This window comes from Arenibacter certesii DSM 19833, from assembly GCF_000429545.1.
Classification (GTDB): Bacteria; Bacteroidota; Bacteroidia; order Flavobacteriales; family Flavobacteriaceae; genus Arenibacter; species Arenibacter certesii.
In genome coordinates this window covers 1-57,671 of the sequence record NZ_KE386915.1, presented here as the reverse complement: position 1 = coordinate 57,671, position 57,671 = coordinate 1, and the positions used below count along the sequence as shown (strand labels likewise).

Annotated in this window: 59 protein-coding genes and 1 rRNA gene (1 of these 60 running past the window's edge); 31 read left to right on the top strand and 29 right to left on the bottom strand. The window is 37.0% G+C overall.

Annotated features, from left to right (window positions below; all coding sequences use genetic code 11):
• Positions 1-11: the 3' portion of a TetR/AcrR family transcriptional regulator gene (locus G466_RS0120780; protein ID WP_026815344.1), read on the top strand. The gene continues 586 nt to the left of window position 1, outside the view; 11 of the gene's 597 nt are visible here — the last part of the coding sequence; its start codon lies off the left edge, out of view; it ends in the stop codon at positions 9-11.
• Positions 12-17: 6 nt separating this feature from the next.
• Here the strand turns inward: G466_RS0120780 and G466_RS0120775 are convergent, their stop codons facing one another.
• Complete coding sequence (locus tag G466_RS0120775; protein ID WP_026815343.1) at positions 18-1,520, bottom strand: PorP/SprF family type IX secretion system membrane protein; 1,503 nt, start codon at positions 1,518-1,520, stop codon at positions 18-20.
• Between the two features lie 95 nt (positions 1,521-1,615).
• On the opposite strand from G466_RS0120775, the gene G466_RS0120770 reads away from it, so the two are divergent.
• The gene (locus G466_RS0120770) at positions 1,616-2,146 is read left to right on the top strand and encodes a SixA phosphatase family protein (protein ID WP_026815342.1); all 531 of its coding nucleotides are present in this window, start codon (positions 1,616-1,618) and stop codon (positions 2,144-2,146) included.
• On the opposite strand, the gene G466_RS0120765 is transcribed toward G466_RS0120770, so the two are convergent.
• Entirely contained in the window at positions 2,143-2,892 is a 750-nt protein-coding gene (locus tag G466_RS0120765; protein ID WP_026815341.1) for a DUF6503 family protein, read from the bottom strand. The two genes, G466_RS0120770 and G466_RS0120765, sit on opposite strands and share 4 nt — an antisense overlap.
• A gap of 130 nt (positions 2,893-3,022) precedes the next feature.
• Here G466_RS0120765 and smpB point away from each other — a divergent pair, with 130 nt between their 5' ends.
• On the top strand, positions 3,023-3,484 hold the full coding sequence (gene smpB, locus G466_RS0120760) for an SsrA-binding protein SmpB (RefSeq protein WP_026815340.1): 462 nt from the start codon (positions 3,023-3,025) through the stop codon (positions 3,482-3,484).
• 79 nt (positions 3,485-3,563) lie between these two features.
• Here the strand turns inward: smpB and G466_RS0120755 are convergent, their stop codons facing one another.
• The gene (locus G466_RS0120755) at positions 3,564-4,205 is read right to left on the bottom strand and encodes a protein-L-isoaspartate(D-aspartate) O-methyltransferase (protein WP_026815339.1); all 642 of its coding nucleotides are present in this window, start codon (positions 4,203-4,205) and stop codon (positions 3,564-3,566) included.
• Between the two features lie 323 nt (positions 4,206-4,528).
• Here G466_RS0120755 and G466_RS0120745 point away from each other — a divergent pair, with 323 nt between their 5' ends.
• The 7 genes from G466_RS0120745 (at position 4,529) to G466_RS0120715 (ending at position 10,811) form a co-directional block, all read left to right on the top strand.
• Positions 4,529-5,488 (top strand): Gfo/Idh/MocA family protein, encoded by a 960-nt coding sequence (locus G466_RS0120745; protein ID WP_026815338.1) that lies wholly within the window; start codon positions 4,529-4,531, stop codon positions 5,486-5,488.
• 63 nt (positions 5,489-5,551) lie between these two features.
• On the top strand, positions 5,552-6,439 hold the full coding sequence (locus G466_RS0120740) for a 3-hydroxybutyryl-CoA dehydrogenase (protein ID WP_026815337.1): 888 nt from the start codon (positions 5,552-5,554) through the stop codon (positions 6,437-6,439).
• 44 nt (positions 6,440-6,483) lie between these two features.
• Positions 6,484-7,137 carry a YggS family pyridoxal phosphate-dependent enzyme gene (locus G466_RS0120735; protein ID WP_026815336.1) on the top strand — a complete coding sequence of 218 codons (654 nt, stop codon included), beginning with the start codon at positions 6,484-6,486 and terminating at the stop codon, positions 7,135-7,137.
• 68 nt (positions 7,138-7,205) lie between these two features.
• Positions 7,206-8,573, top strand: a complete 1,368-nt coding sequence (locus tag G466_RS0120730) for an exonuclease domain-containing protein (RefSeq protein WP_026815335.1) — start codon at positions 7,206-7,208, stop codon at positions 8,571-8,573.
• Positions 8,570-9,403: an ion transporter gene (locus G466_RS0120725; protein WP_026815334.1), complete on the top strand. Its 834-nt coding sequence runs from the start codon at positions 8,570-8,572 to the stop codon at positions 9,401-9,403. Before G466_RS0120730 ends, G466_RS0120725 begins: the two co-directional genes overlap by 4 nt.
• A gap of 2 nt (positions 9,404-9,405) precedes the next feature.
• Positions 9,406-10,317: a tRNA (adenosine(37)-N6)-dimethylallyltransferase MiaA gene (gene miaA / locus G466_RS0120720; protein ID WP_026815333.1), complete on the top strand. Its 912-nt coding sequence runs from the start codon at positions 9,406-9,408 to the stop codon at positions 10,315-10,317.
• Complete coding sequence (locus G466_RS0120715; RefSeq protein WP_026815332.1) at positions 10,314-10,811, top strand: gluconokinase; 498 nt, start codon at positions 10,314-10,316, stop codon at positions 10,809-10,811. Before miaA ends, G466_RS0120715 begins: the two co-directional genes overlap by 4 nt.
• Positions 10,812-10,865: 54 nt before the next feature.
• On the opposite strand, the gene G466_RS0120710 is transcribed toward G466_RS0120715, so the two are convergent.
• The 13 genes from G466_RS0120710 to G466_RS0120650 all read right to left on the bottom strand — a co-directional run bounded on the left by G466_RS0120710 (position 10,866) and on the right by G466_RS0120650 (position 24,006).
• Positions 10,866-11,573, bottom strand: coding sequence for a response regulator transcription factor (locus tag G466_RS0120710; protein ID WP_026815331.1), 708 nt, complete (start codon positions 11,571-11,573; stop codon positions 10,866-10,868).
• A gap of 7 nt (positions 11,574-11,580) precedes the next feature.
• Entirely contained in the window at positions 11,581-13,155 is a 1,575-nt protein-coding gene (locus G466_RS0120705; RefSeq protein WP_026815330.1) for a sensor histidine kinase, read from the bottom strand.
• A gap of 79 nt (positions 13,156-13,234) precedes the next feature.
• Complete coding sequence (gene coaE / locus G466_RS0120700) at positions 13,235-13,822, bottom strand: dephospho-CoA kinase (RefSeq protein ID WP_026815329.1); 588 nt, start codon at positions 13,820-13,822, stop codon at positions 13,235-13,237.
• Positions 13,819-14,775, bottom strand: a complete 957-nt coding sequence (locus tag G466_RS0120695) for a YbbR-like domain-containing protein (RefSeq protein ID WP_026815328.1) — start codon at positions 14,773-14,775, stop codon at positions 13,819-13,821. The genes coaE and G466_RS0120695 overlap by 4 nt, the downstream gene beginning before the upstream one ends.
• Positions 14,776-14,788: 13 nt before the next feature.
• Positions 14,789-15,787 carry a glycosyltransferase gene (locus G466_RS0120690; protein WP_026815327.1) on the bottom strand — a complete coding sequence of 333 codons (999 nt, stop codon included), beginning with the start codon at positions 15,785-15,787 and terminating at the stop codon, positions 14,789-14,791.
• Positions 15,788-15,929: 142 nt separating this feature from the next.
• The gene (locus G466_RS0120685) at positions 15,930-16,742 is read right to left on the bottom strand and encodes an enoyl-ACP reductase FabI (RefSeq protein ID WP_026815326.1); all 813 of its coding nucleotides are present in this window, start codon (positions 16,740-16,742) and stop codon (positions 15,930-15,932) included.
• A gap of 213 nt (positions 16,743-16,955) precedes the next feature.
• Positions 16,956-18,608 (bottom strand): DNA repair protein RecN, encoded by a 1,653-nt coding sequence (gene recN, locus G466_RS0120680; RefSeq protein WP_026815325.1) that lies wholly within the window; start codon positions 18,606-18,608, stop codon positions 16,956-16,958.
• Between the two features lie 283 nt (positions 18,609-18,891).
• Positions 18,892-19,782, bottom strand: coding sequence for a type IX secretion system protein PorD (gene porD, locus G466_RS0120675; protein ID WP_026815324.1), 891 nt, complete (start codon positions 19,780-19,782; stop codon positions 18,892-18,894).
• Positions 19,775-20,980, bottom strand: a complete 1,206-nt coding sequence (gene coaBC / locus G466_RS0120670) for a bifunctional phosphopantothenoylcysteine decarboxylase/phosphopantothenate--cysteine ligase CoaBC (RefSeq protein WP_026815323.1) — start codon at positions 20,978-20,980, stop codon at positions 19,775-19,777. The genes porD and coaBC overlap by 8 nt, the downstream gene beginning before the upstream one ends.
• 3 nt (positions 20,981-20,983) lie before the next feature.
• Positions 20,984-21,316, bottom strand: a complete 333-nt coding sequence (locus tag G466_RS0120665; protein ID WP_026815322.1) for a DNA-directed RNA polymerase subunit omega — start codon at positions 21,314-21,316, stop codon at positions 20,984-20,986.
• Between the two features lie 13 nt (positions 21,317-21,329).
• The gene (locus G466_RS0120660) at positions 21,330-22,139 is read right to left on the bottom strand and encodes an outer membrane protein assembly factor BamD (protein ID WP_229797221.1); all 810 of its coding nucleotides are present in this window, start codon (positions 22,137-22,139) and stop codon (positions 21,330-21,332) included.
• Positions 22,140-22,579: 440 nt separating this feature from the next.
• Entirely contained in the window at positions 22,580-23,470 is an 891-nt protein-coding gene (dapA, locus tag G466_RS0120655) for a 4-hydroxy-tetrahydrodipicolinate synthase (protein WP_026815320.1), read from the bottom strand.
• 2 nt (positions 23,471-23,472) lie between these two features.
• Entirely contained in the window at positions 23,473-24,006 is a 534-nt protein-coding gene (locus tag G466_RS0120650) for a DUF6913 domain-containing protein (protein WP_026815319.1), read from the bottom strand.
• A gap of 110 nt (positions 24,007-24,116) precedes the next feature.
• Between G466_RS0120650 and G466_RS0120645 the strand changes: the two genes are divergently transcribed.
• From G466_RS0120645 to G466_RS0120625, 5 genes are all read left to right on the top strand, one after another.
• Positions 24,117-24,842, top strand: a complete 726-nt coding sequence (locus tag G466_RS0120645) for a 5'-nucleotidase C-terminal domain-containing protein (protein WP_229797220.1) — start codon at positions 24,117-24,119, stop codon at positions 24,840-24,842.
• Between the two features lie 2 nt (positions 24,843-24,844).
• Positions 24,845-25,756, top strand: coding sequence for a bifunctional metallophosphatase/5'-nucleotidase (locus G466_RS0120640; protein ID WP_026815317.1), 912 nt, complete (start codon positions 24,845-24,847; stop codon positions 25,754-25,756).
• Between the two features lie 196 nt (positions 25,757-25,952).
• Positions 25,953-26,786 carry a formate dehydrogenase accessory sulfurtransferase FdhD gene (gene fdhD, locus G466_RS0120635; RefSeq protein ID WP_026815316.1) on the top strand — a complete coding sequence of 278 codons (834 nt, stop codon included), beginning with the start codon at positions 25,953-25,955 and terminating at the stop codon, positions 26,784-26,786.
• Between the two features lie 219 nt (positions 26,787-27,005).
• On the top strand, positions 27,006-29,330 hold the full coding sequence (locus G466_RS0120630) for an FdhF/YdeP family oxidoreductase (RefSeq protein ID WP_026815315.1): 2,325 nt from the start codon (positions 27,006-27,008) through the stop codon (positions 29,328-29,330).
• 203 nt (positions 29,331-29,533) lie between these two features.
• Positions 29,534-30,310 carry an NIPSNAP family protein gene (locus tag G466_RS0120625; RefSeq protein ID WP_026815314.1) on the top strand — a complete coding sequence of 259 codons (777 nt, stop codon included), beginning with the start codon at positions 29,534-29,536 and terminating at the stop codon, positions 30,308-30,310.
• A 156-nt stretch (positions 30,311-30,466) separates the two neighbouring features.
• Here G466_RS0120625 and G466_RS0120620 read toward each other — a convergent pair whose 3' ends face one another.
• From G466_RS0120620 to G466_RS0120595, 6 genes are all read right to left on the bottom strand, one after another.
• Complete coding sequence (locus G466_RS0120620; RefSeq protein ID WP_026815313.1) at positions 30,467-30,769, bottom strand: hypothetical protein; 303 nt, start codon at positions 30,767-30,769, stop codon at positions 30,467-30,469.
• A gap of 26 nt (positions 30,770-30,795) precedes the next feature.
• Positions 30,796-31,629, bottom strand: coding sequence for a fumarylacetoacetate hydrolase family protein (locus G466_RS0120615; RefSeq protein WP_026815312.1), 834 nt, complete (start codon positions 31,627-31,629; stop codon positions 30,796-30,798).
• Positions 31,630-31,639: 10 nt separating this feature from the next.
• Entirely contained in the window at positions 31,640-33,637 is a 1,998-nt protein-coding gene (ligA, locus tag G466_RS0120610) for an NAD-dependent DNA ligase LigA (protein ID WP_026815311.1), read from the bottom strand.
• Positions 33,638-34,219: an LOG family protein gene (locus G466_RS0120605; protein ID WP_026815310.1), complete on the bottom strand. Its 582-nt coding sequence runs from the start codon at positions 34,217-34,219 to the stop codon at positions 33,638-33,640.
• A gap of 93 nt (positions 34,220-34,312) precedes the next feature.
• Positions 34,313-35,167: a peptide chain release factor N(5)-glutamine methyltransferase gene (gene prmC / locus G466_RS0120600; protein WP_026815309.1), complete on the bottom strand. Its 855-nt coding sequence runs from the start codon at positions 35,165-35,167 to the stop codon at positions 34,313-34,315.
• A gap of 43 nt (positions 35,168-35,210) precedes the next feature.
• Entirely contained in the window at positions 35,211-35,690 is a 480-nt protein-coding gene (locus G466_RS0120595) for a GNAT family N-acetyltransferase (protein ID WP_034236340.1), read from the bottom strand.
• A 66-nt stretch (positions 35,691-35,756) separates the two neighbouring features.
• Between G466_RS0120595 and ribD the strand changes: the two genes are divergently transcribed.
• Genes ribD through G466_RS0120575 form a run of 4 tightly spaced genes read left to right on the top strand, consistent with a single transcriptional unit; the run spans position 35,757 to position 38,884 of the window.
• Complete coding sequence (ribD, locus tag G466_RS0120590; protein ID WP_026815307.1) at positions 35,757-36,806, top strand: bifunctional diaminohydroxyphosphoribosylaminopyrimidine deaminase/5-amino-6-(5-phosphoribosylamino)uracil reductase RibD; 1,050 nt, start codon at positions 35,757-35,759, stop codon at positions 36,804-36,806.
• Positions 36,799-37,407, top strand: coding sequence for an HAD family hydrolase (locus G466_RS0120585; RefSeq protein ID WP_026815306.1), 609 nt, complete (start codon positions 36,799-36,801; stop codon positions 37,405-37,407). The genes ribD and G466_RS0120585 overlap by 8 nt, the downstream gene beginning before the upstream one ends.
• A complete protein-coding gene (locus G466_RS0120580; protein ID WP_026815305.1) occupies positions 37,401-38,264 on the top strand; it encodes a DMT family transporter in 864 nt (287 codons plus the stop codon). Before G466_RS0120585 ends, G466_RS0120580 begins: the two co-directional genes overlap by 7 nt.
• Before the next feature lie 8 nt (positions 38,265-38,272).
• Entirely contained in the window at positions 38,273-38,884 is a 612-nt protein-coding gene (locus G466_RS0120575) for an IMPACT family protein (protein ID WP_034236333.1), read from the top strand.
• Here the strand turns inward: G466_RS0120575 and G466_RS0120570 are convergent.
• Complete coding sequence (locus G466_RS0120570; protein WP_026815303.1) at positions 38,873-39,271, bottom strand: acyl-CoA thioesterase; 399 nt, start codon at positions 39,269-39,271, stop codon at positions 38,873-38,875. The genes G466_RS0120575 and G466_RS0120570 overlap by 12 nt on opposite strands.
• A 198-nt stretch (positions 39,272-39,469) precedes the next feature.
• Between G466_RS0120570 and dnaA the strand changes: the two genes are divergently transcribed.
• Genes dnaA through G466_RS0120555 form a run of 3 tightly spaced genes read left to right on the top strand, consistent with a single transcriptional unit; the run spans position 39,470 to position 42,098 of the window.
• A complete protein-coding gene (dnaA, locus tag G466_RS0120565; RefSeq protein ID WP_026815302.1) occupies positions 39,470-40,894 on the top strand; it encodes a chromosomal replication initiator protein DnaA in 1,425 nt (474 codons plus the stop codon).
• Positions 40,895-40,907: 13 nt separating this feature from the next.
• Positions 40,908-41,375: a low molecular weight protein-tyrosine-phosphatase gene (locus tag G466_RS0120560; protein ID WP_026815301.1), complete on the top strand. Its 468-nt coding sequence runs from the start codon at positions 40,908-40,910 to the stop codon at positions 41,373-41,375.
• Positions 41,376-42,098, top strand: a complete 723-nt coding sequence (locus tag G466_RS0120555) for an SAM-dependent methyltransferase (RefSeq protein WP_026815300.1) — start codon at positions 41,376-41,378, stop codon at positions 42,096-42,098.
• 121 nt (positions 42,099-42,219) lie between these two features.
• On the opposite strand, the gene G466_RS0120550 is transcribed toward G466_RS0120555, so the two are convergent.
• The 4 genes from G466_RS0120550 to dapF all read right to left on the bottom strand — a co-directional run bounded on the left by G466_RS0120550 (position 42,220) and on the right by dapF (position 45,365).
• Positions 42,220-42,855 carry a hypothetical protein gene (locus tag G466_RS0120550; RefSeq protein WP_026815299.1) on the bottom strand — a complete coding sequence of 212 codons (636 nt, stop codon included), beginning with the start codon at positions 42,853-42,855 and terminating at the stop codon, positions 42,220-42,222.
• 164 nt (positions 42,856-43,019) lie between these two features.
• The gene (gene mltG / locus G466_RS0120545) at positions 43,020-44,063 is read right to left on the bottom strand and encodes an endolytic transglycosylase MltG (protein ID WP_026815298.1); all 1,044 of its coding nucleotides are present in this window, start codon (positions 44,061-44,063) and stop codon (positions 43,020-43,022) included.
• Positions 44,060-44,590, bottom strand: a complete 531-nt coding sequence (locus tag G466_RS0120540) for a GNAT family N-acetyltransferase (RefSeq protein WP_026815297.1) — start codon at positions 44,588-44,590, stop codon at positions 44,060-44,062. Before G466_RS0120540 ends, mltG begins: the two co-directional genes overlap by 4 nt.
• A complete protein-coding gene (dapF, locus tag G466_RS0120535) occupies positions 44,577-45,365 on the bottom strand; it encodes a diaminopimelate epimerase (RefSeq protein ID WP_026815296.1) in 789 nt (262 codons plus the stop codon). Before dapF ends, G466_RS0120540 begins: the two co-directional genes overlap by 14 nt.
• A 129-nt stretch (positions 45,366-45,494) precedes the next feature.
• On the opposite strand from dapF, the gene G466_RS0120530 reads away from it, so the two are divergent.
• The 9 genes from G466_RS0120530 to G466_RS0120490 all read left to right on the top strand — a co-directional run bounded on the left by G466_RS0120530 (position 45,495) and on the right by G466_RS0120490 (position 56,864).
• The gene (locus tag G466_RS0120530) at positions 45,495-46,889 is read left to right on the top strand and encodes a S1C family serine protease (protein ID WP_026815295.1); all 1,395 of its coding nucleotides are present in this window, start codon (positions 45,495-45,497) and stop codon (positions 46,887-46,889) included.
• Between the two features lie 313 nt (positions 46,890-47,202).
• Complete coding sequence (locus G466_RS0120525; protein ID WP_026815294.1) at positions 47,203-47,823, top strand: hypothetical protein; 621 nt, start codon at positions 47,203-47,205, stop codon at positions 47,821-47,823.
• Between the two features lie 215 nt (positions 47,824-48,038).
• A complete protein-coding gene (trmD, locus tag G466_RS0120520) occupies positions 48,039-48,716 on the top strand; it encodes a tRNA (guanosine(37)-N1)-methyltransferase TrmD (RefSeq protein WP_026815293.1) in 678 nt (225 codons plus the stop codon).
• Between the two features lie 212 nt (positions 48,717-48,928).
• Entirely contained in the window at positions 48,929-49,279 is a 351-nt protein-coding gene (rplS, locus tag G466_RS0120515) for a 50S ribosomal protein L19 (RefSeq protein WP_026815292.1), read from the top strand.
• Between the two features lie 1,088 nt (positions 49,280-50,367).
• A complete protein-coding gene (locus G466_RS0120510) occupies positions 50,368-52,587 on the top strand; it encodes an NADP-dependent isocitrate dehydrogenase (RefSeq protein WP_026815291.1) in 2,220 nt (739 codons plus the stop codon).
• Positions 52,588-52,707: 120 nt separating this feature from the next.
• Entirely contained in the window at positions 52,708-55,086 is a 2,379-nt protein-coding gene (locus G466_RS0120505) for a TonB-dependent receptor (RefSeq protein WP_026815290.1), read from the top strand.
• A 4-nt stretch (positions 55,087-55,090) separates the two neighbouring features.
• Positions 55,091-55,921 carry a DUF4249 domain-containing protein gene (locus G466_RS0120500; protein WP_026815289.1) on the top strand — a complete coding sequence of 277 codons (831 nt, stop codon included), beginning with the start codon at positions 55,091-55,093 and terminating at the stop codon, positions 55,919-55,921.
• 24 nt (positions 55,922-55,945) lie between these two features.
• Positions 55,946-56,191, top strand: coding sequence for a DUF6095 family protein (locus G466_RS0120495; RefSeq protein ID WP_034236331.1), 246 nt, complete (start codon positions 55,946-55,948; stop codon positions 56,189-56,191).
• A gap of 148 nt (positions 56,192-56,339) precedes the next feature.
• Positions 56,340-56,864: a 5' nucleotidase, NT5C type gene (locus G466_RS0120490; RefSeq protein ID WP_026815287.1), complete on the top strand. Its 525-nt coding sequence runs from the start codon at positions 56,340-56,342 to the stop codon at positions 56,862-56,864.
• A gap of 490 nt (positions 56,865-57,354) precedes the next feature.
• On the opposite strand, the gene rrf is transcribed toward G466_RS0120490, so the two are convergent.
• Positions 57,355-57,466: ribosomal RNA gene (rrf, locus tag G466_RS0120485) — 5S ribosomal RNA — on the bottom strand.
• 23 nt (positions 57,467-57,489) lie between these two features.
• Positions 57,490-57,671 (bottom strand): hypothetical protein (locus G466_RS24340; protein ID WP_205622064.1); only part of this gene is annotated, 182 nt, incomplete at its 5' end.

Here is a 57,671-nt window from a genome sequence, read left to right as displayed (position 1 = left end):
TAAAAAAGTAAAGAACATTATTCTCCAATTATTCTATAAATCCATATCCTTTCAGAGTAGTTTCCATAATACTTACTATCTCTAGCTTCTTCTGCACCACGTAAGGTGTCATATCTTTCAAGATACACGTAATCGTACTTTTGTTTAGGTACAAAGAAGTACTTAGCATTTATACCTTGTCCCGCTAAGCTCTTGATAAATAGATCTCGATACGTATCGCTACCGTAAATATTTGCTATTAGATAAAATCCGGCTTTTTCACCTTCTAATTTATCCACTTCCTCATAATGCCCTTTTGTAACGGCCTTACCCGCCTTCTTTCGTTCTGCAATACGTTCTTGGTCGGCTCTAATGGTTACTGCTGACGTTCCCTTTAATTCCTTTTGAGAATCCATCCTCTGTTGCTCGTCTAACTTAGCCACTTCTAAAAGTGCTTCCGTTTTTTGCCATTCTTTGATCTGTCTGTTCTTTTCCCTTTGCACCTCAAATACAAGTTCTTTGTCATAATTCTTTTGATCTTTTCTAGATCTCCTTTTAGCTACTCGAATTTCCTTTTTAGTAGGTTCCAATTCATTTAATTCTTCCTCCTCTGGGACTTCACCCCTACTCACCCACTGTTTTCCTAAACTAAAGGCCGCTACAATTTCAAAACTTGGATCTTTTTGTTTTACCAACCCATCTATTCCAAATTCTACCAAAGCGCCTAATGACACCTGCTTAAAGAATCGACCTCCTATTCCGCCCGATACACCATAAAAGCTATTATACCCTCCTTGAACCCAAAAGGAATCGGAAGAAAGAAGGACATTTAACCCCATTTGAGTATCCTCATAGGGTACAGATCTGAAGTAGACCATGGGTCGTAGATAGGCACCGCTAACCCCATTAAAAAGTTGTATTGGAAATTGATAATCCAAGGTTCCCGTAAAAACGCGCTCATCCCTATCTGAGTTGCTTTTATTGGTATTGAAATTATAATCCATTAAATTATCCGAAGAAAATCCGACACCAAAACCATCTATCTCAAAACGCACACCTGGAGCAAATTGTAAAATAAACGCATCGGATACCTGAAATTGCGGTAAGATAACCGGTTCGTTAGATTGGTAATGGTCATCTGCCAATTGGCTTGTAAAACCAAATAAATTAAAGCCAAAAGATAAGCTCATCTTATATCCTAAATTAAAAGCATAAGCATAATTTACCACCCCACCAGAATTATGAAATACACCTGTATTATGCTGTATAAAACCTATCCCTATTGAAGAACGGTCATTTATTTTCCCAGTATAATTTAGCATCCAGGACGATGGATCACTATCAATATGCTGCCACTGATACCTAGACCAGAATGCAATGGAATGAGCATTAATTGGGTCTAAAGAATAGACCGGATTTAATAAACTAGCATTAAATTCCGATATATTATGCTGCCTAAAATCTGTGGGTAGTCCTGCTTCCTGAGCATTAGAGAAGAAAACCCCTAACAATATAAAGAGTATTAATAACTTAGTATTCATACAGAAATGAGCTAAAACTAATGGTTTTGTATACTATATTCCCGATATTTCAGTTAAATAATAACTTATCGGTATTACCTTAACTAGAATTAACCATGAATAGTATAAAACTACTTATAATATTAATAGTATCCTTAAGCATATGGAGCTGCAAGGAAGAACCTAAGGAAATTGTAAAAAGTAGTAACGAACACGTTTCCACCTTTTACTTTATTAGGCATGCGGAAAAAGATCGTTCCAATCCCGAAGATAAAGATCCTGAGCTAAGTCAGGAAGGTATGGGACGTGCTATCCGATGGGCAGAAATACTAGATCTAGTTGACTTGGATGCTATTTACATCTCCAATTTTGAACGGACTGCTATGACGGCTGCTCCAATTTCCATAAAAAAGGATATCAGCCCCCAATATTATGATCCCCATGCCGTGAATATTAAAGATTTCATGACGCGTAATCTAGACTATAATGTCCTAATAGTGGGTCATAGCAATACTATTCCTCAGTTTGTAAATGGCATGTTAGGTGAAGAAAAATACACCTCAATGGAAGATTATGACAATTCTACCCTGTTTATAGTACGAGTTATAGACGGTATTGCAACAGATATTCGCTTAAAAATGGATTAATCTAGGGCTTTTACCACCACATTTTCCAATTCAATTTTTGAAAGCAACTCTAACTCTCCTTTCTCATACAGCTTATCGGTTTCATATAAGGTTACCTTTTGGGGAGAAGCTTTATAATTTTCATAATCCACTATGCGAATTCCATTTAAATAACGCTCATTATAAGCTACCCTAAATCGGATGCCTCCACCATTTATATGAAACTCATATGCTAGGTAATCTGGTTTAAAAGTTTCTTTATTGATCCAATAGACATACACATCTTCAAAGTCATCACCGCCACCCGCTTGCTCAAAAGTAACCTTGATTTTATAATAATCTTTATTTTTGATTTTCACTTCCCCTAGTAATTCCTTATTCACTGCATGATCGTTTAAACCATAAGGTAAATTCACAAAATAATGTACAGAATTCAGGGAATTGGAATAAACATTAGCTATGGAATCCGATAAGGCTACCAAACCTTCTCCAACGGTTCGTTCCAATGTATTATTTTTCAAAACATCAACATACCTCACGGAATCCTTAATACCTGTACGGCTCAATATGCGTTTACCTTTTTCCCAGCTAGACTTGTAATCTAATTCTCTAAATGAAAAGGAAATAGCCCTATTTTTATAGTTATCCCCTCCGCTAACAAAAATGGACTTATTCACAATCTCCTGTGCGGAAAGCTCAGTTTTTGGTTGTTCTTTACACGAAACCCACAAAAGTGCCGAAACGGCAAAATATAAAACTCTCATCATTTGTTTTCCTATTTAATCGCAAAAATGACTAAAACATTACAACAAAACTATTATAAAATCGAAATTGTAAAATAGTACAGTACTAACCAGGAGGATAAATTGGATAATTGTTTCTATTTTTGTGGGAGATATGCAGAAGAAAATAAACATTAAGAATAAGAGAGCACGGTTTGATTATGAACTGATAGACACCTATACTGCAGGTATCGTATTATCGGGCACCGAAATTAAATCTATCCGTGAAAGCAAAGCCTCTATTTCGGAGAGCTTTTGCGAGTTTAATGATAAAGGTGAATTGTTTGTGGTGAATATGCAAGTAGACGAATACGCGCATGGCACCCATTATAATCACTTGCCCAAAGCAGAGCGCAAGCTCCTACTCAACCGAGGGGAATTAAAAAAGTTAGAGAAGGAAGTCAAAAATAGCGGACTCACTATTATCCCTCTTAACCTATTTCTAAACGATCGTGGTTTGGCCAAGTTGAACATTGCCCTGGCAAAGGGTAAAAAGTTATACGATAAACGCGAAACTATAAAAGACCGGGATAATAAGAGAAACTTGGATCGCGTCAAGAAAAGCTTTAACAATTAAAATCTAAGGCCAAGTTGTTTCAAAATTATAAATTCTTAGAAAGACTTGGCCCATCTACCGTTAACCTTAAAGGGTACTACTAATTCTTATCTTCCAATAAGGGTACAAATCTAAAGGAACCCAATTCTTTTTTTTCAAATTCTTTGGCAGACTTTCTTATGAATAATGTCATTATCTGTTCATCCACACCTACCGGAATAACCAATCTACCTCCAATTTTCAGCTGCGCCAACAAGGGGTTGGGGACAAACGGGGCTCCAGCTGTTACAATTATCCCATCAAAAGGTGCTTCTTCCGGCAATCCTTTATAACCATCCCCAAAAATCACATTTTTTGGTCTATATCCCATTTTATTAAAAAACAGGTTGGTTTTCTTAAAAAGTTCCAGTTGCCTCTCAATAGTATATACCCTCGCTTTTAGCTTAAGAAGGACAGCCGTTTGATAACCACTACCTGTTCCTATTTCCAGAATTTTATGATTGGGCTCTACCTGTAACAACTCGGTTTGAAATGCAACGGTATAAGGTTGTGAAATGGTTTGATCTGCACCTATGGGAAAAGCCTTATCCTGATAGGCATGATCTTCAAAACTACTATCCAGAAACAAGTGCCTGGGTATGGAACGGATGGCGTTCAACACCGCATTGTCCACAATTCCCTTTTCCGAAAGGACCTCGGCAAGCTGATTACGCATTCCGCGATGTTTTAAAGTATCTCTCACTGTATTAAGCTTTGGTTTTGGCCTGTAAAGTTATAAAAGAAAACTTAATAAATTAGGTGTGACTGGGGAATGCTACATCCATTCTTTACCAACTTGTTGGTGATGAGCAATTGATACGTTGTAGAAAAAATTAAAAACAACCGAACGCGCCTATATTAGCGTTCCAATTATCAACCATCCCTACTGGCAATCATGATTTTTCTGAAAAATTTAGACTAACCCATAGTATATAATGCTACAAAACCTAAAAGGATATACCCTATTTTTTGTTTTAGGGTCTTATAACTTGCAAACTATCCTTATTTTTGAAAAAAAACAATTCTATGCTTAATGTTGGCGTCCTAGGAGCAGGACATTTAGGAAAAATACACCTTCGGTTACTTAATGAATCTAGCAAATATAATTTGGTCGGATTTTATGACCCCGATGTTATTAACGGAAAGAAAGTAGCCGCAGAGTTTGGATATGTTTTCTTTGATAATATCAATAAATTAATCGATGCAGTAGATGTAATAGATATTGTTACCCCTACATTGTCTCATTTCGATTGTGCAAAAAAAGCAATGGAGAAGGGAAAACATGTATTTATAGAAAAACCAATTACCAATACGTTGGAAGAGGCCGAAATACTATTGGCGCTAGAAAAAAAACATAATGTCAAAGGACAGGTAGGGCATGTGGAACGATTTAATCCTGCCTTCATGGCAGTAAAGGAAAATATTAACAATCCGATGTTTATTGAGACCCATAGGTTGGCTGAATTTAATCCGCGGGGAACCGATGTACCCGTGGTATTAGATCTAATGATACACGATATAGATGCAATCCTCAGCGTTGTAAACTCCGAAGTAAAACAGATCAATGCCAGTGGGGTTTCAGTAATAAGCAATTCCCCAGATATAGCCAATGCTAGGATAGAATTTGAAAATGGGTGTGTTGCTAATCTTACCGCAAGTAGAATCTCTTTAAAGAATATGAGAAAATCACGTTTTTTTCAGCGTGATGCTTATATCTCCGTAGATTTTTTAGAAAAGAAGGTAGAGGTGGTGAGAATGAAGGATGCCCCTGAAGAACCTGGAGATTTTGACATGATATTACAGAATGCAGAAGGTATGAAAAAACAGATCTATTTTGAAAATCCCTCTGTCCCGGCAAATAATGCTATTTTGGATGAGTTGGAGACCTTTGCCGATGCAATAAAAAATGACACTACTCCCGTAGTAACCCTTGAACAAGGTTTCCAAGCTTTAAGGGTAGCATTACAGGTTATTAAGTCGTTCTAGAAGCACTTACTTCAACTAAATAGTAACTGCTCTATAGTTTAACATACAATCGTAAAAAAATCAATGATGAACATAGCGATCATAGGTGCAGGGACTATGGGCAATGGCATTGCCCATGTGTTTGCCCAACATGGGTATAAGACAAACCTTATAGATATCTCCTCGGCTTCCCTAGAAAAGGGAGTGGCGACCATTGGCAAGAATTTAGACCGGATGCTTGCCAAAGAAGTGATTACGGAAGCAGACAAAAAATCTACCTTAGATAGAATAAGCACCTTTACTGTTTTGTCTAAAGGTGTTAAAGATGTTCAATTGGTAATTGAGGCCGCAACAGAAAATACGGATCTAAAATTAAAAATATTTGGAGAGTTAGATACCCTATGTTCTCCCAATACCATTTTGGCCACTAATACCTCCTCCATATCCATTACACAAATAGCAGCTGCCACAAATAGAGCAGATAAGGTAATAGGGATGCATTTTATGAATCCCGTCCCAATAATGAATTTAGTGGAAATCATTAGGGGGTATAGCACCTCGGACGAAGTAACCCATACTATAATGGAATTGTCTAAGCGCCTTGGTAAAACCCCAACGGAAGTCAATGATTACCCCGGTTTTGTAGCGAATAGAATCTTAATGCCCATGATTAATGAGGCTATAGAAACCTTGTATAATAAGGTTGCCGGAGTATCGGAAATAGACACAGTAATGAAACTGGGAATGGCACACCCTATGGGGCCTTTGCAATTGGCCGACTTTATTGGATTGGATGTCTGTCTTTCCATTTTAAATGTGATGTATGATGGCTTTAAAAACCCAAAGTATGCCCCATGTCCATTATTGGTAAATATGGTAATGGCCGGTAAGCTTGGGGTTAAGTCGGGAGAGGGATTTTACGACTATGCCACCAATAAAAAAGCGGAAATAGTGTCCAAACAATTTAGTTAACGTCACATTTTTTTTAATGAATAAAAATTTAAAAATTAAAATGTATGTCCATTAAAGATAATCTCATTCAAATAAAAGAATCCTTACCACAGAATGTGACTTTGGTTGCTGTGAGCAAAACAAAGCCACTGTCTGATATCCAAGAAGCTTATGATGCAGGGCAACGGATTTTTGGTGAAAATAAAGTTCAGGAAATGACTGATAAATGGGAATTGCTTCCAAAAGATATAGAATGGCACATGATAGGACATCTCCAACGTAACAAGGTAAAGTACATGGCCAGTTTTGTGTCTCTTGTTCATGGGGTTGATAGCTTAAGACTTCTTAAGGAAATTAATAAACGTGCCAAACAAAATGACCGGATAATTCCTTGTTTACTTCAGGTGCATATTGCCGAGGAAGAATCTAAATTTGGTTTTGACGAAAAGGAACTAATGGACCTCATTTCTTCTGGGACGTTGGACAGCTTGGAAAATATAGACATACAAGGGCTCATGGGAATGGCCACATTTACGGAGAATACCCAACAAATAAAAAAAGAATTTAAATCCCTAACGAATTTGTTCAACCGCATAAAGACCAAACTTCCGGGCTTAAAAGAACTATCGATGGGAATGAGTGGGGATTACGATATTGCCATTGGCGAAGGGAGTACTATGGTGCGTTTGGGAAGTAGTATTTTTGGATCTAGAAATTAAAACTTAATCTCATTTGGGTGGGACAAGAATACCTATCTTTGTTATCTATCATGAATTAGAAACAGTACATGTACGTAGTATTAGATATAGAAACCACCGGAGGAAAATATAATGAGGAGGGAATTACGGAAATTGCTATCCATAAATATGACGGACATAAGGTGGTGGATCGTTTTATCAGCCTTATTAATCCCGAAAAGGAAATTCAGCCTTTTGTAGTCAACTTAACAGGTATAAATAATAAAATGTTACGCACTGCCCCAAAATTTCACGAAGTTGCCAAACGGATAGTGGAAATAACTGAGGATGCAGTGATTGTAGCACATAATGCACAATTTGATTATAGGATCTTACGTACGGAATTTAGAAGGTTGGGATACAATTTTGAACGCAAAACCCTGTGTACGGTTGAATTGTCCAAACAATTGCTCCCTGATGCAGAGTCTTATAGTCTTGGTAAATTGGTTCGTTCATTAGGAATTCCTGTCAGCGATCGTCACAGAGCCAATGGAGACGCGCTTGCCACCTTGCAACTTTTTAAATTGTTGCTTTCCAAGGATCTTGATAAAACCATACTTAAAAATGTCTTGCGAAATGAAACACATGGTGAACTTTCTCCAAGACAATTGGATATAGTGGAAGCACTTCCTTCAGAAATTGGGATCTTTTATGTACACAGTAGGGATGGTGAGATTATAATGTTGGGTAAAAGCAACAATATTAAGAAGCGAATCAATCAATATTTTATAAATAGCGGTCCTAAGGCCAGAAAAATCCAAAAGGAAACTAAAAGGGTTACCTACGAAACCACAGGTAACGAATTAGCGGCAGTGCTTAAGGAGAATAGCGAATTAATTCGCAACAAGCCCAAGTACAATGCAAATTTTAAAAGAAGACTATTTTCTCATGGGCTATATAAATCCATAAACGAACATGGGTACATCTCATTGACCGCCCAAAAATTTGACCCTAAAAAGAATGCAATTGCTACCTTTAATAGCCTTATAGGTGCAGAGAATTTTCTATACGCAATTAGGGATGAATTTCAACTATGCAATAAAGTCAACGGCCTTTCTCAGGCAAAGAAAGAGTGCTCCCATTACGCTGAAAGTAAATGTTTAGGAGCATGCATTAAGAAGGAGCCGGTAGAACGCTACAACAACAGGGTAGAAGAATGTATTAAGAAATACAGCATGCCATCTAATGATATCCTTATTTTAGAAAGAGGAAGAGAACCAGGGGAACGATGTGGAATTCTAATTAAAAATGGTATTTTTAAAGGATTGGGTTATTTTAGTCTAAACCATCAAATAAATAATGTACATATTCTAGAATCCATTATCACCCCAATGGATAACAATGAAAACACCAGGCATATAATCACCTCTTATCTCCGAAAAAAAAGAGATATTAAAATTTTAGAATTAAAATCGTGAAAGAGGAAAAAAGAAAAGACTGGAAATCAAAAGTCCATGAGGTAATTTATGGCACCCATACCCCCGCAGGAAGACTTTTTGATCTTTTACTGCTGGCCCTAATTGTTTACAGTGTTATAATAGTAATGCTGGAGAGCGTTCCAAGAATAGATGAAGAATATCATAATTTCTTAAATATTTCGGAGTGGGTGGTTACTGCCCTCTTTACTATTGAATATATCTTACGGATAATAACCATTAACAAGCCCAAGAAATATATATTCAGTTTCTTTGGTGTTGTTGACCTTTTATCTACCATTCCAAAATACCTCTCCCTATTCTTAGTGGGCTCCCAATTTATTACGGCTTTTAGAATATTGCGACTGTTAAGAATTTTTAGGATTTTAAAACTGGTTCGTTTTGTTGGGGAATCCAACAACTTAATAAGAGCTTTAAACTCCAGCAAGACCAAAATTTTTGTATTTGTATTCTTTGTTGTCATTATATCCGTCATATTAGGTACTGTTATGTACATTGTTGAAGGTCCACAAAATGGATATGAAAGTATTCCGCATAGTATCTATTGGACTATAGTGACCCTTACCACTGTAGGGTATGGAGACATTTCTCCTCAAACTCCTTTGGGACAGTTTATTGCGACTATGATTATGATTATTGGGTATGGGATTATTGCAGTACCTACCGGAATTGTATCTGCAGAATATGCTTCGGGCATGGCTAAAGGGGAAAGCTTAGATAAAGGTAGAGCTTGCCCAGAATGTGGTTCGGAAGTATTGCAACAGGACGCCCATTACTGCAGGCAATGTGGTCATAAATTAAGTGAAGATTAAGTATGAAGAATATACTGATCTCCGTTGTAGGACCAACTGCCATAGGTAAAACCTCATTAGCCATTGCACTGGCCAAAACTTTTAAAACCGAGATAATTTCTGCAGATTCCCGCCAGTTTTATAAGGAAATGACCATTGGAACTGCAGTACCATCAGAAAGGGAATTAGCTGAAGCACCTCATCACTTTATACAGCACAAGAGTATTCACGAAGAGTATACAGTTGGTGATTTTGAACGCGAGGCATTGAACAAACTGGAAGAACTATTTAAAGAAAAAAAATATGTAGTTATGGCTGGCGGTAGCGGACTCTATACCGATGCGGTTATCCAGGGTTTAGATCACTTTCCAATAATTGATGCGGAAATACGCACTCAATTAAACCAAATATTGCTTAAAAAAGGTATCTCTAGCCTACAGGATCAATTAAAAACATTAGATCCTGTGTATTACGAAAAAGTAGATCTTAACAATCCACATCGACTTATAAGGGCCTTAGAGATCTGCATAGGAAGTGGACATCCCTATTCTTCCTTTTTAAATAGGGAACGACCAATAAGAGAATTCCAAACCATTACTGTAGGTTTAGAAGCAGATAGAAAAATACTGTACGACAGAATAAACAAGAGAGTAGATTTAATGATAGTGCAAGGTCTTCTGGAGGAAGTAGGCCCACTAAAAGCTTATAGCTCCTTAAACGCGCTGCAAACAGTCGGTTACAGGGAAATGTTCCGTTATATGGACGGAAATATAGATTTAAATTTTGCAATAGAAGAAATAAAGAAAAATACGAGAAGATTTGCCAAACGCCAACTTACTTGGTTGCGAAAAAAGGAAGACATATTATGGGTAAACTATGAGTACAACTTAGGTGAAGTTGAATATAGAATAAACCAAGAACTTGAAAAGAGATGATAGAGTCCAAAAGAAATATAATTTTTGTTATTGGAATTTCAGGCACTGGTAAGTCCACCATTGCCCGACTATTGGCCAAGGAGCTAAAACTACCATTTTTTGAAGGTGATGAATTCCATTCCGAAGCCAATATTAAAAAAATGTCCGGTGGGCATCCCTTAAACGATGGAAATCGGCTGGACTGGCTGCTTCGTTTAAATGATTTAGCCAAAGAACACCGTGAATATGGATGCATTATTGCATGCTCTGCTCTAAAAGAATCCTACAGAAAGATCCTTCAAAACTCTATAGCGTCCCAAGTATTATGGATTTCCCTAGAAGGAAGCTTTCAGCTTATTTCAGATCGATTAAACAGCCGAAAGGGGCATTTTATGCCTCCCACCCTACTCCAATCACAATGGGATACTTTTGAACCGCCTAGCAATGCCATCCAAGTATCCATAGTCCCAAGTCCGGAGAAAATTGTTGAACAAATTTTAAAAGAAATACCATAAATGAAAAAACACCGGAATTACCGGTGTTTTCTCATTTTATTAATAGATTTTATTTTATTCAGTTTTAACAACCAATCTAAACCCTTCCCCGTGGATGTTCAATATTTCCACGTTCTCATCCTTCTTTAAGTATTTACGCAACTTTGCAATATACACGTCCATACTTCGAGAGGTAAAGTAATTATCGTCTCTCCAAATTTTGGTAAGCGCCAATTCCCTAGGCATTAAATCGTTCTCATGTAGTGCCAATAATCTAAGTAATTCATTTTCTTTAGGAGATAGCTTTATAGGCTCCTCCTCCTTATACTTTAAAAATCTAAGCTTAGAGTTTAGTTGGAACCCCCCAAGGGTAAACTCAAACTGCTTGCTATCGGCCAAGGAGTTAGAAGATTTACGCTGGATAATGGCTTTCAATTTCATTAAGAGCACTTCAGAATCAAAGGGTTTATTTAAATAATCATCCGCACCGGCCTTATATCCTTTAAGCACATCTTCCTTCATGGTTTTTGCGGTTAAGAAAACGATAGGAACATTTTCATTTTTTTCCCTAATTTCTTTTGCCAATGTAAACCCATCCTTGTAAGGCATCATAACATCCAAAATACAGACATCAAAATTATCTTTCTTGAATTTTTCAAAACCTTCCATTCCGTTTTTTGCCAAGGTAACGTCAAAATCGTTCATGGCTAAATAATCTTTAAGGACAATTCCGAAATTAGGATCATCCTCAACCAATAATATCTTTTTATTTACTGTTTCCATCATAATTTTAAATTAAAGGTAATTTTATATAGAAAGTAGATCCTTTACCTTTTTCACTTTCTGCATAAACCTCACCTTGGTGATCATCAACTATTTTTTTCACATAGGCTAAACCTAGTCCATGGCCCTTTACATTATGTATATCTCCGGTATGCTCTCTATAAAACTTTTCAAAAACCTTTTTTAGGACCACTTTGCTCATCCCGGCTCCTTTATCTTTTATTTTTATCAATATGTTATTTCCAACAACTTCTGTATAGACGTCTATTTTAGGGACATCTGTGGAATACTTTATCGCATTGTCCAGAATATTAACAATAACGTTGGTAAAATGCATTTCACTGGCCAACACTTCAGTACGCTCCGCTTCTAAATGGGTGTTAATATAACCGCCTCTATCCCCTACAATTAACTCTACATGGGTTATAGCATCAGCTATAATTTCGTGAACATCTGCCCTGTCCTTGGTAATATCCAATTGGTTTTTCTCCAATTTTGAAATTCTAAGTACATTTTCGACCTGTGCGTGCATCCTTTTGTTCTCATCCCTTATCATCTGTAAGTATCGCAATACCTTCTCCTTATCATCAATTATTTTTGGGTTTTTAATTGCCTCTACTGCTAAATTAATCGTTGCTATCGGCGTTTTAAACTCATGGGTCATATTGTTAATAAAGTCCGTTTTAATTTCTGAAATCTGCTTCTGTTTAATTAACTGATAGATAGCACTTGAATAAGCAATTACAATGACCAATGTAAATGCTAAGGACAAAATTGCCATTCCGAGAATAGATTGGATCAAAAATCTTTTTTTCTTTGGAAACGTAAGCAATAAAGAAAAATTCGTACTTCCTTCACTATCTTTAAACAAAGGTGCCTTATACAGTGTTGTTTCAGAAAACTTAAATTGATCAGATCTTAACTTGGTGGGCAACCCTCTACTATACACCCCATATTCATAATCAATATCTATGCCTCTATTTTCAAGTTCACGACTTAAAAACAATTCAATTTCTTGTTTGGACACCCTTTTATATATGGATCTGGATTTGGCCATCTCCCTAAAGTTGTCGTCCATTGCCGCCTTATCTATGGATGAAAGCCCCCCTATCTTCTCTAGTTTCTGTACTGGAGTAAGGGAATATTGCCTACCATCCAAACCAAAATCCTCCTTATAAATTTCAGTCCGTCTAATACTGGTGATATTTTTAAAGGTGGCAGTATCAAAACCTATATCAAAGAACTTAGATGCCATATTATAATCTTCCTCCAAGATTCCGTGGGAGTAAAATCGAATTTCATTGGAGTTGATATCCCTATCGAAGAAAAAGAAATTCTTGAGATGGGTCGCCTTTGGTTTCCCAATACTATCTTTTAATTTATAAAATTCATTTAGATAGTCCTGTACTTCCCTTTTTTCAATATTCTCTACGACCCTATTTAATATTTGGGTCACCGTATTAGAAAATTGCTCTTCTTTGTCTTCTACCGATTTATTTATCCAATAACTTTGGACAAAAATAATCCCGATAAGGGAAAGGCTCATCAAGACAACCAAAAGACCAAATAACCTTTTATTCATTAAAAGTAAAATTATAAATTTAACATTTAGCGCATTGTACGTTTAACCTAAACTTAACAATTATGTTAAAATTTAGCGCTTATGGCCTAGCTTCTTGTAGTTTAAGGTGTATTTCTTTTACCTGAGCGGCAGTATGCTTCAAGTCTGAATTTTCTATTACAAAATGGGAAAGTGAAGCTTTACGATGGTCCTCCCATTGATTAGTAACTCTATCCATGACCTGTTTTGGAGTCACCCCGTCCCTTTTCACCACCCGATTAATACGTGCTGCTAGAGGAGCTGTCACCAGTATTATTTGATCGTAGCGATCATTGGATTCATTTTCAAAAATGATTGCAGCCTCCTGAATTACATAATCCGAGTTTTGTTTTTCTGCCCACTGGAGAAAGTGCTTGCGCACTTCGGGATGCACTATATTATTTAACCCCTCCAATAATACAGAATTCTTGAATACCTTTTTGGATATATAATCCCGATTTAACTTTCCCTCTTTATAGCTATCCTCTCCTAATAAGGCAACAATCTTATTTCTTATGCTTTCGGAATTGTTCATTATTCTCTTTGCTTCCTCATCCGAATTGTAAACCGGCACTCCAAGATCCTTAAACATCGTTGCTATTGTAGATTTTCCACTACCAATTCCACCTGTTAGGCCTATGACTCTCATTGCTTCATCAATATAAACTCTACTTTATCTTCCTTTAATCGGACTACATTTATCGATTCCATTTTCTTAGTAATTTCCAAATTCAGAATATTATCATCATTTTCATCAAATAGAGCATAATCCGCACTCACCTCAAAATCGTTCTCCTTCAGTTTTTTTAAATTAACTAAACGATCCCTGCATAGCACTTCTGCGGTTTCCGGAAAAGTCCTGACTACCACTCCTTCTGGCACGTTAATAACGTTTATAGGCACTGTAAGTATTCGTTCCGAGAATTTAAAAACTTCTCCTTCTACTCGTATTTGATTAGTGGAGTAAGTGGTATTCTCCAGGTCGGTAGGGAGCTCCAAATCTACAGTTTTAGAAAAATCACCCGTTAATTTAGTCAATGTCATATTTTTTGTGGGGATAAATTCCAGATCTGCCAATTCTATTTCAGGGCCGATTACGGTTATAGAATCAGGAGTTAATTTTACATCCTTATCCAACAAATAATGTTGATCCAAATCTATATTTACCATGGAGGCTACCCCAACTTTCTTTTTAACCAGCCTTTGGAAACTGAAGAACATGGTGTCCCGGTCCATATCCAGTATCTCGATATATTTAGAAAGTTCATTTTCTATTTGACCTCTATAATCCATAGGCGACATATAGTATTTTCGTCCTCGTTCCCTCAAGGCAGACAGATCTACATTAACCACTTTATTCTTAAATCCGAATACCAGTAATTGATAACCACTTGCCTTTAACCTAACCCGTATGTTTTTTTTGGATACCTTTTTCAATAATAAACTGTCGGGACTACTATGGTAATGCAGGTCAAACGTAGCTTCATTGGTGTACTGTTCCGCCAAATTACTTATAAACCATGCCAAACTAGACCCTAAAAGAAATATCAAGAATAGTTTTACCTTTCTTTTTTGAAGTACGTTTTTTATGATATTTATCAATTTCTATACGGTTTTAAAAAAATAATTTGGGAAATAACACCTGAGGTTCTTTCTTGCTAAAAGTTAAAAGAACGGAATTTTTCAAAAATCCAATCCCATATCCAATAAATTGTATCGATACGGCAATCAGGGATAATAGTGCAACGGCAACACTTTTGTTCATTAGAAAGGAATGTACAAAAAGCAAACCAAAATATAAGAGATAAACGGAAATTGGCGCAAATAATCCAAAAAATAGTGCAACTAGGGAAATAAGTAGTCCCAAGCAGAACAAGCTAGGGAACCAATACGTGATTTTAGCAGTGCCTGGATGCCATTGATTTAATATAGGTCTCACCATACCGAATTTCCGAACTTGGGTGTAAAACTTACCCCAATCTATCCTTCTCTTATGATAGACGTAAGCTTCTGGGATAAGCCTTGTTTCATATCCTGCTTTCCAAATTCTAAATGTTAAGTCCGGATCTTCACCAGGATGAATATTGCCGTATCCTTGTGTTTTTTCGAATGCCGCCTTAGAAATTCCCATATTAAAACTTCTTGGCTGAAACTTCCCAACCGACGTCTTACCACCTCTTATACCACCAGTAGTAAGCACTGAGGTCATGGCATAATTAATCGCCTTTTGCACTTGGCTAAAGGAGGAATGAGCCGCATCTGGACCTCCATAGCAATCAACATAGTTTTTGGTAAGTGACGCATTTACTATAGAAAGATACTGGGATGGAATAATACAATCTGAATCCAATACAATAAAATAATTTCCTTTAGCGCGCTGCATCCCATAGTTTCGGGAGGAACCCGGTCCAGAGTTTTCTTTTGTTAAATAAGTGACATCAAGCTTATCTTTATAACTGGCTACTACGGTCTCTGAACTCACCGTAGAACCGTCTTCCACAATTACTACTTCAAAAGATTTAGCATAATCCTGAAGCGCTAAACTTTGTAAGAGCTCCCCAATTTCATTAGGCCTATTGTAAACGGGAACGATAAAGGAAAAAAACAGCTTCATTTTCTTTAATGCTTTTAAAAGTAAACGGGAACGACTTTTAACAAGGTAAAATCAGAAGAACCAATCCTCCCAATTTCCTTCCCGTTCACCCAATCTAGGCACCCCTATTTAGGAGCAACTAAGTGATGTTGGTTTCTTAACCTTATTCTGAAAAATTATCAACTACTTCCTGACTTACTCCTGTTGTAGAAAAGCCCCCATCATGAAATAAATTCTGCATAGTCACCTTCTTAGTATAATCTGAAAATAGGGTCACGGTATATTCTGCACAATCCTGAGCGGTAGCATTGCCCAAAGGTGACATTTTTTCGGCATAGTTAATAAAACTGTTAAATCCTTTTACTCCTTGTCCTGCAGTAGTAGGTGTTGGAGATTGAGAGATTGTATTTACCCTCACCTTTTTTTCTTTTCCAAAAAAGTAACCAAAACTTCGGGCTATAGACTCAAGGTAAGCTTTATTATCGGCCATATCATTATAGTCTGGAAAGGTGCGTTGTGCTGCCATATAGGTAAGTGCAACAATACTTCCCCATTCATTCATGGCGTCGGCCTTATACAAACTTTGCAATACCTTATGAAAAGACAGCGCCGATACATCCCAACCCTTAGCTGTAAAATCATATTTTTGATCAGTATATGACCTTCCCTTACGTACGTTTACGGACATACCGATGGCATGGAGAACAAAATCTATCTTTCCACCCAATATTTCCATGGATTTAGCCACTAAATTATCTAAATCTTCTTCGCTAGTTGCATCAGCGGGAACTATTGTGGCACCTGTTTTTTTCGCAAGTTCATCTATTTTTCCCATTCGCATTGCAATTGGTGCATTGGTCAGGACAAATGTTCCGCCTTCCGCATGTACGGTCTCTGCGGTTTTCCATGCGATGGAATTTTCATCCAAAGCTCCAAAAATAATTCCTCTTTTACCCTTCAACAAGTTAAACGACATACCTTTAATTCTTTGTGATTTTTACGTTCCTCAAAGATATTAAAAATTAACGGGCATTAATTATTGATAGAGCGCTTCTCTAATAAAATATGACGTATTACTTATCCTAAAGGTAAAATACAAGCTTCCCTACTGCAAGGGGATTATCCATAATATACCAAGTAAAAATGGATGCTCAATGTACACCAGTGGAACAAGGACAGTATTAAAGATTTAATTTAATAATTGTCTTGCATGGGCTAATGCCGATTCTGAAATGGATTTTCCGCCCAACATTTCCGCCAATTCTGTAACACGCTCCTGTTTAGTAAGGGGCTTCATTTTGGTTTGGGTCCCCATTAGTTCCTCTTCCTTATATACTTTAAAATGATGGGCGCCTTTGGCAGCAACCTGTGGTAGGTGTGTAATGGAAAATATTTGCATAGTATTGCTCATATCTTGCATTATATCTCCCATTTTATTGGATATCTCCCCAGAAACTCCCGTGTCTATCTCATCGAACATCAGGGTAGGCAATTGTTCATATTTGGCCAAGATTGCCTTAATAGCCAACATAATCCTAGAAAGTTCACCTCCAGATGCCACTTTTTTAAGTTCTCCGTAAGCAGAGCCTTTGTTGGCGGATAAAAGAAACGTAAGATTATCCTTCCCTGTAGACTTAAATTCTTTGGAAGGGTGAATTTCTATTTTAAAGGTGGCACTTGCCATTCCCAACTCCGCTAGGGTATCTTCTAATTGCTTTTTTAGATCTGGAAGTATTTTCTTCCTATTCTTGCTCAAGTTAGTACCAATCGCATTTAGTTCAGCTTCTAGATCCAATAACTCTTTTCTCTTTGCTTTAATATCACTTTCAACATTTTCTGTGGCCTGTACTTTTTCGTCCAACTTCTGCCTAATTTCCATCAATTCAGATACATCTTGGGCATTGTGTTTTTTCAAGAGGTTATACAATAGCTGTAGCTTAGTATTTACCTCCTCCAGCATCTCGGGATTGGTTTCTACCTTATCATTAAGGGCAATGAACTCGTTAGAAATATCATCCAATTCTATAAAAACGGAGTTAATACGTTGATCCAATTCGGCATACTGCTGTCCAAAATGTCTCAATTTATGAGAAACTTGCTTCAACTCCGTAAGCAGATTAATCACTCCAATTTGCTCATCACTTAGCAATTGCTGCACTTGAGACAACTGCTCCATAATAATTTCCACATTGTTCAACTGCTCGTATTCCTCCTCCAAAGTTTCAATTATACCTACCTTTAAGGGAGCAGAATTTAATTCTTCAAACAAGAAACTATTGTATTCATGTTCCTTAATGGCATTGCTCTGAAACTCCAAAAGCGCTTCCAATTCCTTGGTACTTGTTTGATATTGATCCAATTTAACCGCATACTGCTCTAACACCTTCTCGTTACTAGCAAGGGCGTCTATTGTTTTCAATTGAAAATCATTCTCTGCTAACTGCATGGTTTGATGCTGGGAATGCACATCTACTAAGCGTCCTCCTAATCTGGAAAGTATATCTAAAGTTACCGGAGAGTCGTTTATAAAGGCCCTTGATTTTCCACTGGGTAAAATTTCTCGCCTTATAATGGTTTTGCGTTCATAGTCTAGATCGTTTTCCATAAAAAACGATTCAAGTTCATATTTGGCTATATCAAATTCGCCTTCTACAATACATTTATTTTCCTTCTCTTTAAGCGAGGAGAGATCGGCTCTCTTACCTAATACCAAGGCTAAACCACCCAATAAAATGGATTTACCGGCACCGGTCTCCCCAGTTATTACCGTAAAACCATTGGTAAACTTAACGTTTAAGTGGTCTATTAGAGCGTAATTTTTAATCGAAAGGTTTGTCAGCAAGGTTCAAGTCTATTATTGAGGTAAAGATAATTGTTATTATATTGGAAAAAAATGGGATGATATTTTTTTTATATAAACTGCTCATTCCGGTTACAATTAGACCTGAACAATACCAAGAAGGAATTGGACAAAAAACGACCCATAACTTTTCTTTACCGGCATATATGGAATAGACAGTGAAGCTCGGGATTATTCACATTGCACCTTAACAGTTAACAAAATGAGTGAATTTCTAAATACTTGTACATAGCAGGAGCACTACTCTAGTAAGCAAATAACAGCATCAAAACTTTATCTTGTTCCAAGTAGAGGAATAAAGAGGTGCTATTTTATTTAAAGTTTCCTTTAACTGAACAACATCTACTTTGGGCCCGTCGGAAAATATATCCTGAATCTCTTGGGACTTGGCGTCAAAGAATATTTGGGTTAAAAATGCATTGGGGTGCCTGGAAGCCATCGTTTCAAACAACCGTAATGTCCCTGCAACTACTTGTTTCCCCGTACTGTTGTTATCTGCTAGGACATCCAAGCCCTTTCTATGATAGTTGTACATGGCAACTCTGTACTCCCTATAGGAGTTGGACATTAGGTTATCCACAAGTTCAAACCTACTTCGGTCACCGGTGGTTCTGCTCCAGCCTGCAGCGCTTCCACTTTGGGATAAACCAACGATCTGCTGGGCCTTTCTAAAATATTCACTGCCACCCTCCAAAGAAAAGGTGTCGGCATCCAATCCTAAAATGAGGTAAGCATAATATGACATTACCGCTACCAGGTTGGAATCCATATTGTTTTCGTTAAAGATCAATGGCTGAAATTCTATATACTGAAAATTGAACTGATTGTCCTTATAGTTAAATACAGGACTTTCATAAGAAGTATTAAAAACGGGACGTGAAGACTGTATCTGTATATTCCCTTTAAAACTATTGGACTCGTGTTCTGTGATAGTAATGAACATTTGTGCGTTCACCTTTTCATTGTCATTGTATTCCCTATTGGACCAGTTAGTTTTATTTACAAAATCGTTTAGGGAACGCTCCAAAGTTTTAAAAATCTGCTGATTGGTCTTGCCTACTTGATCCGCATTTACGGTAACCGTACAATTTAGTTCCTGTGCTCCCAAACCTAGAGAGATAACAAAACAAATAGATGCTAAAATTAGGTTACGCATGGATACGGATTATGATTTCGTTTAAAATATCTTGGGCGACCTCGGCCTTGTTCTTTAGTTTAAACGTTTTAATATTAAAATTCTTATCAATATAGGATATTTTATTGGTTTGTTTTCCAAATCCAGCTCCCGCATCATTTAAGGAATTAAGAACAATGGCGTCCAAATTTTTGCGCTTTAATTTTCCGATGGCATTTTCCTCCTCATTTTCGGTCTCTAGAGCAAATCCAACTAGAAATTGGTCTTTCTTCTCTTGACCCAAGGAAAATAAGATATCCTTATTTTTCACTAGAGGGATATTAAACTCCTCGTCACTTTTTTTTATTTTTTGATCCGCGACTGTCTTAGGCTTATAATCTGATACTGCTGCGGCGCAGATCACAATATCCATATCTTGATATAACGCATGTACCTCCTTGTACATCTCATCTGCAGAAGTAATTTTTATAAGATTTATTTGGGAATGCTGGATAGTTAAATGTGAAGGACCTGAAATTAAATATACCTCGGCCCCCAAATTAGCAGCTTTTTTGGCCAACTCATACCCCATTAATCCTGATGAGTGATTCCCTATAAACCTAACTGGATCTATGGCTTCGTAAGTGGGACCTGCAGTTATCAGCACTTTCTTGTCTATTAATGGCAATTCTTTCGAAAGGTCTCGTATTACAAAATCTACTATCTCCTCTGGTTCTGCCATGCGTCCTTCCCCCACCAATCCACTTGCTAACTCTCCTGTATTCGCCGGAATCATACTATTCCCAAACGAGGTCAATTTGTCAAAAGTTTGCGAGGTAGAAGGATGGATAAACATATCCAGATCCATTGCAGGTGCAAAATAAACCGGGCATTTAGCAGAAAGATAGGTAGCCATCAATAAATTATCGCAATTCCCATGGGCCATTTTAGACATGGTATTGGCTGTAGCCGGAGCGATAATCATAACATCTGCCCACAGCCCCAACTCTACATGATTATTCCATGAAACACGACCATCTTCTTCATTTATAAAAGTGGTGTGAACTGGGTTTTTAGATAATGTAGCCAGGGTTAAGGGAGTAACAAAAGAGCTGGCGCTATGCGTTAAAATTACTTTAACGTTAGCGCCAGCTTTAATAAGTAAGCGTACCAAAAAGGTGGTTTTATAAGCAGCTATACCTCCGGTAACCCCTAAAAGTATATTTTTACCGCCTAACATCCTTTATGCATCTTTCTCTGTATTCCTGTAATAAATTTTATCGTCTAACCACTCTCTTACAGCAATAGCATGTGGTTTAGGAAGTCTTTCGTAGAACTTAGATACTTCTATCTGCTCTTTGTTTTCAAAAACCTCTTCCAAGCTATCGCTATAGGTAGCAAACTCTTCCAATTTTTCCAAAAGTTCCTTTTTAATCTCAGAATTTATCTGAACCGCTCTTTTTGCAGTAATTGAAATAGCCTCATAAATATTTCCAGTCGGGGCATCAAATTCATTCTTATTGATGGTTACCGTAGAAACAGGAGCTTTAGAGCTTTTTAAATCGTTTGTATTCATAACAGATGGTATTTTATTTGGAATAATTTTGCAATTCTTTTTCTATTTTTTCCAAGGTCTTAATGGCATCCTTAAGATAATTTGACTCTGGAAATTGTTTTTTCAATGCATTATAGTGAGACTTAGCAGTGTTAAATCGCTCCTTTTTAAGATATTCAAAGCTATTGAACGCTAATCTAGTAGCCGCATCAAATTTATAATAAAGAGCATCCTCTTGATAAACCGAGCCCGGGTTATCCGCAATAAAATTATCAAATGCCGTAACTGCAGGAGTTAAAAAGGTATAGTCAAACTCACCTATAGTATTAAACTGCTTAGCGATTTCAAACTCCTTACGCTCTTTTTTAGTGGTAAGTTCTTTAGCCATGATATTGGCTTCTACCAAAAATTCTGACTCTGGATAGGCATTTATAAAGTTCTGTAATTTAATCAATGCCTTATCGGTATCGGTTTGATCCAAAGAGTATTTAGGAGATAATTTATAATAGCTCTTTGCCCCCAAGAATCCAGCTTCTGCCGCTTTATCACTTTTCGGATAGGATTTAAGGAATCGCTCAAATTGATATCCGGCCATATTATAGTCCCTTGTCTGGAAATAAGAGTCCGCCAAGAAAAACATTACTCGCTCTCCCTGTGGTCTACCTATATATTTTGGAGCAATCTGCTCCAATAAACGGTTGGCCCTTTTAAAATCGCCCTCATCATAAAATTTCTCGGCCATATCATACTTCGCCTTAACATCTTCATTTTTAAGTACTTTTTGGTACTCACTACAAGAAGCAAGGATTACTGCCAATAAAAAAAAGGGGAATAATCGTTTCATTTTTAAAAACATTCTGCAAAATTAAGGTTTTTGATCGGATATAAAAAACATTATTATCAGGCTAAAATAACTTCCTTCCCTTCTTGTGGCAAATTTTTTGTACAAGTTTTAACTTTGTTGAGGTAAGTCGCTCTTAAAAATCAATAAATATGTAGGTGTTATTCCTTTTAAAAAGCCTTTAACTACGGCTATCCATCCGTATAGGCTCCTTAAAAGGTATACTTCAAATCTTTATATTAAGAGTATGAACAAGAAATTTTTACACTATCTATAACAACGCAAAATTTTAGAACCCTCTTTCTTTCATTACCATACTATAATTAACCTCACTTTACTAAATGACATTTGTCCCATAGCGTAGAAATAAACGAAAACCGGTGTTGTATATAGATTGTTAAGTCCAACACAGACACCGGATTATTTTTTAACTTTTATAAGATTTAAGCAACGATCTTAAGTACCGAACTTAAAAAACGACTGATACTTTTTTTAAGACTTGCCGTTGCTTCCACTAAAGGGAGTCGGACTACAGCTGTTCCAATCCCCATGTGTTCTAGCATAGCTTTGATTCCCGCAGGATTTCCTTCCTTAAAAATCAAGTCCATCCCCTCCATTAGGGCGTAATGCAAGTTAAAAGCCTCTTTTACTTTATTTTCCAATCCGTAACGAATCATTCGTGAAAATTCTGTAGGCAACCCTTGACCCAATACAGATATTACTCCATCTCCACCTGCAAGTACAGTTGGTAGCGCGGTAAAATCATCACCAGAAATTATCATAAAATCAGACGGCTTGTCCTTTATAAGACGCATAACCTGCACCATATCCCCGCTTGCCTCCTTAATACCTATAATATTATTAAAATCACTTGCCAGCCTAAGTACGGTTTCCGGCAACATATTACTTCCGGTCCTCCCAGGAACGTTATATAACAAGATCGGCTTTGGCGAAGCTAATGAAATGGCCTTAAAATGCTGATAAATCCCTTCTTGGGTGGGTCTGCTATAATATGGAGATACGGATAAGATGGCCACAAACTCCTTAAGATCTACCTCTTGTAGTTCTTCAACCACAGCAGCCGTATTATTGCTACCAATACCCAAAACCAAAGGTAATCTACCTTCATTGGCTGCTACTACTGTGTTAATCACTAATTGCTTTTCTTTTTTTGAAAGCACAGCAGTTTCTCCAGTAGTTCCTAAAACCACAAGATAATCTACCCCTCCATCTATACAATAATGCACTACCTTAGATAGCGCTTGCGTATCTATTGAAAAATCTTCATTAAAAGGAGTAATCAAAGCAACACCTGTACCCGCTAATTGTTCCATTATTAAATTTCATTTAATACCCGTAAATATTTTTTCAATTCCATTTTAAAGGTCTTAAAATCATCTATGGGTGTATTCAAAATTAAATCATTAAAATTTTTATCCACTTCCCCAAAGCCAACCTTTAACCTCGCTTTGGTCTTTATACTCATTAATTGCAACAATAATTTGTCCTCGCTGTAATAATTGACTAACAAATCATATTCTCTCCCTAAGAATTCCAAGGCATAACTATTTTCAATATTAGCCTCCCATCCTAGGTCTTTATCGGAAAATACTGGCGTGCTATAGGGCGAATTTTTATCGTAAAATTCTTTGTAGCCTATTACCTTTACCGAATTGGGTCGCAATGAGAATTCCTCTACAAACTCATAAAAGGAATCAGTATCATTAAACTTATCTAAATCCACAATACATCCTATAGAACCTATTCCAACACCCCCATTTTGGGTATCTGAAGGTGAGCCTAATTCCTGTCGCAAATACTTTCGTGCGGCCCTAACCTTTAATTTATTCTTTATCTTTTTTAAAAACATGTATTTTTACATTAACTAGAATGTAAAAGTAATTATATCATTGCAAATTAAGTTACGAAGGTAAGAACTATATGATTTTAAAAAATAAACATTTTGTTATATTCCTAACAATGTGTGCGATTCACGCCTGCAAACCGCCGCAGCCTGAACTGATAACAATTAACGGAAAACAGCTAGAAATCAATCAGAGCATAAAAACAAAGGACAGCATTGAACAGTTTGTAGCCCCATACCGGATTAGAATAGATCACATCCTAGATAGCGTAATTGCCTATACGCCTAAAGCTATAAGCAAAACAGAAGGCAAGTATAATACGACCGCAGGAAATTTGATGGCTGATATTGTAATGCAGGAGGTAAATCCTATATTCAAAGCTAGAACCGGCAATAACATTGATTTTGTTCTTCTAAATTTTGGTGGAATACGCTCGGTAATTTCTAAGGGAAATATTACCGCTAGAACTGCTTTTGAAGTAATGCCCTTCGAAAATTCGGTTTTTATCGCAGAATTGGACGGAAAGACTGTAGGCGAGTTAGTCGAATTTCTCATTAAATCCAGTGTACCCCACCCTATTTCTGGGATTCAGATTATTATCGATCAAAATAAAGCCTTGAAGGAAGTAAACATTCAGGGAAAGCCTTTTGATAAGAACAGGACCTATTTTATAGCTACTTCAGATTATTTGGTTACTGGGGGCGATAGGATGGATTTCTTTAAAAACCACGTGTCTCTTATGGATTCGGACTATCTTATTCGGAATACAATGATCGATTATTTTAAGAAAGTGGATACCATACTCACCACTATAGATGACCGTTTTATACAAATAGATTAAGAATGGACAGAAGAAAATTTATTTCCAGCACTGCAGCTACCTCCGCATTCATTGGAATGGGTGGGTTGACCATGAATTCTTGTATACAAGATGCTAAAAAACATATCACTATACTGCATACCAACGATGTCCATAGCCACATAGACCCCTTCCCCACTACTCATTCTAGTTTCCCCAATTTAGGGGGAGTTGCTAGAAGGGCAACTTTAGTTGAAGAGATACGAAAAGAAAATCCGAATACCTTATTGTTCGATGCAGGAGATATTTTTCAAGGGACCCCTTATTTTAATTTTTACGGCGGTGAATTGGAATTTAAATTAATGAGCATGTTACAGTATGATGCCGCAACCATTGGAAACCACGATTTTGACAACGGACTGGAGGGATTAGCCGCTCAATTACCTTATGCAAAATTCGAATTCTTATCTGCCAATTATGATTTTTCCAAAACAATTTTAGACGGACATGTTAAACCGTATAAGATATTTGTTCGTGATGGAATAAAAATTGGAGTTTTTGGACTAGGAATTGCCTTGGACGGTTTAGTTCCAAAAAAACTCTATAAGGAAACAATTTACTTGAATCCTATAGACATGGCGCAAGAAATGAGCAGTACCTTAAAGAATGAGGAGCATTGTGACCTTGTTATTTGCCTCTCACATTTAGGTCACCAATACGCTAACTCGCAAAGAGTGGACGATATGAAAATAGCTGCTGCCACTGAGCATATTGATCTTATTATTGGGGGGCATACCCATACCTTTTTAGATAAGCCTACGGTAATTAAAAACAGAAAAGACCTCCCGGTATTGATAAATCAGGTAGGCTGTTTTGGCATTAACGTAGGTAGATTGGATTTTTATTTTGAAAATGGGAAACAAACAATATCTGAAGGTGTTTCCATAACTGTTTAGTTGTATTAACATTGCTATTTAAACTTTACAGCATTAATAGCGCTATAATCATCAATCCTTAAAAGAGTAAGGCAAATTTCCTGCTTGGCCTTTAGATGAATTTAAAAGTAAATAAGTCCATCCTATGCTAGTTAAATAATGTAAAATAACACCTCTTTTAATTGCGCATGCCCGTCCCTCACCAAATAGCCTCATTATGAAAGCAGACACCGAAAAATCGACCATTCCCAAGCAAATCATCAAAATTAAATTTGATGGAAAAGAAGAGGTATTGGACATCATAGCGGTGGAAGAGCCCTTAGAAATCAGCATCAGTGTAGCCCTCGCCAAGCCGCCAATTATTAATAAAAATATATCCATTACCATGCGTACCCCGGGTAATGATACCGATTTAGCGGTAGGATTTTTATTTACAGAAGGAATACTTGCCACTGCAGATCAGATAGACAACATATCTATAAAAGAAAATACGGTACACATTAACCTCAACAATTCGGAGAACATTGACCTCAGTAAATTAGATCGGCACTTTTATACCAGCAGTAGTTGTGGTGTTTGTGGCAAGGCCAGTTTGGAGGCCCTAAAAACGGTTTCTCTCCTACCTCCTTCGGATGCCAGTTTTCAGATTGATAAAGATCTTTTAAAAACGTTTCCTGACATTTTAAATCAACAACAAACTATCTTTAATAATACAGGGGGCATCCATGCAGCTGCCTTGTTTGATCTTTCTGGGAATCTACTTGACCTAAGGGAAGACGTAGGAAGACACAATGCCTTGGATAAACTTATTGGAAACTGCCTTCTAAACCGCCATTTCCCCTTAGACAACCATATTTTATTTCTAAGCGGACGGGCCAGTTTTGAATTGATACAGAAAGCAGTAATGGCCAGAATCCATTTTATCACTGCTGTAGGAGCACCATCTAGTCTAGCCGTAGAGATGGCAATAGAACACGATGTAACCCTAGTTGGTTTTCTAAGCGAAAGTCGCTACAATATTTATAATGGCGCCAAACGCATTAAAATATAAACCGTTACGTTTTGAAAGCGATTTTCTAAAACTTAACTTTAGGAGTTAAGTGTAGATGATCACTTAATTATTCCGAACCTTAGGGCCATGACTCCAACTAACCTTTGATGATGGAGAATATATGTAACTACTGTTAGAAAGGGACTTTGTATGTTTGGATAAACGCGTAGAAGATGAAACCGACAATTACCTTAAACTGGCAGCAATGAAATAACCGAGATGACAAAAAAGGCAAAAGATATATCACCCAATCCCCAACCACCCGAAAAATTAACGGGTATTAGAACTGGTATGCCCAAAAAAGTAGCTGCAGGAATTCCCGCGGTAATTTCCTCTGCCAAACACGTTTTTGGAGAAATGGGAATAGCTAGGGGCTTAAAAGCTTTAGCCAACCTCAACCAAAAAACAGGATTCGATTGCCCAGGTTGTGCATGGCCAGATCCGGACGACGACAGGAGTTCTTTTGCAGAATACTGCGAGAATGGCGCCAAGGCCATTGCGGAAGAAGCAACCTCTAAAAAATTGGATGCTAGTTTTTTTAAGAATAATAGCGTCTCTCACCTAGCCTCTCTTTCTGATTATGAGATTGGTAAAAAAGGACGATTGGCGCAACCTATGTTCTTACCAAAAGGAGCAGATCACTATGAAGAAATTAGTTGGGAAGAAGCATTTAGGAAAATTGCTAGTCATTTGAATAAACTGAATCACCCAGATGAGGCCATTTTCTACACCTCTGGAAGAACTAGCAATGAAGCGGCTTTTCTCTATCAACTTTTTGTAAGAGAATACGGCACCAACAATATGCCCGATTGTAGTAATATGTGCCATGAAAGTAGCGGGGTGGCCCTTACCGATTCTCTGGGGATTGGCAAAGGTTCCGTAAAACTGGAAGATTTTTACAAAACGGATCTTATTTTAATATTAGGACAGAACCCTGGCACCAATCACCCAAGGATGCTAAGTGCCCTGCAAAAAGCAAAAGAGAATGGGGCAACTATCATTTCCATAAATCCATTATTAGAAACAGGATTATTAAATTTTAGTAATCCTCAACAAGTAAAGGGAGCCTTAGGTATCAGTACTTCTTTGACCGACAAATATTTACAGGTTAAAATAAACGGTGATATGGCCTTGTTGCAAGCATTGACAAATTTATTGCTAGATAAGGAAGAAAAGACACCAGGCGCGGTATTGGACCATGCATTTATCCAAGAAAAAACAGAAGGGATAGATAATTACCTGACCCACATTAGATCCTTAGACATTGATAAATTAATAGAACAGTGCGGAATACCGCTTAAAGAACTAATAGAAGTCGCAGATATGATAGCAGCCAAGCGAAATATGATTGCCTGTTGGGCCATGGGCCTTACTCAGCATAAAAATTCCGTAAATACCATTAAGGAGATTGTAAATTTACTACTTCTAAAAGGCAGTATTGGCAAACCAGGAACAGGTACCTGCCCTGTTCGCGGACATAGTAATGTTCAGGGAGATAGGACTATGGGTATTTATGAAAAACCACCAAAATCCCTTTTAGATAATATAGAAAAGGAATTTGGTTTTAGTCCACCTCGAAAAAATGGATACGATACCGTTGAGAGCATTAAAGCAATGCATCAAGGAAAAGCAAAGATATTCTTAGCTATGGGCGGTAATTTCCTATCTGCTACCCCAGATACGCTGTACACGGCACAAGCCCTGCAAAATTGTGATCTTACGGTACACGTATCCACGAAATTAAATCGCAGCCACCTTATTCATGGGAAAGAGGCTATTATTCTACCCTGTTTAGGCAGAACTGACAAAGACATACAAAATGGTGAACTGCAATTTGTTAGTGTAGAAAACTCCATGGGAATTGTCCATAGCTCCAAAGGAAGTTTAACCCCTGTATCTACCCACCTGCTAAGTGAGCCCGCTATAGTTTGTGGCTTAGCAAAAGCTACACTTCCCAACAGTAGGGTGGATTGGGATAAGTATATTGAGCATTACGACCATATTCGAGATAGTATTGAAGCATGTATTGGTGGTTTTGATAATTATAACCAACAGGTAAGACAACCCTCAGGGTTTTATCTGCCCAATTGCAATAGAGAGAATACTTATAATACCCACACTGGCAAGGCTAATTTCAGTATTTCCCAAAGTGAATACATACCCCTAAATGAAAAAGAACTCTTAATGATGACCATTAGAAGTCATGATCAGTTTAATACCACCATTTATGGATTAAACGATCGCTACCGTGGCATCTATAATGAACGAAGGGTTATCTTGATGAACGGCAAGGATATTGAAAAGCAAAAGCTAAAAAACAAGCAACTGGTAGACCTGTACAACTATCATAACGGTATGGAAAGGGTTGCCAAGAAATTCATTGTATTGGAATATAATATCCCTCAGAAATGTTGCGCCACTTATTTTCCAGAAGCAAATGTATTGGTACCTGTAGGCAGTACCGCGGATTATAGTAACACACCCACCTCAAAATCCGTTGTTATAGAGTTAAAAGTGCATAAATCTTATGAAAGTGAATTCTAAATGATTTTAGTCAAGTTTACAAGTCGAGCCTAAGAGGCATCAAAGGGTAACTGCCTAAAACCTTTAAAGTTACACCATTGAAGCCTTTAAATCTCAATTATTGAGTAACATTGTTAAAAAATAGGCAACTGAAAAATTAATAGTTGCCATCAAAATCATATCTTGCTTGCCATTAAAAAAATCATCTAATTAATTCTAGCCAAATGTATAAAACAACATACCTTCCATTATTTTTACTCCTATTTTCTATAACTACTATGGTGCAAGGCCAACAAAGGGAATATTACCAACTTAAAACCTACCTTTTAGCTACCGAGGAGCAGGAAAATAGAACAGATACATATCTGAGCGAAGCTTTATTGCCAGCGCTTAAAAAAATGAAAATAAAGAACGTGGGGGTTTTTAAACCTAGAACGATCGATTCTTTAAATCCTAGGAGCATTAAAATTTTAATTCCTTTAAAAACTTTAACACAACTAGAGACTCTAGAATCTGATTTACTTAAGGATAAAGTCTATATGGCCACTGCCAAAGATTTTTTGGATGCATCCTATAAAAATCCGCCCTACAGTAGGGCAGAATCAATTATTTTAAAAGCTTTTATAGATATGCCCAAAATGAAGCCTTCCCCATTAACTGGGCCTCGTAAAGATCGTGTATACGAGTTAAGAAGCTATGAGTCTGCCACCGAGGCCAAATACATCAATAAAGTGGCTATGTTCAACCAAGGTGGAGAAGTAACGCTCTTTGACGACCTAGGGTTTAATGCTGTTTTCTATGGGGAGGTATTATCCGGGGCCAACATGCCCAACCTAATGTATATGACCACATTTGAAAATAAGGCTAGCAGAGATGCACACTGGAAGTCATTTGCTGATTCCCCCGTATGGAATAAATTAAAGGCCGATCCAGTTTATCAGAACAACGTTTCTAAGAATGATACCCGCTTCTATTACCCAACCGAGTACTCTGATTACTAAAAAACTTGTTGCATTTCTTTACTATGGAAATGGAGGAGACAAAATATCCTCCGGTTTAAAAGTGTAAATAATAAATAGGCCATGAAGCATATTTATGGCCTATTTATTTTATGTTGTATGGAGTGTACTTTTAGCCTCAAATCACTATTATTACCGCTATTGATCTAAAAAATATTCTATCAATTCCCGTTGTTCGTCCTCTAAGCTTATGCTAGGGAATCTTCTCCCTGCCATTCTATACCAATAACCCGAATTAAATTTATCACCTTCTTTTCTATGTAAATAAGCATGGATCCAGCTACCATTGTTATCATGCAGATCTTGTGCTATATTATGGGATGCCTCCCAATCCCCTTTAACATCAAACCACATTGCTCGCAAGGCTTCAGACCAAGTAGACGGTGGCGCTTCTTGCAATAGGGTTTCTTCAAATTCACTGTAGTTATTTGGAATAGCCATTATTAAAAATACTTTAAATGAACAATTTATGCTACTACATTGGATAGTGTTCCAATGGGATCTATTGTGATGTTGATAACATCGCTATGATCTAATGTAAAAGAATTGGGTGGTACTACTCCGGTTCCAGTCATCAACAGACTACCATAAGGAAAGGACATTTCGCGATACAGATAAAGAACAAGATCGGTGAGTTTTCTTTTCATCTGCCCCACTTGGGTTTCCCCTTCAAAAACTACATCTCCCTTGCGAACAATTTGAATTTTAATCTTGGTATCCATAGAAATAGATTCTTCGGTAAGCCATATACATGGCCCTACCGCCGTGGCACCATCATAACTTTTTGCTTGTGGCAGATAAAGCGGATTCTCCCCTTCAATATCCCTAGAACTCATATCATTACCAATAGTGTAGCCAATTATCTTGGCATTAGGGGTAATTACTATAGTAAGCTCTGGTTCTGGAACGTTCCAATTGGAGTCTTTTCTTATCCGCACTTTACCCCCGTGACCTACAGCACGATAAGGAGCACTCTTAAAAAACAGTTCTGGTCTTTCTGCATGGTAGACACGGTCATAAAAATCGCCACCCCCCGCATCTTTGGACTCTTCCATACGAGCTTCCCTACTACTTAAATAGGTTACCCCAGAAGCCCATATCTCCTGTTTTCCTACCGGAGGTAGTGCCTTGTTTATTAAATGAGAAAAACCTGTTGTCAACGGCCTCATCTGATTGATGCGCATAAGGGTATCCTTATAAATAGCATCATTACAAATGAATTTATCCCAGTCTTCTTTCAAAAGGTAGTTCTGCCCCTCCATATGGACCAAGATGCCATCAACTGTTTTAAAAATCCTCATAGGCGTAATATTATTGCAACATTTCCATAAAATCGCTTTCAGAAATAATTGGAACTCCTACACTTTCTGCCTTAGTTCTTTTACTGGGTCCCATTCTATCTCCTGCAACAAGATAAGAAGTTTTCGAAGAAATACTAGAACCTACCTTTCCCCCATTATCCTCAATCAATTTCTTTAGCTCATCCCTACTCACATTTTCAAAAACACCTGATACTACAAAGGTCTGTCCGTTAAAAAGATCCGTCTGATTGAGTAACTTTTCTGCAGAAATCTCAAGTTGTACCCCTTCTTGCCTCAATCTGGAAATAACCTCCAAATTGATTCCGTTTTGGAAAAAGCCTACTACACTTTCTGCTATACGTTGACCTATTTCGTCTACCTGCATTAGTTCCTCCGCTGTTGCATTTTGCAATGCATCTATATTTTTATAGGCTTTTGCCAGTTTCTTGGCCACAGTTTCTCCTACAAATCGTATTCCCAATGCAAATAGCACCCTTTCAAAAGGGATTTGAACCGATTCTGCAACTCCTTTAATCAAGTTTTCCGCCGATTTTTCGGCCATTCGCTCCAAGGGAAGTAATTGTTCTTTGGTAAGGTTATACAAATCGGCATAATTGTGAATTAAACCCTCCCTAAAGAGCAATTCTACTGTTTCTGCCCCCAAACCTTCAATATCCATTGCCTTTCTCGAAATAAAATGCTGAATGCGACCTGTAATTTGAGGAGGACAACCATATTCATTGGGGCAATAATGCTTAGCATCCCCTTCGGTACGTTCCAATTGTGTTCCACATTCTGGACATCTATCAATATAAACCGTTGGTTGGGATGTTATAGGTCTTTTGGTGAAATCGACCCCTATTATTTTCGGAATAATTTCTCCACCTTTTTCTACAAAAACGGTATCTCCTACTCTTATATCAAATTTCTCAATTTGATCTGCATTGTGCAAAGAAGCGCGTTTTACCGTAGTCCCCGCTAATAAAACAGGCTCTAAATTGGCAACTGGTGTAATAGCACCTGTTCGCCCAACCTGATAGGTAATTTCATTTAGTATAGTAGAAACCTGTTCTGCCTTAAATTTATAGGCCATTGCCCATCGTGGAGATTTGGAGGTATATCCTAGCTCTTCTTGATATTGAATGCTATTTACCTTTACTACTACTCCATCTGTTTCGTAGGGAAGTTGATGTCTATGTACATCCCAATACTCCACAAATTGTAGTACTTCATCTGTAGTTTTGCAAAGTTTGGCCACTGTAGGAACCTTAAACCCCCAGCTTCTAGCCTTTTCCAACATTTGGAATTGCGATTCCAATCCAAGGTCAGCACCCACAATACTATACAACAGGCAATCCAATGGACGTTCTGCTACCAATGCGCTATCCTGTAATTTTAAACTTCCGGCAGCAGTATTTCTAGGATTCATATAAGGCTCCTCCCCATTCTCTATCCGCTCCTTATTCATTTGGGCAAATCCTTCAAAAGGCAAAACTATTTCTCCACGAATATCGAATTTCTTTGGATAGTCTCCCTGTAACTGTAAGGGTACCGATCTTATGGTTTTAACATTATTGGTAACATCATCCCCTTGAAATCCGTCTCCCCTAGTTAAAGCTCTAACCAATTTCCCATCTTCATAGGTTAAACTGATAGACGCACCATCATATTTAAGTTCACAAGTGAATTCCACCGCAACATCCCCCAATATTTTCTGAATACGTTTTTCCCAATCTTCCAGATCTTCTTTAGAATAGGAATTGTCCAATGAATACATGCGCTGTTCATGGACCAAGGTTTCAAAATTCTTGGTAATTGCACCCCCTACCCTTAGGGTTGGAGAATTGGAATCATAATATTCCGGATATTTATTTTCCAGAGCCTGAAGCTCTTTCAATTTCATATCAAAATCATAGTCGGATATAGTGGCATTATCCAACACATAATAGTTATAATTATGCTGATGTAATTCTTCTCGCAGTTTTTCTATTCGCTCTTTAATCTCCATTTATAACTGTTCCTTTTTTATCCATTTTGGTAATGGTTGTGGCTGATAGTTTTTCATTTTGGAAAGAAGTCCTCCTATGGAATCATCTACTATTAACATATCGTAATTTTCTTGTTTCAAAAACCCCTTATTTACCATGGTGCGCATAAATGCCAACAGTTCATCGTAAAACCCGTTGATGTTCAATATGCCAATAGGTTTTTGATGAAGCCCCAGTTGCGCCCAAGTAACCATTTCAAACAATTCTTCTAGGGTCCCAAAACCTCCGGGAAGCGCTATAATAGCGTCGGACAGGTCATGCATTTTCAATTTTCGCTCGTGCATGTTCTTAGTAATTATGAGCTGGGTAAGCTGAGTATGGAAAACCTCTTTAAGTTTCAAAAAATCGGGAATCACGCCAATAACCTCGCCATTATTATTTAATACTCCGGCAGCCAACTTCCCCATGATTCCTATTTTGGCACCACCGTAAATCAGTTTAATATTATCCTTAGCAAATGCTTCCCCCAATTGGGAGGCCATTTGTATAATTTTTGGGTCGTTCCCCACGTTACTGCCGCAAAATACTACAACACTTTTCATATTATTAAATTAACCCAAGGTGGACTTAAACATATTTTATTGGTCCTACAAGTAACTAAAATGACTTTTACAACGAGATCTATATTGCCCGATCTACTGAGACCATACCCCTTTTAACATTCTGTGGTTCCCATACATATCTTCCTTAAGCTCAATTTCCGAAAAACCTTCCGATTCCATAAGTTTTTTAGTCTCTTTCCCTAGGTATTGATTGATCTCGAAAAAAAGCATCCCATCAGGGTTTAGATGATGACGGGCAAACCTAACAATACTTTTATAAAACAACAATGGATCCTCATCTGGAACAAAGAGGGCCCCATCTGGTTCATAATCCAAAACATTTTTATACATTTCACTTTTTTCCAATTCCCTAACATAGGGAGGATTGGAAACAATTACATCATATTGCACTGCTAGCTCTTCCAGGGAGAGCACATCGAATTCTAGAAAATCGACATTCACTTTATTCTCAATGGCATTCTCTTTAGCCACTGCTATCGCCTTTTTAGAAATATCCAATCCCTGTACTTTGGCATTGGAAAGGTACTTGGACAAGGAGATTGCAATACAGCCGCTCCCCGTCCCAATATCCAATATCGAAATTTCCTTCTCCACAAGACGTAACTCATCCAAAATCCAATAGACCAATTCCTCTGTTTCTGGCCGAGGTATTAATACATTTTCATTTACTATAAAATCTAAATCGCAGAATTGAGTACTTCCCAACACATACTGTATGGGCCGCTGTAACCGCAATTCGCTCAAAGCACGAAACAACTCCCCCTCCTCTTCCTTTGTAATCGTCAAGTTAGGCTCCAACGCCAATACAAAACGTTCCAAACCCAGATAGTTCTCAATGGCCAAATAAAAAAAACTATCCACCTCTTCTTTAGAATAAAGGTGGTCCAGTTCTTTATGATAGATTTTTTTAATTTCCTTTAGATGCATTGTTATTCTTTATTTGCCATTAACTGGGCATTGGTAAAAATTTTTAATCAGTAACTAAAGACCGTATTGATTTTAACATCCAAACAGAACATGAATAATGTCCGGTATCGCCCATAGGTTCCTGTAAATATTTAAAATCCGTTTTAAGGTATAGCTTTTGAGCAGCTTTCATATATGGTAAGGTTTCCAAATAAATATATTCATATCCAAAGTCCAAGGCACAAGTGTGACAGATGTGTATCAATTTAGCTCCTAATCCACGTTCCCGAGCCTCTTCTAGAAAGTACATCTTTTGTAGTTCACAAACATTCCCCTTATAATTTTCCAACTGGGCAATACCGGCACAACCCACAATTCTTTCTTGTTCCTCCACCACAAAGAAAGCAGCTTTAGGCTGTTGGTAATTCTGGAACAACTGGTCTAAGGAAGTATCTGCATAAGCAGTACCCACTTTAGGAACGCCCAATTCAACTAAAACCTTACGGATTAGCATGGCTACCTTCTCATTATCCGTAGATTGCATTTCCCTAATAACTATCCCTATCCCAAGCTTTTCCAAATTTCACCAATATTGTGCTATTTTTGCGGAGTGAAGATACATGAAAAATATATTTCGAGGTGCATACAACTGGCCAAAAATGGACTTGGAACTACCTTTCCCAATCCCATGGTAGGCAGTGTAATTGTTCGTGATGGGAAAATAATTGGGGAGGGTTACACTAGTCCCTACGGTGGTTTACATGCCGAAGTAAATGCAATTAACTCAGTAAAAGACCCATCAGTTTTAAGCAAAGCCACACTTTACGTAACATTAGAGCCTTGCTCCCATTATGGGAAAACCCCACCTTGTGCCGATCTGGTTATTAAACATAGAATTCCACGGGTTGTAATAGGTGTATTGGATCCCCATGAAAAAGTAGCTGGCAAAGGCGTTGAGAAATTAAAAGCTGCGGGCTGCGAGGTAATCGTTGGGATATTAGAAAAGGAATGTAGAGCACATCACAAACGCTTTTTAACCTTCCACACCAAATTTAGACCTTACATCATCTTAAAATGGGCCCAGACCAGCGATGGCTTTATTGCCCCAAAAAAGGCAAAAAGGGCTAATAATCCCGAGCCATTTTGGATCAGCAATCCCCATTCTCAGCAACTGGTTCATCAATGGCGGAGTGAAGAACAGGCCATAATGGTAGGTACGAATACAGTATTGGCAGACAACCCAAAATTAAACATAAGACGCTGGAAAGGAAAAAATCCAGTAAGAGTTATTATTGACCGAAAATTAAGAACACCAACCCATTTCCATGTATTAGACAACAGTATAAAAACCATTGTTATTACTAATCATATACCCAAAGACCCTATTAGTGGGATTGTTTATGAGGAAGTGGATTTTAAGGGTAATTTAGCTGAACAAGTCTGCACCATACTCTATAATCACCAAATATTAAGTGTTATCTTAGAGGGAGGTGCCCAGACAGTGCAAAGCTTTATTGATGCCGATTTATGGGACGAAGCCCGAATTTTTACAGGGCAATCCCAATTTGAAGCTGGATTAAGGCCCCCGCTAATTCAAGGTCGTATTATAGAAAGCATACCAATATTGACCGATACATTAACACTTATAATAAATGATTAAAAATATTATTTTCGATTTTGGCGATATTTTTATCAATCTAGATAAACAGGTAGTTTTTAAAGCATTTCAAGATCAAGGGATTTCAGCGCTTCCAGCAAGATTTTATACTTTAAATGAAGAATTTGAGGTGGGGAAAATTACTCCTAAAGAGTTTACCTCTCAGCTCCAATCTGATTTTAAGGACCTTTCTATCAATGAAATCACTGCCATCTGGAATTCCATGTTATTGGATTTCCCTGAATATAGGTTGAACTTCATTGAAGAATTGGCAGGTAGAGAAAAACATAGACTCTTTCTTTTAAGCAATACCAATGCCTTGCATATTCCACATGTAGCAGAAACTATGGGAATGGATCGCTTTAATAGGTTTAAAAATAGTTTTGAGCAATTTTACCTTTCACATGAAATAAAGCTCAGAAAACCAAATAAGGAAGTGTATCAATTTGTTTTAGATCAAAACGATTTAATCCCTGAGGAAACCTTCTTTGTTGATGACACACTGGAGAATACGGAAGCTGCAGCAAAATTGGGAATAAAGACCTGGAATCTACAAGTAGGAAAGGAGGATATTACTGAACTAAAGACCAAGCTAAAATGCTAGAACTTGGACTAAGTATACTATCCTCCAGCATTATTTTTGTAGTCTTTAAAATGTATTCCAAGACTGGTGTAGAAACTCAATATGCTATTGTGGTCAACTATTTTGTAGCCGCTATGGTAGGTTTCTTTCTATACCAAAAGAAAATAAACTTATCTGAACTTCCAGAAAAGCCTTGGTTTCTAGGCACTATGATTCTTGGGATATTATTTATTCTTGTTTTTAACCTTATGGCAGCAGCTTCACAAAGAAGTGGAATCGCAGTGGCTTCCATTGCTACCAAAATGTCTCTAGTAATACCGGTAATTTTTGGAGTATTGATCTACAACGAAAAGCTGGGACCCCTTAAAATTGCTGGAATTGTATTCGCTTTAGTTGCGGTATATTTTGCCTCTTCCAAAGAAAAGGGTGTCCCCATCACCAAAAATATATACCTATTACCCGCGTTAGTCTTTCTAGGGTCTGGGATAATAGACACCAGTATTAAATTTCTTGAAGAAACAAAAGTTCCAAAAGATGAGTTTACTTTATTTTCTGCTACTGTATTTGCCTCCGCTGCAACAACTGGACTTATTTTGGTAGGGATAAAATCTGTTAAACACCAATTAAAGTTTAATTTAAAAAATATTGTAGGAGGTATTGCTTTAGGGATTCCAAACTATTTTTCTGTTTATTTTATACTCGCCGCCCTGCAGCACAAGGAGCTGAACAGCGCCTCTATTTTTACCATCAATAATGTAGCTATTGTAATGTCTACTACCTTATTAGGAATAATATTATTCAAAGAAAAGGTAAGCAAAAAGAACTGGGCAGGTATAGGACTTGCTGTTATCAGCATCATATTAGTTGTATATTTCTAAATTGTATTATGGATTCAGACACCTACAAAACCATTAGTTCTCCTAGTCCGGAAGTCATGTTTAAGGAACGGAAAAGTAAGTTTTATGGCTATGCTTTCCCTATATTGGACGAGGAGGAAGTAAAACCAATCTTGGAAGAGCTTAGTCGGCAACACCCTACGGCAAACCATCTTTGCTATGCATGGCAATTGGGAATAGAAGACCTTAAATACCGCGCCAATGACGATGGTGAGCCTAATAATTCCGCAGGGATGCCTATTTATGGCCAAATACAATCCTTTGGTGTTACAAATGTATTAATTGTAGTAGCTAGGATCTTTGGGGGTACAAAACTTGGTGTAGGAGGCCTAATCAGCGCATATCGAACCGCGGCACAAATGGCATTGGAAAATACTAAAATCATAAAAAAAACCTTACAACAGCAATTTCAAATATCTTTTGACTACCCAGAAATGGATAAAGTTATGCGAGCTATAAAACAAAATCAGTTGGAAATTGTTTCCCAGGAAATGGGTATGGACTGCATAATTATTATTTCTGTAAGAAGAAAAGATGCCGACCGCACGGAAGAATTATTTTCCAGTATGCATCCTTTAAAAGTGAAACGGTTAAATGTTTAGTCTATCCAAAATATAATCTGGACATTTCATAGGTCTATTTGCTTTGGTATCCATGAATGCCAAAACGGTATTTGCTTCTATCAATAGTTCATTCGCTTCGTTGTGTATTTCATAGTCAAATTCTATTCTTACCAAGGGTCTCTTCTGGATTCTTGTAGTAACTGTCAGAAGGTCATCATATAACGCCGGTTTTTTATATTTTATGCTCAAAGAAATTACTGGCAACATTATTCCGTTTTCTTCCATCGTTTTATAAGAAATGCCTATCGACCTTAACCACTCAACTCGTCCCATCTCCAGGTATTGCGGGTAGTTTCCGTGATACACTACGCCCATTTGATCTGTTTCGCCGTATCTTACTCTAAAAGAAAACTTGTTAAAATCCATGTTTTATCGGTTAAAAACTATATATTTAAAATTAAGTCAATTCACGGGAACAACATGGGGAAAAAAAAGGGAATAATCAACCCCCGTCCTATTTTTTTATTAGGATAATTGTTCACATATTTGCCTAACTAAAAAGTGCGGATTTTTCCTCCGAGATCACATTAAATTTTACACTAACCAAAAAAGAAATTAATAAAAATGAGTGTTACTGCAAATTCTGTATGGATCAATTGTTTGGACTTCATTAAAGACAACATCCAACCGCAGGCATTCAAAACCTGGTTTGAACCTATTAAACCGGTAAAGCTAACGGACAAGGCCTTAAGTATTCAGGTTCCCAGCAAATTCTTCTATGAATGGCTGGAGGAACATTATGTGAAATTACTTAAAGTGGCACTTACCAAAGAACTTGGTGAAACTGCCAAATTGGTCTACATCATTAAAATGGAGAATACGTATGGCAATAAGGAACCTTTTACAGAAAAGATCCCTAGTTCTAACAGATCCAATGTAGAACCTCAAGAGTTAGACGTTGCTATAAAATCCAAAAATCCACAGCTAAAAAACCCCTTTGTTATTCCAGGGATTAGGAATATAAAAATAGAATCTCAACTAAATCCGAATTACAACTTTGACAACTTCTTGGAAGGAGATGCCAATAGGTTGGCAAGATCGGCAGGGATGGCAGTTGCCAACAAACCTGGTGGCACCTCATTTAACCCACTATTGGTCTTTGGAGGTGTAGGATTAGGTAAAACCCATTTGGCACACGCAATTGGTGTGGAGATCAAGGATAAGTACCCAGAGAGAACAGTACTGTATATATCCGCGGAAAAATTTACACAACAATATATAGAATCCGTCAAGAAAAATACTAGGAATGATTTTATTCACTTTTACCAGTTAATAGATGTTCTTATCATTGATGACGTTCAATTTTTATCTGGCAAGTCCGGAACTCAAGATGTTTTCTTCCATATATTCAACCATTTACATCAGAACGGAAAGCAGGTAATATTAACTTCTGACAAGGCACCTGTAGATATGCAGGACATTGAACAACGTTTATTGTCCCGATTTAAATGGGGTCTTTCGGCAGAATTACAGACACCCGATTTTGAAACTAGAATTTCTATTCTTAAAAACAAGTTGTACAGAGATGGTGTGGAAATGCCTGAAGACATTATAAATTATGTTGCCAAGCACATAAAAACAAATATTAGGGAATTGGAAGGAGCAATAATCTCTTTGATTGCCCAATCTTCCTTCAATAAAAAAGAAGTTACATTAGAACTGGCTCAACAGGTTGTAGAGAAGTTTGTAAAAAACACCAAACGAGAAGTTTCCATAGATTACATCCAAAAGGTAGTTTCGGATTACTTTGAAATGGACGTTGCCACCCTACAATCCAAAACCAGAAAACGCCATATAGTACAAGCAAGACAATTGGCCATGTTCTTTGCGAAAAAATTCACCAAAGCATCTTTGGCCAGTATTGGTTCACAGATTGGGAAAAGAGACCACGCTACCGTATTGCACGCTTGTAAAACCGTAGACAACCTTGGTGAGACGGATAAGCAATTTAAAAAATACATAGACGATCTAACCAAGAAACTTACATAAAAATAAATGTTCTATGAGTACTAAGGTTCTTATGGTCTGCTTAGGGAATATTTGTAGATCCCCTTTGGCCGAAGGTATTTTAAAGGAAAAAGTAGATTTGGATAATATATATGTTGATTCTGCAGGAACTGCAAATTACCATATAGGAAAACAACCAGATCCAAGGTCAATAGCAGTTGCCAAGAAGCATGGAATAGATATTAGCGGACAGCGATGCAGGCAGTTTACCAAAGAAGACTTTAAGCATTTTGATTATATATATGCTATGGACAAGGATAACTACAATAATATAATGGCCTTGGCAAACAACAGCATAGAACAACAAAAGGTGAAGTTGATATTACACCACATGCCACCGTCGGAACAGGAAGTACCTGATCCTTATTATGGTGGTGATGACGGATTTGAATCCGTTTTCCAACTTTTGGATTCCGCTTGTGAAAAAATAGCCCAAGACCTGAACCAAAAACATTGTGTCTAAATGGCGGCTACCAGTAATATGCAAGGCAAATTATATCTAATTCCTACTACTTTGGGAGACAATGCCCCTTTAGAGGTACTACCCATCTCCGTTAAAGGAACTATTGAGAAAATAGATTATTATGTGGTAGAAAATGAAAAATCTGCCCGTCATTTTATAAAAAAAATAAGTTCCAAGAAATCGCAGCCCGGATTGCATATAAATCTACTCAACAAATATACGGAGCCTCAATTACTACCTAGTTTTTTAGATCCCTGTTTAGAGGGTTACGATATAGGAATTATATCTGAAGCTGGCTGCCCAGGGGTTGCCGATCCAGGAGCAGAACTAGTTAAAATAGCACATCAAAAAGGTATTCAAGTTGTACCTTTGGTAGGTCCGTCTTCTATCTTACTGGCATTGATGGCCAGCGGACTTAATGGACAGAGTTTCGCCTTTAACGGCTACTTGCCAATAGAAGCAGGAGAAAGGAAGACGAGCCTAAAGAAACTTGAAAAGACATCTAGGGAAAATCAGCAATCGCAGATTTTTATAGAAACACCCTATAGAAATGACAAATTATTGGCCGAATTTATAAAGACCCTATCTCCCTACACGCAAATTTGCATTGCATGCGACTTAACCCTACCTACAGAGTATATAGCAACCAAAACTGTTGAAGAATGGAAAAGAACTACTGTAGCGCTACACAAGAGACCCACTATTTTTATTATTCAGGCCTAAAACTAATTTAATACCCACGCATAAATATTAAACTCTATAATCCTATTATCGTAAAAAAAACAAAAAGCCTCAACAAATAATTGTCGAGGCTTTTCTCCTTTTATCTTTTAACAGATATTGACTAAATTCTCGGATTCTTAACAGGCGCTACATGCGAAATATCATATCCGGAAAACCTTTTAATATAGTATGATACGGTAGTGCCAAAACTATCATTCACATCACTTTTCCCATATGAACGAAGGTATTTTTTAACATTACCTGCTCCAGCAAGGTGTGCCGCTGCAAGTATGCCCGATTCCGTTATCTCCTGACCATTGATTTTCTTACCAACAAAACGCTTAATATCCCTCCTTAGAATCCATTTATTCCTAGATAAATTGGTTTGGAACACCTTCTCTTGTAAAATAGGATCGTTTAAAAACAACGTTGCATTATAAACACCTAACAACTCCAATGTACCTATACCGAATTGGTATTTCCCTAAGTACCCGAAAGCATTGGTAGTAAAATAATTCCCTTGAGATTCCTTAAACGCTAATGCTTCTTTGAAACCGTTATAGGAAGTTCCTAAAAAGGGCGGCGTGGTAATCGGCTTTTTAAAATTGATTTTGTGGTTAGGAAATACTACTTCTGAAGGTCCTTTTACTCTTAATGCTTCTGGAACGGTTACGTTTACATTTACCGGCTTAAAACCAAAGCTAAACAGAATAAAAATGATGATTACGGGGAACAAAACTCTTGTCCACTTTCTCATATATTTGTTTTCTTAAGACTTACAACTCGACAAAAAATGAGTCTGCTTAAATTACAGTTGGCAAATATACGACCCTTTCAAATTACAAAACCCGCTTTTAACGTTACTTTATAGAAATTTAGTATAAAAATAAGACGTACGGTTAATAAATAGGGTCTAAAGCCTTATCTATTAATTTTCTGTGAATTTATCCAACGGATATACTGTACCTTATTTCGGTTATGTTGCGCCAAGGTTTTAGCAAATTTGTGGTAACCAAAATTCTCAACATTAGCTACAAAATAATAGTAGTCATGCTTTTCGGGAGCCAGCACAGCATCTATGGCCGATATATCTGGCATGGCTATGGGCCCCGGAGGTAATCCAGACGTCCTATAGGTGTTGTAAGGAGAATTTAACTCTAAATCCCTATACAGCACTCTTTTAATAATAGTATCAAAATTTCCAGTATGTTTTTTTATGGCATAAATAACCGTTGGATCCGCTTGAAGCAACATTCCAGTTTTTAATCTGTTAAGATATACTCCCGCCACTTTGGGTCTTTCTTCAACTTTAGCCGTTTCCTTATGAACAATGGAGGCCAAATTGATAACCTCAGAGGGAGTTAATCCCCTATCCTTAGCCTTAGTTAGGCGATTTTTATTCCAGAAGCGTTGGTATTCCTTTAACATTCTCTCTCTAAAGCCTTTTGCAGTTGTATTCCAAAAGAACTCATAACTATTGGGAATATACATAGAAAGCGCCGTGTCTTCATTAAAACCATTAGCCTCCAAAAAGGCATTGTCTTGGAATGATTTTAACAGGCTTAAACTATCCGCCTCAATCTGCAAAGAAACCCTCCCTGCCAAGTCCGCCAAGGTCTCCTGATTATTGAAAGCCAGTTTAACGGGTATATTGCGACTTCGAAGGGAATTGATAATTTCATTATTGTTCATCCCTTTCTTTAGAGCGAATTTCCCAGGCTTCACATTATCACTATATCCCTTTCTATTAGCTGCGGACACAAATTTTTCCATATCCTCCAGAGCCGGTTCCATAATATCCTTTACCGTTTCAAAATTAGCGTCAGTAGGAATATACACATAGGAGGTTTCGTCTTGAAATTTAGTATTAGGTGTAAAAAAAGTACCATACACCATATAGGTAATGATAGCACCCAGCACAAGACCTAGCCCTACTACAATTAGTAACGTACGTTTTAAGTTCATTCCCCTTTATTTATCTTTTGAAAAAGAATTTCATCTTTAAATTTACCATTTGCACTTATCCAATCCTTTTTTATCCCCACCTTCTCAAACCCCAACTTACTGAACAGGTGAATACTTGGCTCATTGTCCTCCAACACATTAGCATATACTTGTCTCAGCCCTAAAACGGAAAATACGTAATTACATAATATTCCAATAGCCTCTGCTCCAACACCTAGATTTCTATAGGCTTTCTCACTGACCACAATCCCCATCCCTACCCTCAAATTTTGAGGATCAAAGTCGAATAAATCTATCAAACCTGTCACTTTGCCTTCCATAGTGCAGATACATAGCCGTAACTGTTTTACCTCATAGATATCCTTATGGGCATTATCTAAATAATATCTTAGGATATGTTTGGAGTATGGCGCTGTAGTACCACTAATCTCCCAAATTTCTGGATTATTCTCCAATTCATAAAGAAAATCCAAATCTTCGGGCTCCAATGCCCTAAGAAATATGTGTTCCCCCTTAAGCGTCAACATATATTTCTCCTTTATAAACAAGCTGAGCCGCACCGGTCAGCCAAATTTCGCTATATCCCTCTTTATTTATATCCTTAATAAAGCTTACCTCCAATTGTCCACCTGGTGTCGTTATCGCTACAGAATTACTGCTAGCTTGCCCAGAGTGGTGCATTGCCAAAGCAACTGCCGTTACCCCCGTTCCACAAGACAAGGTCTCGTTTTCCACTCCCCGTTCATAGGTCCTCACATAAAAAGAATCCTTAGCTACCTTTTCAACAAAGTTAATATTACTACCCTCTTTACCATAGACCCCATACCTTAACCTTTCTCCTTCTTTCCGGACATCAAAGTCCTTCACTCTGTTCACCAATTGCACGTGATGTGGAGATCCAGTATTTAAGTATAGTGAGTTGGGTTTCTCAGTAAGATGGTTTACATCCTGCATTTGCAGACTAACTATATCGCCTTCAATTTTAGCTTTATGGAATCCATCTACAGCAATAAACGTAGTTTCTTTTGTTATTAATTTTAAATGTTTGGCAAAGGCAACAATACATCTTCCCCCATTTCCGCACATGGTGCTTTGATTCCCGTCCGAATTGTAGTAAACCATTTTAAAATCAGTGACATCATCCTTCTCTAGTAAAATTAGTCCATCCGCTCCGATGCCAAATTTCCTATCACATAAGAAGGACACTAACTGGTTCACATCACTTGGGAAAATCTTTTCTCTATTATCAATAACAACAAAGTCGTTCCCCGTTCCTTGATACTTATAAAAGCTTAAAAACATATCTCAATTTATTTTGCAAATATATCATTTTATTAAGGTTTAATTAGCAGTTAAAAAGTAGTTAAAGGCATTTTTTTCCGTAGTAATTATGTTAATTTTACTGGAGTTAATTAAAAAATGGATGATTTTATGAAGAAATTTGGAAGTTTATTACTAGTTGCTGTTTTTGCAGGTGCCATAACCTTGGGTACTTATAAACTTTTTCTCGAAAAACCAGGTTATACTATTGTTACTCAAGATCATGAGGCAAAATTAGTAACTACTAGTTATACCCCAACTTCGGCCAGGGGTGCCGGTATCAATGAAGTAGATTTCACTACAGCTGCAGAAATGACGGTTAATGCGGTTGTACACGTTAAAAATGTAACCATTAATCAAGGACCCGCAAATATAATGGAGTTCTTCTATGGCTCCGGACGTACTCAAAGACCCCAGGTGGGTACTGGTTCTGGTGTAATCATATCCCAAGATGGCTATATTGTAACCAATAACCATGTTATTGCCAATTCTGATCAACTACAAGTTACCTTAAACAACAATAAAACTTACAATGCGGAAATAATTGGAACTGATCCCAATTCGGATATTGCGCTAATTAAAATAGATGCAGATAGAAACCTCCCCTATTTAGCATTTGGCGACTCAGACGAAACCAAAGTAGGAGAATGGGTTTTGGCTGTAGGAAACCCTTTTAGCTTAACCTCTACAGTAACAGCAGGTATTGTAAGCGCAAAGGCTAGAGCCCTTGGAAGTTTTGATCAATCTTTTATACAAACCGATGCAGCAGTTAACCCAGGAAATAGTGGAGGTGCTTTAGTAAATACAAATGGAGACCTAATAGGAATAAACACTGCTATCACCTCGCAAACCGGTTCTTATGTAGGCTATTCGTTTGCAGTACCAAGCAACATAGCCAAGAAAGTTATAGAAGATATTATGGAATACGGGAATGTACAAAAAGGAATATTAGGGATAAGTACTATTCCCATGGGGAGTCCATACGCCATAGAAAAGGGAATTAATGAAATAGATGGAGTCTACGTTGCAAAGGTGGAAGAAGATTCTGGTGCTTTTGATGCAGAATTAACGGAGGGCGATATTATAAAAAAGGTAGACAATGTTGACATTCGAAGGTATTCTGACCTCATAGGCTATATAGCCTCCAAAAGACCTGGGGACGAACTTATTGTTTCTGTTTTAAGGGAAAAGGAGTTATTTGAAGTTCCAGTTACTTTAAAAGAAAGGCAAACCATGATAATACCACATTTAGGTTTTGAAATAAAAAACTTGACCGATAAGGACAAGAAAACGTTTAAAACCAAGAAAGGGGTTAAGATTATTGGAGTACCAGAAACGTTTAGAGCCTATGATTTGGAAGGCAAAGTATTGATTTCTTTCGGAGATGAAGATATTAACGATATAAAAGATGCTAGGACCAAATTTGGACGAATTACACGTTATGGAAGAACAAGTGTTACCATGTTAAACGAAAGAGGAGAAAAAGAACGATTGATTATTCAGTAGTGTTATCTACTATTAAAAAGCGCCTTGATCAAGGCGCTTTTTTTATATCCATTAAATAGATTAAAACCTTTAACACCCTTTATTACCATTCGTTTTTATTTATATCCCTCGAGTATTCTTTTTTACAAAATAATTAGATAAAATAAAAGCACATGCTTCATTTAAAAAGTAGCGTATAACCAGCTAAAAGAAACCAATTACATAGTTTATAGGCCGCTAATAGTCATTATTGTTCCTTGTTTTATTCATTAATTGAGATTATTAAAGTATTTTTGCCTTCTAGGATTTAATTATAACAATAAGAATTACGTTAATGAAAATTTATAGAATACTATTTATTGTAATGGCCCTATTGTCATTTAACTTAAACCTTGCCCAGGAAAATGATGAAGAGGTAGTACTTTCTCTAGAGGGCGGCCCAATTAGCTCCCAGTTTGAATATATCACTGTAAAATCGGGTCCTTATCGGGCAGAAGGCATTAGATATAGAGTGGTAAAAGAAGTAAACCTTGATAAACTAAGACAAAATGTTTTAGATTCTATCAATGAATTCAATAAAAGGGCAACCCAGCTTCATTCAACCATTGCAGGCCACGAAGAGACTATAGGGTCCTTAAACCAACAACTGGAGGAGACAACTAACAACCTTGCATCTGTAACTGAAGAAAAGGACAGTATGTCATTTTTAGGATTTCTAATTGAAAAAAGCACGTATAATGTAATCCTTTGGACCATAATTGGAGCCTTACTACTATTATTACTTTTCTTTATCTATAAATTTAGGAACAGTAATATTCTTACCCAAGAAGCAAAACAGTCACTTTCTGAGGTAGAGACCGAATATGAGGATCATAGAAGGCGTGCATTGGAGCGCGAACAGAAAATTAGCCGGCAACTGCAGGACGAAATTAACAAATACAAGAAATCCAAATAAAAAAAAGCTCCCCACGGGAGCTTTTTTTTTAGGCTTAACTCTATAGCCATCTCTAGATCCTTACATCATTCGGTGCAAACACTTACGTTAATTAAAGCGTTAGAAAATAATACAGGAACAAATGCATCCTGCAAAAATGGACATCGAAAAAGCCAACGATTTTCATTACTTTTGCAACGCTATTTTTTGGCCCCAATAGTAATTACTTTATAGTTATGCGAATAGATATTATTACTGTAGTTCCGGACCTTCTTAAAAGTCCATTTGAAGCATCTATCCTAAAAAGGGCTATAGATAAAAAAATTGTGGAAGTGCACTTGCATAATTTAAGGGACTACACAGATAAAAGTTATAATCAAGTAGATGACTATCAATTTGGGGGAGGAGCCGGAATGGTCCTAATGATAGAACCTATAGACAAATGCATATCGGCCTTAAAAAAAGAGCGGAAATATGATGAAGTCATTTATATGACACCGGATGGTGCCACCTTAAATCAGAAAACGGCCAATAGTTTATCTCTATTAGATAATATAATTATACTATGTGGCCACTATAAAGGAGTCGATCAACGTGTAAGAGATTTATTCATAACCAAAGAAATATCCATTGGAGATTACGTTCTTTCGGGCGGAGAATTGGGTGCCGCTGTATTATGTGATACCATAATCCGACTCATTCCAGGGGTTTTAAATAATGAAACATCCGCTCTCACCGACACTTTTCAAGATAATTTGCTAGCACCACCAGTTTATACTAGACCAGCAGATTATAAAGGACATTTAGTACCAGAGATACTAGTAAGTGGCAATTTCCCTAAAATTGAAAAATGGAGGGAAGACCAAGCCTATGAACGTACTCAGAAGTTAAGGCCCGATCTATTGGATTACTAATCGATAGAAATGGTAAGGTTGTATTAAAACAATGAATATTAACCTCTACATATATAAAACCTTTAAGTGAGTTGCTGCATTTTTTCAGATTCATATATAAAAAAGGAATATTCACTTGTAAGTTAGAAAAAATCCACTATTTTTGCACTCCATTAATTCAACCTCTGACGAAAATCGTGAAAGTTGGCTTAAGTAACTGATAATAAAATACCATGGAAGAGTTATTAAAATTTGTAGAAAACGAATTTGTTCCTAAGAAAGATTTCCCAAAATTTTCAGCAGGAGACACTATTACAGTGTACTATGAAATTAGAGAAGGGGAAAAAACGAGAACCCAGTTTTTTAGAGGTGTTGTAATACAACGCAGAGGATCTGGAGCAACTGAGACCTTTACTATTCGTAAAATGTCTGGTACTATTGGTGTAGAGCGTATCTTCCCTGTACATATGCCTGCATTACAAAAGATAGAAGTTAACAAAAGAGGTAAAGTTCGTAGATCACGTATTTTCTACTTTAGAGAACTTACTGGAAAGAAAGCAAGAATCAAAGAAATTCGTTCCTAATACCATCTTTTCATCATACAAAAAGCGTTCCTGTTTCATGGACGCTTTTTTTTATGAACAATTGTTAAAAATCAATGTTAATTAACTGTTCATAACATCTTTCTTAAAATACTCATAATAAATTGGTTTATATACAATAAAGTAGTATTTTTATTATGTAACTATTAGTTATTTCATGAAATAGAAGTTATATAAAGTTTACGTTCTTTATCCATTTGTTTATTTCAGTTTAATGTTAGGAATACTGCAAATTGAAATCGAATTTTGAACTTGCTTAGGTGAGATTCAAAATTTGTAAATACTTGACCGTGGTTAATGCAACATCTAGTTTGTTCATTAACAATATCAAATATTTAGGCAATGGGAGAAACACAGTTATTTCTTTGATGAATGATTAGAGAATAAAGTGTTTCAAACGTTGAAACAGCGACGCAGATGCAATCAATGGTTGCCGTTTTGTAGAAAGTACAAAACAACATGTTTGTAAACTGTTTCTAGAAAGCCATATCAAGGTAGATTATACAGTGATATGGCTTTTATTTTTCTCATTACTGCACTTTTAACTTCCCTAATATTGCATTTAGCTTTCGTTCAATTTGTACTACTACTATTTTTTGCAGATACAAGTTGCTCTTACGTAAGGTTTTCCTTGTAATTTTCAATTTATAACCTGCATAGTATATCAATAAATTCACAAACCAGTATAAATAAAGGCTTGTTCGTACATAATTAATTCGTACATAATTAAACTGTAAAATTATTAATCACAGCAAAAAAGAATATTCGGTACTAGATTGGAATGCAACCCTAATTCTTTATTTTAAGAAATTCCCTAAAATTTATACTTAGCTCTATTACCATATTTCCTAACTAAGTCCTAGCAGCTTTAGGATAAAAATGAATTTATTATTAAACTTGTCAAATAGGCAAATAACTACATATAAAATCTGTTTCATATATCTTTTTCCCTTAACACCATATAAAATCCTATCTATTCTAAACATTCAGCCCAATTAAAAGGCTATCAGTTTATTTGGCACTTTTTAAATTGTATATTTGCACCGCTTAAACTTAAAATTCAACAACAAATGCCGAAAATTTTATATACCAAAACAGACGAAGCCCCTGCATTAGCTACTCAATCATTTCTCCCAATAGTTAAGGCATTTACAAAAACCGCCGGAATAGAAGTAGCCTTAAAAGACATCTCTCTTGCGGGTAGAATCATTGCTACCTTTCCCGACTACTTGGAAAAAGACCAGCAGATTTCGGATGATTTGGCAGAATTAGGAAAATTGGCAAAATTACCAAATACCAATATTATAAAACTTCCTAATATCAGTGCCTCTATTCCTCAACTAAAGGAGGCCATAGCCGAATTACAGTCTAAAGGTTATAAAATTCCTAGCTATCCAGATTCTCCTTCTAACGAGGAAGAAAAAGATATTCAATCTAGATATGACAAAATAAAAGGAAGTGCTGTAAACCCTGTGTTAAGAGAAGGCAATTCCGACAGAAGAGCTCCTCGAGCCGTAAAAAATTACGCAAAAAAGAATCCACATTCCATGGGTGCTTGGAGTTCCAACTCCAAATCCCATGTTGCTACAATGGATCATGGTGATTTTAAATCAAACGAAAAGTCGGTTACCCTAAAGGAAGCCACTAAAGTAAATATCGTTCTCACAAAAACAGACGGGACTAAGACGATTTTAAAAGAAGGACTTCCTCTTTTAAAGGATGAGATCATAGATGCAACGGTTCTGAGCAAAAAAGCACTGCTTAACTTTCTTCAAACCCAAATAAAAGATGCTAAGGATAAAGGGGTATTGTTTTCATTACATATGAAAGCTACCATGATGAAAGTGTCCGACCCCATTATTTTTGGACATGCCGTAAAGGTCTTTTTTGCAGATGTTTTTAAAAAACATGCTAATACCTTTGCTTCTATTGGAATCAACGCCAATGACGGATTAGAAAATTTACTTAGTAAAATCAGAGCACTTCCGGAAGCACAACGTATGGAAATAGAGAAAGACATTACCAATGCAATTGAAAATGGACCTTCTTTGGCTATGGTAAATTCCGACAAAGGAATTACAAACCTTCACGTTCCTAGTGATGTTATTATTGATGCATCTATGCCGGCCATGATAAGGAACTCTGGTCAGATGTGGAATTCCGAAGGGAAATCTCAAGACACCAAAGCCGTTATTCCAGACAGTAGTTATGCTGGCGTTTATACAACTACTATAAATTTCTGCAAAGAAAACGGAGCTTTTGATCCAACCACTATGGGTACGGTTCCCAACGTAGGTTTAATGGCCCAAAAGGCAGAAGAATACGGATCTCACGATAAAACTTTTGAAATTAGCGCTGATGGAGTTGTATTCGTAGAAGACGTTAATTCTGGAGAAGCCCTAATCCAACACCATGTAGAAGAAGGCGATATTTGGAGAATGTGTCAAGCGAAGGATGCCCCTATCCAAGACTGGGTTAAATTAGCAGTATCCAGAGCAAGAGCTACTAACGTACCTACCCTATTTTGGCTGGATGAGAATAGAGCGCATGATGCAGAACTAATAAAGAAAGTAGATCTGTATTTAAAGGATCATGATACAGAAGGACTGGATATACAAATAATGAGCCCTGAAGAAGCTACCTTATTTACTTTAAAAAGAATAAAAGAAGGTAAGGATACGATTTCTGTTACAGGGAATGTATTAAGAGACTACTTAACCGATCTTTTTCCTATTCTGGAATTAGGTACCAGTGCTAAAATGTTATCTATAGTACCTCTTATGAACGGTGGTGGTTTGTTTGAAACTGGTGCAGGTGGGTCTGCTCCAAAGCACGTTCAACAATTTTTATCGGAAGGTCATTTAAGATGGGATTCCTTAGGAGAATTTTTAGCACTTGGTGTGTCCTTGGATTACTTAGGGGAAAAGAATAACAATACGAAGGCAGCAGTTTTGGCGGAAGCATTAGATACCGCTACCGAACAATTCTTAATCAATGACAAATCTCCTTCCAGAAAAGTTAATGAATTAGATAATAGGGGGAGTCATTTTTACCTTGCACTATATTGGGCAAAAGCCTTAGCTCAACAGAGTGAAGACCAAGAATTGAAATCAAAATTTACTCCTATCGCTGAGAAGTTAGCGAATAATGAAGTAGAAATTTTACAACAATTGAACAAAGCTCAAGGATCTCCTGTAGATGTTGGAGGTTATTATTTTCCAGACACCGAACTTATTAGCAATGCCATGAGACCTAGCAAAACTTTAAACAGTATTTTGGAAGCTATTTAAGATTAAAATCATATTATATAAAAGACCTTTTCAATTCATGAAAAGGTCTTTTTTGTTTTAATTATTGCTTAGATTTATACCAAAGCAATAGTTTCAGAAAAACTAAATACTATTAAATTAATGCGAACAGACGTTTGGTTATCTTTTTTAATATTCCTGATCTTATCCTTGAATATATACTCCCAAAACCGATATACGCTAAGTGGAACTGTTACTGACGCAGCTAGCAACGAATCTTTAATAGGCGTTACCATCTCTATTCCCTCACTTGAAAAAGGTGTTGTGACCAATGAATACGGGTTTTATTCCATTACCCTACCCCAGGGCAGTTATAAAATAAGGGTTAGTTATTTGGGGTTTCAAGAAATTATCCAAAATGTTGACCTAACAACAGAAAATAAGCGAATTAATTTTCAATTGATAGAGTCCGCAGAGCAATTGGAAGAAGTAGTGGTAACAGAGGATGTTGAAAAATTAAATATTCGTAAACCACAAATGAGCGTTAATTCGCTATCCGCTGAAACCATAAAAAAAGTTCCTGTTATTCTCGGTGAAGCCGATATTATTAAGTCCATTTTATTATTGCCGGGAGTCACCAATGCGGGGGAAGGATCATCAGGTTTTAACGTTAGAGGTGGTTCAGTAGATCAGAATCTAATTTTACTGGATGAAGCAACTATATTTAACTCATCCCACCTTTTTGGATTTTTCTCAGTATTTAATCCAGACGCTATAAAGGATGTTAAATTGTTTAAAGGGGGAATTCCTTCAAGGTACGGAGGCAGAGTGTCCTCCGTTTTGGAAATCTTCCAAAAAGAGGGCAATAGTAAGGAGTTAAAAGTAAATGGAGGTATTGGTGCAGTTGCCAGTAGATTACTGGTAGAAGGCCCCATCATCAAAGATCGGGCCGCATTTTTGGTTGGAGGCAGAGCATCCTACGCCCATTTATTCCTTCCCTTATTTGATGTGGAAAATTCAGCCTATTTTTACGACCTCAATACAAAATTGAATTTTAAGATAAATAGCAAAAACAGTATTTATTTATCGGGATACTTTGGTAGAGATGTCTTCAGGATTAGCGAGAGTTTTATCAACACCTACGGCAATGCCGTGATGAATTTTAGATGGAACCATCTGTTTACTGACAAATTATTCTCTAACCTCTCCTTAATCTATTCCGATTACTATTATGGTTTAGAACTGGATTTTGTTGGTTTTAAATGGAATTCTGGAATACAGAACTTTAATTTCAAATACGATTTCAAACATTATATAAGCAACACTTTTCAGTTGAATTATGGACTAAATAATATATATTATCAATTTAATCCTGGTAAAATTGAACCAAACCGGCCTAACTCCGGGATACTTGAAGACCAACTGATACAAAAATATGCCAATGAATTAGCCCTATATGTGGATATAGAGCAAGAAATTTCAGATAAATTAAATGTACAATATGGGGTACGATTAAGCAGTTTTATGAGATTGGGTCAAGATGAACTAAATGTATATAGCAACAATAATCCCGTGCAGTTTGATCCACTTTTACAAATTTATCAAAAAGCAGATCCCTTATCCACTATTAAACCTAAGCGTAACGATAATCTAGCGACTTACACAAACTGGGAACCACGCTTGGGCCTGTCCTATACGTTTAATCCAGATAACTCTGTAAAAGCTAGTTATACCAGATTGGCACAATATTTACATTTAATTTCCAATACAAGTTCCCCAACACCATTGGATGTGTGGACACCAAGTGGCCCTTTTATTAAACCACAACTTCTGGATCAATATGCCGTAGGTTATTTTAAAAATATAAAAGACGGAAAGTATTCCTTGGAATCGGAACTATTCTATAAGACAATTCAAAATCGTATCGATTATATAGACGGAGCAAACCTTATTGCCAATGATGCAATAGAGCAAGTTATATTAAATGGAGAAGCTAGGGCCTATGGTTTAGAGTTTTTGGCAAAGAAAAATATAGGTAAATGGCAGGGATGGCTTGCCTATACTTTATCCAAATCAGAACAAAAAACTCCAGGTAGAACCCTTGTAGAAAGCGGGATAAATTTTGGAAAATGGTATAATACACCTTATGACAAAACACACGACCTTTCCGTGTATAGTAGTTTTGAGCTTAATGACAAATGGAGTTTCAATGGTAATTTTGTGCTCCAAACCGGTCAACCGACCAATTATCCCATCGGACAATTCGAATTTCAGAACTTAACCGTGCCGTATTATGGCCCTAGAAACAAAGAGAGACTCCCAGCCTATCATAGAGTAGATATTTCAGCCACTCTTACCCCCAGAAAAAATAGGAGAAGGAAATTAAAATCTGAATGGGTCTTTAGTATTTACAACCTTTATAACCGAAAAAATGCAGCGTCCATTGGTTTTAGTAGAAATTCCGATACCGGGGTCAATGAGGCGGTAAGAACCTCAATCTTTGGGATAGTACCGGCGGCAACGTACAATTTTAAATTTTAAAGAAATGCGTAGAATATTCTTTATCCTATTATTAGTACCAATACTTGCCTGTCAGGATGTTATTGATGTAGAACTTCCAGTTGGAGAACCTAGATTGGTAATAGATGCAGTGATTCGCATAAACGATACTAGCCAGACCACAACAAGGATACGGGTAAAGGCTAGCCAAAGTAGTTCTTTTTTCGATTCTATTACACCCGCGGCATTGCAAAAAATAAGTGTTACCAATACGAAAAACAACACGTTTATTTATTTACAAGAAACTGATTTCGGTACTGGGGTATATGAAGCAACTTGGGAAACAGCTCAACTTATTGATGGGGAACTAGAACTCAATCTAAATTATGAAGATCAGGCCTTCCAAGCTAAAACAAAATTTATCCCCACAGTACCAATTGATTCTTTAAGACAAGGATCAAGTAATTTATTTGGTGATGATGAAACCGAGGTCTTGGTTCGTTTTACTGATAATGGCGAACGAAGGGATCATTATTTGTTTGACTTTAATTTTGGTGAATATCTAGTTACCGAAGATGAGTTTTATCAGGGTCAGCAATTTGAGTTATCATTTTTTTACGATAAAGATCTTAAGGACCAAACCGAACTTAAAATAAGCCTTATTGGTGTAGATAAAGTATTCTTTAATTACATGAACCAGATTTTACAGCAAAGCGGTTCTACTTCCGGTCCATTTAGTACTCCTACTACTACAGTTAGAGGCAACATTATAAATATCAGTGGTCAAAATAATGATAATTTTGCATTGGGCTATTTCGCCGTGTGCCAAACTTTTTCACGCACTATAGTAATTAATAAAGAGACAGCTAGTAATTAATATAATAGCTTAAACCATATTATAATGAGAACAAATAAAGACCTTTTGGTTAAAGGATTAAAATTTTTAGCATATACCCTATTACTAATGTTCACTGCTCCAGTGGTAATATATCAAGCTTTTAAAAACGAGGATCATCCTTTGTATTGGCCCGTATTAATTTTTGGTCTGATATTGGCAATCGGAGCTGTTAGTCTAGGATTCTACGGCATTAAAACGATAATGGATTCACTTTTTAATAAAAATAGCACGAACAAAACCACCGAATAATATATTACTAAAATAGTATTCATCTATTAACATGTTTAATCCTAATCTTATATCTCCTATAAATTATTCTGCTTTGAGGCTAAGGGTTTATGTTCTCCTCTCTTTACGTGTAAAAGCCCAATTTTCGTAATTAATAAAAAATTTTAATATGAAGACACTATTTGTGGATATGGACGAAGTGTTTGCGGATACGTATAATGCGCATATTGAACTATACAATAAAAAATATAATGAGCACCTCCATGTAAACGATTGCATCGGAAGGGAAGTATGGCAATCCGTTCCTGAAGACAGGCGGCATATTGTAAAAAATCACGCTAGAACCGATGGCTTCTTCCGCGGATTAAAGCCAATAAAAGACAGCCAGAAGGTAATGAAGTTGCTATCTGAAAAGTATGATCTATATGTAGCCTCTGCCGCGATGGAATTTCCTAATTCCCTAAGAGAAAAAAGTGATTGGTTGGATGAGTACTTTCCTTTTATCCATTGGAAAAATAGAATTCTATGTGGTCACAAACACATTCTTAAAGGTGATATTCTAATTGATGACCGCAGTTATAACTTAGAATCTTTTAACGGTAGAAAAATATTGTTCAGTTCACCACACAACATGCATACCACTGGATTTGAACGTGCAGACAACTGGATGGAAGTCGCTGACTTATTATTATAAGGTTTAGTTTCTCTCTAGGCCTCACTAACGGCCTACACGTACCAAAAAAAGAGCACATCGTGACCCGTTGCGACAACACCCCTACGTCCGTATAGCAGTCGGACATTGTTCACCCATCATCCAATGATAAGACAGAATCCTTCAACGCAAAAACAAAATCTTTTAGGGCTCTGCTCAGGCGTAAGGAATACGAAATTCTTCCTCTTTAGGTTAACTCAACTAATTGCATAACTATTCAAATACCCAGAGATTGGACGTGATCCTTGATCCCAGAATCCTTCAAGGCAAAAATAAAATCCTTTAGGGCCCAGTGCAGAGGCGTGAAAAATGTAGAGTTCTTCCTTTATAGATTAACAACAATTTTTGCATAAACACAACAATTGGTCATGATCCGTTACCGGCTCGCGCTAGCCTACAGAAGTAAAAAGAAGCAGGTTGGGATAGGGGCAAAAAAAAAGTCCCTCCATGTTTCCATGAAGGGACTCTTAAAAAAAGGCGGCGGCCTACTCTCCCACTTGATATAGCAGTACCATCGGCGCAGACGGGCTTAACTTCCCTGTTCGAGATGGTAAGGGGTGGGCCCCGTCGCCATGGCCACCTAAAATCTTTGGCTCGCAATCCTTATTTATAAGGAGTACGCACCGCGCCACTGGGGCGCAATATCGTTGACATAATAGGGACAGGGCATACTTGCCAGAAAGGGCAAGGGCAAGGTAAAGTACGTGGTAACGTGGTATATAATAAAAAAGGTTTGTCGTGTCCCGGAGTTTCCCCCGGGACAACATTTGCGCAAGCCAACGGGCAATT

What these genes read in the sequence shown, in the direction of transcription:
- G466_RS0120775 (WP_026815343.1), bottom strand. Translation starts at nt 1,520, where the DNA reads ATGAATACTAAGTTATTAATACTCTTTATATTGTTAGGGGTTTTCTTC.
- G466_RS0120770 (WP_026815342.1), top strand. Translation starts at nt 1,616, where the DNA reads ATGAATAGTATAAAACTACTTATAATATTAATAGTATCCTTAAGCATA.
- G466_RS0120765 (WP_026815341.1), bottom strand. Translation starts at nt 2,892, where the DNA reads ATGATGAGAGTTTTATATTTTGCCGTTTCGGCACTTTTGTGGGTTTCG.
- smpB (WP_026815340.1), top strand. Translation starts at nt 3,023, where the DNA reads ATGCAGAAGAAAATAAACATTAAGAATAAGAGAGCACGGTTTGATTAT.
- G466_RS0120745 (WP_026815338.1), top strand. Translation starts at nt 4,529, where the DNA reads ATGCTTAATGTTGGCGTCCTAGGAGCAGGACATTTAGGAAAAATACAC.
- G466_RS0120740 (WP_026815337.1), top strand. Translation starts at nt 5,552, where the DNA reads ATGATGAACATAGCGATCATAGGTGCAGGGACTATGGGCAATGGCATT.
- G466_RS0120735 (WP_026815336.1), top strand. Translation starts at nt 6,484, where the DNA reads ATGTCCATTAAAGATAATCTCATTCAAATAAAAGAATCCTTACCACAG.
- G466_RS0120730 (WP_026815335.1), top strand. Translation starts at nt 7,206, where the DNA reads ATGTACGTAGTATTAGATATAGAAACCACCGGAGGAAAATATAATGAG.
- miaA (WP_026815333.1), top strand. Translation starts at nt 9,406, where the DNA reads ATGAAGAATATACTGATCTCCGTTGTAGGACCAACTGCCATAGGTAAA.
- G466_RS0120715 (WP_026815332.1), top strand. Translation starts at nt 10,314, where the DNA reads ATGATAGAGTCCAAAAGAAATATAATTTTTGTTATTGGAATTTCAGGC.
- G466_RS0120710 (WP_026815331.1), bottom strand. Translation starts at nt 11,573, where the DNA reads ATGGAAACAGTAAATAAAAAGATATTATTGGTTGAGGATGATCCTAAT.
- G466_RS0120705 (WP_026815330.1), bottom strand. Translation starts at nt 13,155, where the DNA reads ATGAATAAAAGGTTATTTGGTCTTTTGGTTGTCTTGATGAGCCTTTCC.
- coaE (WP_026815329.1), bottom strand. Translation starts at nt 13,822, where the DNA reads ATGAGAGTCATAGGCCTAACAGGTGGAATTGGTAGTGGAAAATCTACA.
- G466_RS0120690 (WP_026815327.1), bottom strand. Translation starts at nt 15,787, where the DNA reads ATGAAGCTGTTTTTTTCCTTTATCGTTCCCGTTTACAATAGGCCTAAT.
- G466_RS0120685 (WP_026815326.1), bottom strand. Translation starts at nt 16,742, where the DNA reads ATGTCGTTTAACTTGTTGAAGGGTAAAAGAGGAATTATTTTTGGAGCT.
- porD (WP_026815324.1), bottom strand. Translation starts at nt 19,782, where the DNA reads ATGCGTAACCTAATTTTAGCATCTATTTGTTTTGTTATCTCTCTAGGT.
- coaBC (WP_026815323.1), bottom strand. Translation starts at nt 20,980, where the DNA reads ATGTTAGGCGGTAAAAATATACTTTTAGGGGTTACCGGAGGTATAGCT.
- G466_RS0120665 (WP_026815322.1), bottom strand. Translation starts at nt 21,316, where the DNA reads ATGAATACAAACGATTTAAAAAGCTCTAAAGCTCCTGTTTCTACGGTA.
- G466_RS0120660 (WP_229797221.1), bottom strand. Translation starts at nt 22,139, where the DNA reads ATGAAACGATTATTCCCCTTTTTTTTATTGGCAGTAATCCTTGCTTCT.
- dapA (WP_026815320.1), bottom strand. Translation starts at nt 23,470, where the DNA reads ATGGAACAATTAGCGGGTACAGGTGTTGCTTTGATTACTCCTTTTAAT.
- G466_RS0120650 (WP_026815319.1), bottom strand. Translation starts at nt 24,006, where the DNA reads ATGTTTTTAAAAAAGATAAAGAATAAATTAAAGGTTAGGGCCGCACGA.
- G466_RS0120645 (WP_229797220.1), top strand. Translation starts at nt 24,117, where the DNA reads ATGTGTGCGATTCACGCCTGCAAACCGCCGCAGCCTGAACTGATAACA.
- G466_RS0120640 (WP_026815317.1), top strand. Translation starts at nt 24,845, where the DNA reads ATGGACAGAAGAAAATTTATTTCCAGCACTGCAGCTACCTCCGCATTC.
- fdhD (WP_026815316.1), top strand. Translation starts at nt 25,953, where the DNA reads ATGAAAGCAGACACCGAAAAATCGACCATTCCCAAGCAAATCATCAAA.
- G466_RS0120630 (WP_026815315.1), top strand. Translation starts at nt 27,006, where the DNA reads ATGACAAAAAAGGCAAAAGATATATCACCCAATCCCCAACCACCCGAA.
- G466_RS0120625 (WP_026815314.1), top strand. Translation starts at nt 29,534, where the DNA reads ATGTATAAAACAACATACCTTCCATTATTTTTACTCCTATTTTCTATA.
- G466_RS0120620 (WP_026815313.1), bottom strand. Translation starts at nt 30,769, where the DNA reads ATGGCTATTCCAAATAACTACAGTGAATTTGAAGAAACCCTATTGCAA.
- G466_RS0120615 (WP_026815312.1), bottom strand. Translation starts at nt 31,629, where the DNA reads ATGAGGATTTTTAAAACAGTTGATGGCATCTTGGTCCATATGGAGGGG.
- ligA (WP_026815311.1), bottom strand. Translation starts at nt 33,637, where the DNA reads ATGGAGATTAAAGAGCGAATAGAAAAACTGCGAGAAGAATTACATCAG.
- G466_RS0120605 (WP_026815310.1), bottom strand. Translation starts at nt 34,219, where the DNA reads ATGAAAAGTGTTGTAGTATTTTGCGGCAGTAACGTGGGGAACGACCCA.
- prmC (WP_026815309.1), bottom strand. Translation starts at nt 35,167, where the DNA reads ATGCATCTAAAGGAAATTAAAAAAATCTATCATAAAGAACTGGACCAC.
- G466_RS0120595 (WP_034236340.1), bottom strand. Translation starts at nt 35,690, where the DNA reads ATGCAATCTACGGATAATGAGAAGGTAGCCATGCTAATCCGTAAGGTT.
- G466_RS0120585 (WP_026815306.1), top strand. Translation starts at nt 36,799, where the DNA reads ATGATTAAAAATATTATTTTCGATTTTGGCGATATTTTTATCAATCTA.
- G466_RS0120580 (WP_026815305.1), top strand. Translation starts at nt 37,401, where the DNA reads ATGCTAGAACTTGGACTAAGTATACTATCCTCCAGCATTATTTTTGTA.
- G466_RS0120575 (WP_034236333.1), top strand. Translation starts at nt 38,273, where the DNA reads ATGGATTCAGACACCTACAAAACCATTAGTTCTCCTAGTCCGGAAGTC.
- G466_RS0120570 (WP_026815303.1), bottom strand. Translation starts at nt 39,271, where the DNA reads ATGGATTTTAACAAGTTTTCTTTTAGAGTAAGATACGGCGAAACAGAT.
- dnaA (WP_026815302.1), top strand. Translation starts at nt 39,470, where the DNA reads ATGAGTGTTACTGCAAATTCTGTATGGATCAATTGTTTGGACTTCATT.
- G466_RS0120560 (WP_026815301.1), top strand. Translation starts at nt 40,908, where the DNA reads ATGAGTACTAAGGTTCTTATGGTCTGCTTAGGGAATATTTGTAGATCC.
- G466_RS0120555 (WP_026815300.1), top strand. Translation starts at nt 41,376, where the DNA reads ATGGCGGCTACCAGTAATATGCAAGGCAAATTATATCTAATTCCTACT.
- G466_RS0120550 (WP_026815299.1), bottom strand. Translation starts at nt 42,855, where the DNA reads ATGAGAAAGTGGACAAGAGTTTTGTTCCCCGTAATCATCATTTTTATT.
- mltG (WP_026815298.1), bottom strand. Translation starts at nt 44,063, where the DNA reads ATGAACTTAAAACGTACGTTACTAATTGTAGTAGGGCTAGGTCTTGTG.
- G466_RS0120540 (WP_026815297.1), bottom strand. Translation starts at nt 44,590, where the DNA reads ATGTTGACGCTTAAGGGGGAACACATATTTCTTAGGGCATTGGAGCCC.
- dapF (WP_026815296.1), bottom strand. Translation starts at nt 45,365, where the DNA reads ATGTTTTTAAGCTTTTATAAGTATCAAGGAACGGGGAACGACTTTGTT.
- G466_RS0120530 (WP_026815295.1), top strand. Translation starts at nt 45,495, where the DNA reads ATGAAGAAATTTGGAAGTTTATTACTAGTTGCTGTTTTTGCAGGTGCC.
- G466_RS0120525 (WP_026815294.1), top strand. Translation starts at nt 47,203, where the DNA reads ATGAAAATTTATAGAATACTATTTATTGTAATGGCCCTATTGTCATTT.
- trmD (WP_026815293.1), top strand. Translation starts at nt 48,039, where the DNA reads ATGCGAATAGATATTATTACTGTAGTTCCGGACCTTCTTAAAAGTCCA.
- rplS (WP_026815292.1), top strand. Translation starts at nt 48,929, where the DNA reads ATGGAAGAGTTATTAAAATTTGTAGAAAACGAATTTGTTCCTAAGAAA.
- G466_RS0120510 (WP_026815291.1), top strand. Translation starts at nt 50,368, where the DNA reads ATGCCGAAAATTTTATATACCAAAACAGACGAAGCCCCTGCATTAGCT.
- G466_RS0120505 (WP_026815290.1), top strand. Translation starts at nt 52,708, where the DNA reads ATGCGAACAGACGTTTGGTTATCTTTTTTAATATTCCTGATCTTATCC.
- G466_RS0120500 (WP_026815289.1), top strand. Translation starts at nt 55,091, where the DNA reads ATGCGTAGAATATTCTTTATCCTATTATTAGTACCAATACTTGCCTGT.
- G466_RS0120495 (WP_034236331.1), top strand. Translation starts at nt 55,946, where the DNA reads ATGAGAACAAATAAAGACCTTTTGGTTAAAGGATTAAAATTTTTAGCA.
- G466_RS0120490 (WP_026815287.1), top strand. Translation starts at nt 56,340, where the DNA reads ATGAAGACACTATTTGTGGATATGGACGAAGTGTTTGCGGATACGTAT.